Origin of the sequence: Paenibacillus sp. GM1FR, from assembly GCF_002803315.1 — a bacterium.
GTDB classification, from domain to species: Bacteria; Bacillota; Bacilli; order Paenibacillales; family Paenibacillaceae; genus Paenibacillus; species Paenibacillus amylolyticus.
Genome location: NZ_MKZL01000019.1, coordinates 1 through 57,671, shown reverse-complemented (window position 1 = coordinate 57,671; position 57,671 = coordinate 1). Strand labels below are relative to the sequence as shown.

Genomic DNA, 57,671 nt, shown 5'->3' with positions numbered 1-57,671 from the left:
AGTAGAAAAATAAAACCGGTCAGTGTTAATAGTGTTTTTCTCATAAAGTAGCTCCTTAAAATTATTGATTTAAATAATGAATTCGATCTTGTAACTTCATTGTGAAACGTTATTTTATTATCTGCAGTTCTCTCCAGTCATTCGACGTTAGATAGTTAGTGTCAACCAGGAGCTTCAGGGATATCCCGGTTAATAACTCCCGTAACGGATAATACACTCTATTCTTCCATACAATTTGCTTACTGCGATTTAGAGTAAAAGAACTCTCCTGGTAAGTCACGGTGATCTTGCCATTGCTGTTATCTATGTTACCCCCCAGCAGTTTTACAAGTTCATCTACTGGAGAATATATTGTCAGGTCCGTCGTTCGAAACGATCCTTGTCCCCCATATTGCATGTACTTGCCTTTGAATTTAACTGGTATAGGGTCATTAATAGTTAAATAATTATCCATGCCAAACGTATAGAAATAGGAATCTGCGTGTGAGTAATCAACGACATTGCCGTATCTTCGAGGTGTCATCAGATCAGAGCCTACAATTCGATACGCTCCAAAATTTAGCAAGCCAGATTGAATAATATGATCGGTGCCACCCATCCAACTCATGCCATAGTCGATTGCAGAAGATGAACCTGTCGAATTAATCGGTATTGTTTGAATTAACTTCCCATTAGAGGTATCAAATATACGGTACTCCTCTTTACCTTTGACTCTTCTACCGTTCTCTGTGTAGTTGACCCACAGCACAACATATTTCCCATGAGGGCTAAATTGAGCGATACCAAATGCATAATTTGCTCTGCTCGTATCGGACTCTAACAGAGTATGTGACTTACCATTAATAATAAGATCATGCTTGTATGACCTTTTTTTCTTCGTTTGCTTATATACAATAGAAGAACTTAATGTTCTTTTGTACACAAAGTCATCTGAGTTGTTTTTTTGATAAGATTTAAGTTTCAGTTTACTTCCATCAGGCCTGATCTCGTAGGGGTATTCACCAGGATATGTTATATAAGTATAGTTTTTTGAATCGAAATATACTCCTGCCTCGACATATAATGCGCCTACTTTAGGTGCTGGATCAAAATAATTACGATACAATACATTCGTCACAAATATATCGTTGTGCTCGGTAGGTCGTTCTTTGGCTTTATGTATAAGCTTATTGGTCGATATAGAGTACACCAGGTATTCGCGACTTCCTTTCTCTACTACATACATGTTTGCATCTGGATAAACGCCGTCTATCCTTCCATTCGCTTTATTTCGGTTAGCAATAATGGAGAATACCTTAGTGCGGCTATCATACTTCACAATTTTTTCGGTCGAACCACTCTGTAGGATTGAATAGCTTATCAATGGATTTTTTGTATTCATACCATTAATCTTTCTGAAGTTGTACTCCGAAGACTTATCTACATAATCTACCACGGTGTCTTCACTAGTAAATAAACCTGTATGATAGTCTACTGTAGTTTTCCGAATAATGGCGTCTCCTGTTCTATTACGAAAGTTCGAATCTTGCATCCATTCAAAATAGATCTTATCTCTACTATCGGTTGGAATCTCATTAGCCATAGCTAATTTTCCAGGAACAGTCCACTCTAAAACAAGTAACAACACGATTATAACCGCTATATTATGTATCTTTTTCATTAGTACTCTCCGATCCAAATCAATTTATTTTAGGTATATCATCATTACAAACTAAGGATTCATTCTCAATCTTCTCGAGTGTGATAATTGAAATAATTAATAGTTGGATGCGTTCGTCTTGGAAAGGAATATCAACGATAAACTCTCAGATTAAATAAACTAGCTAACAAGCCTTTATCAAAAGAAAGCTAAATATGAGTAAGCATATAGAGACGCCTAGACTTACATAGATTCTGTATTGGGATCAGATATGGGAACTGGATTGCTATAGTGCAAGATGGAGATCAATTATAAACTGGAGCAGAACTGGCACCTTCAAGGAAACAAATATTGTTTATCGTGAAATAGAAACGACGGCCTCCTTTTTGAGAGGTCGTCATTCAATCTAATATGAAAGAGTAAATTTACTCACATTACCTGAAGCATAATTCATGACGTAAACTATCCCATTACCTCCATAGTATAATTGTCCGGCTCCTATCTCCATGTTAAATTTGTACAATGCTTTAATTTTTAGTGATTTTCGATCCAGAATTCCAAGTTGGTTTTGATCATGAACAAGAATGGTTGTACCTTCATCCGATTCAAATAGCTCAAAAGAATTTGATGTGATTTTAGTTTTGTTTATCAATCCTTTTGAGTCAAAAGCGTAAATAGAAGTTTTGCTTTTCATTAAAAATGAGTTAGTTGAACTTTTAGTCTGTCCGATATAAGCACCAGCTGACTCTGGGAGTATTTTTGTCCAGAGTGTTTTTCCTTGTGAGTTTTTAGCAATAACTGCCGTTGTTTCTCCTTGATCAAATTTTGTGAATAGCATTGTTTTATCTTTTAAAATACCCATAAAAGACAACCCAATATTCCGGTAACTAAATGATTTATTCAAGTAATCGTCATAAAAAGAAAGCGTAGACTTGTATTCACCTGCTGAGGACCAATTAGAAAGAGTTGTAATAAAGCCATTTTGTTTGTAGTACATAAATTCGTTAATTGATTTCTTATTGAGTAGTTTACCATCGGCACTGAAACGATATGTCACATATTTGGAGGTGTTTAGTTTTAAATGAACAAGCAGTGTACCATCATTCATGATGTAAGATCCTACTTCGTCGGAGGATTTCTCTGTAAATGTATAACCCCATAGTTTTTTACCATTTGGAGAATACACACGGAGTTGGAAGAATTCTCGATTCTTTTTTTCATCCATGTAAGCAGTAATAAATGACATATTTCCATTAGAGAAAATTTCATTTTTATAACCAAATTTCGCAAAAATCACACGGGAAGATGAAATGACATCAACTGTCCCAACTTTAGCTCTGGTTTTTTCTTTATACACGGTGACCTTCCCTGACGAATCCATAAAATAAAGATAATCCTTTGTTCTTGCAAAGTGTGCCACTTTTCTTATAATGTCAGAGCTATCCTTATGTGCAATGCTCCAATCTGGCGTAGGCAGAGAATCATAGGATGTGGATGCTGCTGATATAGGATTAGCCATTAGTAAGAGCGATATAACAATAAGAAAGCATAAGTTAAGTTTTTTCATAAGGTCCCCTTAATCGATAATTTGAGAAAAAATAAATTGAATAATAAGTCTTTTGAATCACATTGGTAGATGATTCACTTCGCCATTTCTTCGCGTGTCAACGTCGTGCTCGGTTTAAACCCATTCGGATAATCTGAGGGTTTTAGGAAATCTAAAGAAACTGCATCATTTACTTCTTCCTCACTCAAGCCAGAAATGTTGCTAACTCTGCACGGGTTACCGTCCTACCTGGTTTAAAGGTGCCAACAATATATCCTTTGAAATAGCCATTCGCTACGGCTACATCGATGGCAGGCAGGTACATCTTTAAATGAGGTAACTGCAGCCTGATTTGTGTTTCCGGTGAATCAATACATCCCCAATACCAATGCACCACTTAATAAGAGTTGAGTCGGATTTTTCAATTCTTTCACGCTCCACATGTTAAAAGCAGACTATACTTCCTTGATATAAACTATGTATTCTTTAGGATTGACCTTTTTTTCAGATTGAGATTAAACAGATTTGTTAATTTGAATCTAAATGTTACGTGGGGTGTTTCTACATTGAGTTAGTTTTATTAGGGATCTGCTCTTATGTGAATGTGTTATGCTGTTCATTTACACGTCCTTCCCATAATCTTGAATGTAGTTTTCTGTTCCGTAATACCTATCAAACTTGCCAATAACAAGAATATTCTACCACTAAATGATCAAAGGATATAGGTATATTATCCCAAAAATACTTATAATCCATTTTGCTCCTGATCTTTTAGTTAAGTTGATGTTTCACAAGCTTGAAGATAATAACAAAAAGCAGCTCGCGGCTGCTTTTTGTTTACCCAGTTATTTGTTCCATTTTATTATTTGATATCTTATCGGCGAGTCTCATAAAAACATTCATGTCAACAGCGTTAATTATTTCACTTTGTAAGTTTGCATATTCACTTTTCAACTTCTCATTCTTATTATTCGCTTCTTCGAGACGTCCTGCTAATTCTAGAGTCATCTGTCTTAGCAACGAAATATGTGAATTCAGATTATCCATAATTTCATTAAAGGTAACTACAAACTCTTGGTCTAGTTGAATGGGGTCTTGAAGTGAATAAACCGTATTATGTTCTTCTCTGGGACTCAGTTCATGAGCAATCGTATTTGAATTAGTGATAGTAACAATACTTCCATCACTTTTGTTTTGATTTCGGATTTGTTTAGCTTTTCGAATAGCGTCCTCATACTTTTTACGTAAGGATCCATTCCAGCGGAAACCACACGCTGCTTTTGATCTTTTTAATTTTTCACTAGCTTCTTCAAATGCTTTTAATTGTGTACTTCCAGATTCGATATGCTGTAATACAGTCTGTGCTAAAAACAAATCTGCTTCAACGTCCCAACTGTCTTTACGCAATTCCATATTGAACACTCCCCGAGTTTAATATATTGATATCTCTATTTATATCCCAAAATATATGAACATATTCCCAAAGATCTGAATTTTATCTCTTTATATTTTTAAAAGATATCTACGAACATTAATTGATTACTCTACTCCACAGAATAAAATATTTGAATACCTATGGAGTACTAGCAACTCTGAACATAAGATTCAATGTTTTTATCATAGTAATTAGCTTAAATACTTATTCATCTGGTAAAGACAACAACTTACCTTCTGCAGCATTCAGTCACAATACAAGCGTACAAAATAGTTAGCTCAGCATCGACGAAGAGATCAATAACTGAGCTAATCAGTAAGTATGACTATTCAGTTTACAATTTCGTCGACAGAGATGATGCTCACTGTATCCCTTAGAAAAATTCCAGGGTGGAAACTCCTTAATTTTACTTTCTATTTCGATCCAGAGCTTCTGACTATCACGGAGCCGGTGAAGCTCTTCGAAGTATTCTCTTTTTTCGTAGGTTCCTCAAGAAAAACATCAAACAGCAGAGGATACCCCCTGCTGTTTGATTTCTCTAGTATGTAAAATTAAATTGAACAACTAATTCCCCTGTTGGTTTTGAGAAAACATACCAAATTTAGTGATCATATAAAATGAGTTTGAGTTAATATCTACATATTTGATTCTATGATCTCAGATAACTTTTCTAAACTAGGATTAACATATTTATCTTCCCCTACAACAAATGTTGGTACACTCGCAACGCCATTAATGGAGGTAATTTTAAAATCTTCTTTTACTTCATATAATCCCTCTAAATTATTCAAGCTCTCTTCAACCAATTTTGAATTACCGTGCGGTACATAATCATCGATTAATTTAAGTAGAAACTTTTCATTCGCCCAAACGGTTCTTTCTTCTCCTTGGTTCTTATAAATTGCATGGTGATACTCCCAAAACGCCTCTTGATTTTGTTTCCAAAGAATTTCTCCTACCATTGCTGCCTTTATGCTGTCTGGGCCTAAGAAAGGATAATTAACTATATAGAGTTGGGCTTTGCCTGTATCAATAAACTTATCTTTGAATTTATCGAAATTGTCATTATTCCAGGCCATACAATAGGGACATTTGTAATCGACAAATTCAATGACCTTAACCGGCGCTTGTGGATCACCTATATAAGCTTGTTTATCAAGTTTGTACTCTCCTGCCATGACTTCTATCTTACCGTCTACATCCTGGAAAGTGGGGAATTCCTCTTTTGAATTAAAACCTGATAAAAGAACCATAAGAAGAACTACTAGTAATCCCATTAAGGTAAATACCATTATCCCTTTCTTTAGTGAGTTCCTTTTTTTCTCAATTTTCATTTATAACACTCCCTCGTTAGTTTGTACCGAAAAAACAAAAAAAGCACCTCAATAAGACCATGTGGTCCTATTGAGGTGCTTCCTCTTCCCGGATATTCAATTACTTTAGATTATACATCAGCTTGTGCATAAAACCAAGTGAATATTGAATGGTGTCTAATCAAACTTTTAAGAATCTAAATGAACCAAGTGAGATCTTAGGGGATGCTCTCTATTAGTTTAATACCCACAATATCATTGTTTAGGTCACGTACTACAAGACTTTTATAGGTTGCCTCAAAGTTTATAAGAGCTTCTTTATCGAAAATATCACTAGTAGTTCTTTTGAAATTTGAATCCATTAGGACTTGTTTCCCTCCAAAAACGTAATTTTTTCCGTCTTTCACAACAACTATAGGTACCACCTCTGTATAACGGTCCAATACTCTATTCACTTGTTTACCTGATAATATTGTTTCATCGTAAGCTATGAAGGAATTCTCGGTTAAATTATGTAAAGTAGGTAAGACACTTGTTGACTGATTACATCCATTAATAAACATAACCATCAATAATGAAATGCTGCGGATGAATTTCCTCACGATCCATTTCACTCCTTATAAATAGAAAAAGCACCTCATGCAACAGCCTAAGCAGTTGAAGGAGGTACTTCCTCGTGTCGTTATTCAGTTAATTTTATTATATCCTTTGAGTATCTGCCGTGTAAACAAACAATAATGCTCTGGCAAGTACAAGTGGATTTAGATGTAGCACGCAGGAAGCCCATTTTGTAAATACATCAAATAAATACTCATTAACATTTAAATGGTCTTTGATCAGTGCCTGTAAGACATTCACGCACTCTGTAGTTTCTTTATTTCAATATGATCGGCTTGTAATCTTAAAAAGGAAGGGGTATCAACTTCTTCCCCCCAGTTATAATTATTTGGCAAAAAGATCTTCTCACTATGTATTTCTATATAATAATCCTCCAGTTGATGAACGTTAATACGCTCATTAAGAAGAGCAGTTGAAATCCTAACATCAATGAATCTTGCAACTTCTAACCCCAATTCCTTACATAATTTGATCCAAGATTTATTAACATGCGATTTTATTTTAGCCTCAGCCGGTTTGGAGTTTTTTTTAAATTGCTCGATCCACTCGGGCCTATACTTTTTTAGGTGTTCCCTTTCTAGTGTTAAAACTTCTACATTCATATATAGTCCAAATTCCTCCTTAACATCCCAACCTAAAAAACTACTAATTTCATCGTTATATTTAAACCACTTTTCATGATATGTAAACTGATGATGGATAACACTCCACTGTTCCGTTCCTTTGTTTACTTTAAGATAATGAGCCATTCTCTTCTCCCCCTACAAATAAATTTAATAATTTCGATAGATGCTTTACTTTGCCAACCTTAACTGTAAAGCGTTCGATATAGCTATTTTCCACTTTGTCGAACCTTGTCCCAGGTATTTAATTATGGTTTCTGCACAAGGATAACCTTGATTGTTTTGCGCGAAAGTTGTGTAATCACTTCTTGAGAGAAAACTACCATATTGTTCAGAGGCTTTCCGAACAGCCTCAATACATTTACCATGAAAATATGACTGTACTGGATTTTTAATAGGTAGTGTGACTAGATTTGAATTCGAATAAGAATGTCCAATATTACCTACAATCGATTCTGGTGGATAGGGAATTGATATTTCAATGTCTTTAACAACTAATTTAAGAATTGTATTTTTCAGATTCAGCTTTCCATCAATATAATTTGTCACAACCGTAGTACGATCATAACCAAGGAGTTCATTAATTATCTGGGCAATTTTATGTATCGCGTCCCTTTTATTCATCTTTCCGTTTGTTTGATTATCTAACAAAGATAATGATTTCCCTGTTTCAAGCAGATTGATTACTACATCCAACGTATTCATGACTAACCCCCTGTACTAATTTAAAACGCAAAAAGAGGAAGCAATCTCACACTTAGTAATGACTAAGTGCGAGGTGCTTCCTCGCTTCTCTTATTTAATTAGTTCCATTATATTCCCTGAGATACAATCTGTCTATAGAATTCCCATAAAGGCATTACCCAATCTTTTTTAAGAGGGGTCTCAGACTTTGTTTCTATGTTCCTACTAGGAGTTCAGTGATATTCTATGTAATAACTAATCATACTGCATTGTCGCTATTCAGTTTGATTGCAACCGAATACTCTCTTTGTTATAAACTCGTTTTCTGACTTTTTTTCATTTGAGAAACTCTAGATCGAGAAATGCCTAATATTTCAACAATTTGATATTGCTTAATCTCAGGATCTAGTTCAATTAACTTTTTCATTTTAATCAGATTAGAGGTTCTGCTTGTCTTATCAAGTAGTTCTTCAGTTTTCTCTAACGCTGTAGAGTTAGCTTTCACCATCTTTAGGCATTGATAACACACAATTTTTCCTTTAAAATCAATAAGCTTCGAGCCTGTGTTCTTACAACAAAGTATACAATTTGATTGAGGAATTATAAGAATCAACTTATCCACTTCTGTTTTAATGATGAGTTCACTACCGCAATAAATATGTCTCCTATCTCGAAGTTCTTTAGGGATAGATAATCTACCTTCTACTTCAATTTTTCGAACAAAACTCATCGCTCACGTCCTTTCAACCTTTCTTTAGATATTACATTATATCACAATAATTTCCTATAACAATCAAGAAACATGCACCCCATCACTACATTTTATCTCATTGATTTTGATGGGGTGCTGGATTATTCATAAATATTCTTAATTCAACATGCTTACGTCATTAGAAATTAGCATCCTAAATCATTAATGCAGTTAATATTAGACCGACTATTCATGCTAAAGTCTACGCTGCAATTGAACTCTCATACAATATTTTATTATAATGTCTCGATGTGATTCCCGTATATCTGTAAATTCTAATGCAATTTGAAGACCACTTTCAATTAAATTCTGATACACGAATCTCCCTCTAAAGGGAATTTCATGAGTGGAATCTCTTGTTTCGATAAATAATAATCCGTTGAGCCCTTCCGAATTGTATTCAAACAAATGTCCATCTTTTATAAATGAAAGCCCACCTCCACTTATATCCTTCGTGATATAACTTTTCATCGGATGATCACTTATTCCAACATCAAGTTTAAAACTCACGGTTGCAGGTACCCGAAAAAATTCTCTCTTTTGTACCGTTAATATGGAAACGTCCTCTGGAATGGAAAGCTGTAGCTCTACTGGTTCACCTCTAGATTGGGAAAGAACACAAGTCTTGAATTGAAATTTTTCTCCTGATCCTCCTGCAAAATATATGTAAACCTCCTTCTTTACGAGTTTAGGTATCGATATCCGATGTTTAACCACAATGGAGCCAATTCGAAATGTCTCTGAATCAATAGCTTTGATTTGTGCAACCAACATATTACCTTGTTTGTCTTCAAGCTCCACGTATTGATCAACAAATAACGCATCAAGAGCAATCATTATTGTTTGTCATCCCTCCTAAGTAGTTTAAAACGCAAAAAAAGCACGGCAGTCCTTTAGGACATGCGCGTGCTTCGCGTTAGATGTATTCATTTCTGATTCATTTTATCATAATCGGAAGAGACGGTAAACCTCTTAGAGAGAACAGATCTCTTTTGATTTTATAGGTATCGAAATAGTAAATGTGTTTCCATTGGCTCTTGAATCAACAGTTATGCGGCCATGATATCGTTTAATGATCCTCTGAACTATATATAAACCCAATCCAGAATGATGTCCTTTATCTTTTTTGGTACTAAATCCTTTTTCGAAGAGTTTATCAATTAAATTTTCAGGAATTGGAGGACCACTACTGAATACTTTGAATAACAATCGATCATCTTCTAAGTAACCAGTCAGCTCTACTTTTCTTTCTTGCTCAGGTAGTGCTTTTACAGTGTCAAAGGCGTTATCAATCAGGTTACTTATTATTTTTACAAGATCAGTACTCTTTAAAAACTCGAGTTGCATGCTGCTAATCTCATAACTAAATGCAATTTTATGGTTTGAAGCATATGTTAATTTAGCTTGTATCAAACCTGCTAGTGCTGGAGAATTAATATTTATGATATCATTAATAATTGTTACTTCTCCAATCATCTCATCTGTAAACTTTCTAAGTTCCTCATATTGCTCAGTAGCTATTAGTGATTGAATAGTGGACATATGATTATTAAAGTCATGTCGTTGTTCCTTAACCGTAGTGAAAAGAAGATCCATGTTACTAAAAAATGCTGCCTCTTCAGATTGTAGCCCCATAATTATGTTACTTGTGTAATTTCTCGATATAATTCCTAGTACAATCAATACGAGTAGAGTAGAAATTCCAATCAGCAACTGCATTTTAAGAAGAAATGAGACCATGTAATTATTAATTTTGCTAATGTCCGATACTATACTAATGATCACCGGATACCCAAGATGGAAATAGAAGTAAGCTTTTAGAATGGGTTTACGGTCTATTTCAGTTTCAAAGGTGAATTCTTTTTTGCCCTCATATGCCCTTCTCACGTAATCATAATCTTCTTCAATGTCATACTGGTAAGTTCCGAAAAGAATTCCTTGTTCATATTTTCCCGTATCACCAATTTTCTGATATTTGCTCTGTTGTTTAAGAAAGATGGATGGATCAAACACCGTTACCTCTTGTAATGAAGTTGACATTACATTCTGTTTAATTAAATCTTCTAATGACCTTCCCCCCTTATGTGATAATTGAATGCAGATGCTAATGTTTAATGCTTCAGCTTGCATCTTTTCAACTTGCTCGTAAATAAGCGCTTCTCGAGTAGAGTTATAGTATTTTTGATTTAAATGACCTAAAATAGTAAGTAGTAAAATAGCAATTATAAGAATGATTTTCACTTGTTTCGTTTTGAACAGAAAAGCCTTCATGTTGTTCCTCCAGCTTGATTAAGTATACTTCTCTATCCTTATCGACACTATCCTCCATTATTTATTCAAGGATACTGAATGATATGTACTAAAGTGATATTTTAAATTTAAATAACACTTCTAAAGTAGGCCTACTAGTTGCTTTCTATACTGATTAAAAAGCAACAGCGTAATCCCTATCTATCTAATACGTAAAGAGACTACCTAGACGCTTCTTAATTGACCAATTAATTTATTGCTCATCTGTTTTTCTTGTAATCGAACAATTTAATTATTACATGACTAAAACTCTCCACTATACATGTACTAGACTCCTTAGTATTTTTTATAATAGACGCTTTTCTCTCAGACCTACTATCAAAGTATCAAATTCAATTTGTATAGATTTAAAAGCAAATTCGAATAAAAAAAGCACGCACCGCCCTTAAAGGACGATGAGTGCTTCGCATTTGTACGTTTTAAATTAATTTGAAAGCAAGAAAATGTTAAATTAAGGTTTAATCAATATGTAATTCCTGATAACTAAGTTATTTTGGTTTATTCGGTCCAATTACGTATACCTTTTTGTTCTTTTGTCGACCAAAAAGTATCGCACTGTCGAGATCTTCAATAAATACGTCAATGATATTACCTTTTACCGCACTACCTGTATCCTCCGCTTTTCGATAGCCTACACCTTCAATGTACACCCACCAACCCATTGGTATTACACTTGGATCAACTGCAATTGTTCGACCTTCTTCCACTGTAGCTCCTGAAGCTGTAATACCATACTGTGGATGCCCTCGATCCTTACCAGTAGACTCAACACCTGCTGTAAATGCAGTTAATTCAACCTCTTCCAAAATAAATTTATATTCTACCGGTCTTTCCTCAATCGTGGTGATTTTTTTCTTGTTTTCTACGAGAACTATTGAACCCTCTTGTGGTTGATTGATATTATCATCTTCTGTAGCAGCTATATTTTCAATTACATCAGTATAGTTATACTCTACTTTAGGTTCAGGAACCCTTGTCCCTACAGCTATAACCTCTGGCGTGTAGGGATGGATCACTCTTCGTGAACGTTCGTGTTCTAACGATACTTGACCATTTTCTAACACTGTAGATTGACTAACTATCTCTTTCCCTGGTATCCCTTGTTGTATTACTTTTTCCTCACCAATAAACAGATCAGGATCATTATATTTTACTATTGTGTACGGGATCTCTTCTTCATATTCTTTTTCAGATTTCGCAAGCCGCGTAACTCTAATTTGTGTATTAGAGGTCAACTTTACCGTCGCAGCAGGCTCTACAATGTCTTGATTACCCAATTTAATATTTAGCTGTGTCAATACTTCTCCAACTGTTTCAGCATGCGTATCCACTGTAGTATTGTGGTTGTCAGACATTACGACGACACGATATTTGGGTAGCTGCAAGCTCCCAATATTCTGTTGCTTTTCTGTCTGGAGAATATACACCAAAGATGAGCCAGATAAGATAGGAACTGAAATTGCCAACGCTATTAGCCATTTTTTTGTTCTACGGTAATACATAAAGTCACTCCTTCAATAAAATAAAAAAAGCACCAAACCGCTTTTTAGAGCAGTCTGGTGCTTCCAGATTCAAGATATTTGATTAATCTTAGTATAAAGTACAACCATCAGTCAGACAAGCCTAAATAATCTTTGAGCATCTGAGTTTAATATGATAAAATTGAATGAAATAAATACGTTGAAATGTGGAAGCACCACTATAACCTCTAAGGTTTATAGTGGTGCTTTTTTTGTCTTTAGAAAGGGAGGATAAAACAATGGATTAATTCGGACAACGACGGTCCATCTAATTCTAAGAATTCAAAATAAGGAGTGTTGTTCATTATGGATGCCAACTGGCCAATAGCTATAATTTTATGTTTATTAATTGTATTAAGCTTGATTTCTCTGGTAATTTTAAAAAAAGTAGAACTTCGGATGTACTTTATAGACACTGCCCTTATCACAGTATGTTTGGCCTTCTGTGCCGTAGCATACTTTACAGCATTTGAAGCATTTTTTATTGGGATAATAGTCTATGTATTTAGATTGACAAATAGTGATAATATTATTAAATTTGTTTTTCTGTTTTCAGGATTAATCATTGGCTATTTTACGGGGAATGACTTTTATACAAACACTTCTATCTTGATATTAGCAATCTTTATTATCATACGCTTGGTGGAGTCTATCGTTGAAATAAGTCTCTATACTCCAAATTCTGAGCCAATTACAGAGCTAGACATGCAGTCTAAGAAGTCAGATGACTAGAAAAAAAGAATTATAGAGAGGCGTTATCATGCCTCTCACTTTGAACTCACATGAAACTATATTTCATTAATGATATTTCAACTCATATCAATTCGATTTAGATGCGTTCAGTTCATATCCTTCATTGCTGTTGAGTTGTTAATCATCTAAGGATGAGGGGTCTCTTGCAAATAAACACTTGATTGGCCGATAGAATCTAAAGGAACATTCATGGTTGCCATAGCCAGTTTCTTTTGTTCATCGTTAACGTGAGTATAAATCATTGTAGTCTCTATTGATGAATGGCCCATAAGTTCCTTTACGACTCGTATATCAATTCCATTTTTGAGAAGCATCGTAGCAAATGAGTGTCTTAGCTTGTGACAAGATAGTTTCATATCACTTACATTTGGATTACTCTTTTTGAATGCTTCAAATGTTTGATTAACTAGCTTTTGAATCTGTCTGATCGAGAGTCTTCTCCCTTTTTGAGATATAAAGAATGCATCTTCCCTAAGGCTATAAGGCGAAATCCTCTCTTTTTCAACTTCTAGTAGGTAGTCTAGTAAAACGTCTGGAACGGGTATTTCATTCCATTTTCTACCCTTACCAAACACTTCTATTACTCCTTTAGTCTTTTTCAGGTCTTTTAAATTCAACCGGTGAACTTCCCCTACCCGTAATCCACAGTAAGCCATAAGTAAGAATATAGCTATGTTTCTGTTTCGGTAACGCCCTTCGATAAATTTAAGGCTCTCTGTGAGATCCTCTTCCTCAAGATACACGGGCTTCTTATTTTTTTCCGTTTTGGACTTTTTCACTTCTGCAGCCGGATTTTTAGAAGCAAGCTCAAAATCCATTAATGCGGTATAAAATGTCCTGATAGCGGAAAGAGTTCTGTTCCGTGTTATATCGGCTGCTGCTTGTTTATCATTTAGAAACTCCATAATATGCAATTTCCCTACCTCCTGGGGCGGGGAACCGTTTAATGAGTCTAGAAAGGTCAAACACTCTCTCATATATTCTTTCTGTGTTGAGGCGGTGTATCCGGATTGCTTCAGGTATATTCGAAAAGCTCGAATCTGCTCACTATACAAATCCTCGAGCTCATAAGGTTTTCTCATTAACTTTCCCTCCTAACAATAAACTCTTAATCAAATTCAAAATACATCTATAGAAGTAAGTAAATTATAAATAATATAAAAATATCTATTTATGTTGATAACTTTCATTAATATAAAACTTATGAAGATTGAAATTCACATACAACTTCCCATTATCAGTAGTAAAATTGCCTTTAAACGTAAAGGGCGCAAAATATGGATTTGGTGCACTTTATTATAGCACGTACGGTCCTCTTGAAGATCATTTCTTTTCTCTTTTAGCTCATTTTGTGAGGTGTTCTCTAACGATATGTAGCTGTATTAAGTCAAAAGAGCTTGAAATTTGGAGGTAAAGACACCTACTTTAGAAATATACAAGTGTACTACCTTTATAAAGTTTACATAATATTTACTACGGTAAACCAATGTAGACTCTCACCTTTACATTACACTAATAATTTTGTTTAAACTGATTGTTAGCAATCCTTTATTAAATAAACTGAATACTTATATGTTAAAGTTATTTAATACTTTATGAAATATATGAGTATTCATATTACTTAATAATTTAATTAATATATTAAAACTAAATAACTTGAATACTTTTTAGTTTTTTGAGAAGATATATAATAAAAAGAGGTAGGGAATGTGAGGTATTGAGAAATCAAATAATTTATCTAAAAACTTTCACTGGAGGATATTCGTCAACATTATCATCAAGTGTGATGACCCCTTCTCTACCATTAAAAAAGCAGCCGATCAATTTAATGTCGACTGCTTTTTTTGGTTCTATTAAATTATCGTTTCGGGAAGAGTACCGAAGTTCTTCTACAACTTTGCTCTTGAATTGACGGTCAAAACTAACTTTCTTACATGACCTAAACAGACACACGAATATTTAAATCAATTCCCATTTAAGGAGCACACCTGACTAAAAAGTTCGCAATACACTATATAAATATAAGAACTAGTATCAAATCAAATTATATGTACTATGCTAGTGTTCATGCAGTCTGTACAGTGAAAGTTAGATATAGCAGAAAAGAAATTATGAGTAGCACTTATAGGAAGATTTCTATATCTGCCTCTTAACGTAGAAATAATAGCTCCACGAATAGCTAATTTACTCCAACTACTTACATCAAATGTCCCTGCACTTCCACAATGATGAGGTACCACAATCTCAAAATCAACAAGATTGTTGGGGATAATTACATCTCTAAGTATCTCAGGATAGTAATGATCTCCTGTAAGAAGTGCGGGAGCATTGGGACCATGGATTAATAATACTATTCCAGATTGATTGATTCTATAACCATCTGTAGATCGATACAATGTTAAAAACCCAACTTTAAAGAGTGGAACTAAATGAATTTTTTTAGAATTACTCTGACGTAGTGGTGGCATGACAATCCATGGTGTCACTCCATTTGACAGTAGCCGTTCGAAAATACGATCAACTGTATTTGTATTTGGAATTCTAGAAGGTGCGGTAAAAGAAACTATATTTTTTATTTCATCATCAAACATTCCAAGTATTGATTGGACATGATCAAGATCCCAATGGCTAATTACTAAATGAAAATCATTCTCCAGTTTAGCCTTTTGAACAATATTAATAATCTGAGCTCCTGTCCAAGTTAGATCACTGCCCATATCATATATAAGTCTAAAACCCGAAGGCATGTGTCTAATTTCGTTCCAATTTCCACATTCCACATCTCTTACGAGCAATTCAAGTTCGGCCATTTCCGTAGGGAATAATTCCTCCGTTAATTTGTGATTTTTAGGTGGAGTATACTGATTAAACAATAATTTTTTTAGTTCGATATTATCCGGCCCCTCCGTCCGAATGGATGAAAAGTTTACTGGTTGCACAGTTGACTTAACCTTTGCCTTTAACCTGATAGTAAGGGATTCTAGAGTAGTTGGATCTTCTGAGAATGTTAATGGAGTGAATTCAAAATCACTCCAAAATTCGTTGGAAATCATATACCATTCACCATCAATTGGTCCACTTCTTGGTGTTGTTTTCAATCCATAAACTATCAACATCGATCTTGGATCTGACTGTTCCCATATCAGATTATTTTCTTCAAATATAGTTATTAAATTTTTAGTGTATTGTACATCGAAAATAGTATAGACTCCAGGAATATGTTTTTCGCAATAAAATCTTATCTTATTCAATTACTTCAACCTCACTTATTAAACTATTTATTTTAATATTTATTACACGCTACCATCAATTTAGCCTGTGCCCTTTCGACAGCCAAAGCTGTTTGATTAAGAATATAGTCTATCTGGATTAACTCAGGCGCTTGTTTGTTAAAGTCCTTTCGTTTTTCAGTTTCATACTTCTCTTTAGAAAAGGCATCTCCCATTAAAGCTATAACATAAGTTCAGATTCAGGAAGAACGATTTTAATGATCCTTACAACAAAAAGGAAGGTCATAATGAGCTTCCTTCTTTTGAGATTTCTATTTTGGATGTTTCTAAGTTTCCATTAACCAAGGAATATCTAACGATCGCATCTCCTAAATAGTTTCCTGCAGAAATCTGAATAGGCAGCTCTGCAATAAGCTCATTATCCTTAATTCCATATCGTATTATATTTTGAACTGTCGGTTGTTTAAACCATTCGCTTGAGTCCATTTCACTAAATTCAAATGAATACTTCTGTCCATCAACCGAAATAGTGTACTGACGGACATCTTTATCAGTTTTTAGACTCACTTTAAAATTGTTTTGAATGAATTCTTTCGGATCCATAACAGGGATTTCTGTGAAGTCTGTTTTAAGGACATGCACTTCTGAATTATGTATTCCAGTCCCTGTACCTTTAGTCAGAATTATAACAATCTCATCTTCTCCATCTTCATTTAAATCAATGACACAATGTTTTTGTTAGACAGCAGAATAGTCTAATTTTCACAACAAAACCTGAAAACTAATACATTCCATACGAGATAAGAATTAATGACTATGACAACATGTTATGGTCATTTTTTTGTCTCATCAGTATATCTGGAGAATTGACATAAAGTGCCCAACAGGCTGGAGAATGACATAAAGTTGCCTACCAGTCTGGAAAATGTCGGGGGACAACTCGGATATATCTTTCAGCGGACGTGGAGGTATACGGTTTAATACGCATGGACTCAATAATTGTACATTGACACAAAGTTACCAACCACGTCATACATACATGTCGAGGGACAAAAACATGGTCCCATTGAAGTCGCTTATTTAGCGGCTTTTTTGCTTTAAGGAACTATGTTCCTTTGCCGTGTTGTCTCGCAAACCAACATATTACTTGGGTTGCCACTACTTTTAGGCAGCTAGAAAATTCTTCAAGTTGTTCAAATGGGCACTCTTTTCCCTTTGGCTTATAGTTTGTTTTAGCATGAGCTATCATATTTCGAGTATCTGAAATGGAACCAGCCAATTCATCCAAGCATTGATTTTATTTATTGTATAGAGACAAAGCAGATCCATCATCCATATAGTACATACCAATTAACCCTTCTCGATCTACGTTCTTATTTTCTTTTATCCATAACTTCACGCCATTAGAGGCACTATACTTAGCAAAGAACTGTTCAGTGTTATACACCGGTAGCGTTAAGTAACCGTATTTTTCAGGTAGTGAAGAAGGAGCAATCCTTTGACCACTCAAAGCAGTAGTTAGTCCAGTCCTGATATGATCAGAACTAAAATTTTTCGCTTTAGGGTAGACTGTAATCTCATGGAATACCGGAATGACATTAGTGTTTTCTTTGTAGAAATCTTTATTTTCTTCCGATACAAAGAACGGTGCATAAACGCTCTTTTTGTTAGTCCAATTAGTAGTATTAATATAGATGGTTCGATGTAAGGATACTTTACCCGCACCATTTGATAATGTTTTTGTTTTCCCAGAAATCACTGCATATGTTTTATCATTTGCTGTTGAAAAAGGTGTCACTTGACTCAAATTAGATTTTGTTGTCCCAACGGCCCTAATCTCATTCAGATCAGAAAATGAAGAAGCCTTTTTACCTTCCATATTTGCGATTCTCAGCAATATTACAGAAGCTTCTGCGCGAGTGGTTGTTTGGGTCACCCCGAATGAGTTATCTGGATATCCAGTCATCACTCCTGTTCCGATAACCACTGAGATGTACGGAGCTTTAGCTTCTGAAATTCCTGGAGAGAATGATTCCTTAACTGGTACAAGCGTTGTTTTAGTATCTTCCAATGCTTTTTTGAAGTCAGTGTCGGCGGCTGCTAAACCGGAACTAATCCACTTAGCCATTTCTTCGCGGGTAATAGGAGTATTTGGTTTAAAACCATTTGGATAGTCTGCAGGATTTATGAATCCCAGAGAAACTGCACGATCAACTTCCTTTTTGCTCCAATGATTGGATAAATCGTTAAATACATTGGATATATCGACGTTCGGATCTGCTTTAGACACACGTGCAAGCAACGAAGCAAATTCAGAACGTGTAACTGAAGCAGATGGTTTGAATGTCCCATTGCTATATCCTTTGAAGTATCCTTTGGATACTGCTGAATCAATGGATGTTTTAGCCCAGTGATTGCTTGGAACGTCTTTAAACGATACAGCTGCTTGTATGGACGATCCCCCCATTATTGTTGTTACAGCGGTAAGTCCAGCAATAAGAGTAACTAAGATTTTTTTCATGAATTTTGTTCTCCCCTCATCTTCCCCTTTTTTTTTACGAATCTTGCTAACCGAGTTGTCAGTATCGAGCTGATTGTCTTTTTCATTCAATCTTTGTCCCTTACTTGAAGGGATTAACGATCGCTACGGCATAATTGTCGAGATCGCCATCTCTAAGAAGAATATAATCAGCTTGAGTAATTTTAAAATTCATCCAGTCTGTGTAGTTTTGAATGTAGTTTCCATTCTGAAATTTATCTGACTGACTCAAAACTGGATAGTAATTCAGCCCTGTTTTGTCACCATTGTTAATAAAAGCTACGTCGATGACTCCACGCGATTTTGCATGATTATTTTTGATCAAAAAGGCAATAGGGTTTCCTCTATGATTACTACGAATCTGAACTTCATCATCTCCCGTAATTGCACTTTTGATGACATCCATACTATATACCACCTGGCTATTTCCTAATTGGATAGGAAGGTCACTTTCTTTGATGATCTTTATGCCTGAATACTTCTCATCATTAATGTTCTTGAACATAACATCACTTTTTGTATACGCCTTGAAATCGCTCAGTTTCGTCATCTTAAACTGCTTATCATCCGTACTCCGGAAGTCTTTATTCCCGATCCAGACCCAACGGCCAATTTTGTCCCACTCTACCTTTTAGCCAAGTCCTTCACTGACTAGACGCAGCGGAACGAATGTCCGGTTCTGCTTCAGAATAATCTGCGTACCGTAGTCCTTTTTCTGACCATTCACCAATGCAGTCGTCTGCCCAATTGTCATGTCCACTGTATGGTCTTTGCTGAAGATCCCAACCTTGGATACTTTGCCAACCTTCGAGTATGTAACCTTTGCACCCAGCGCTGCAGATACAAAGCGGATCGGAACCATGACACTACTTTGGCCATCCTGGAATGGCTTCGCATCTGGAAACTTCATTTTTACGGTATTCAGCAATACCTCTACTTGCTTCGGAGTGCTTGCAGCTGCAACTGCTTCGTTTCCCGAACCTATCATGCTTACAGTCAATATACTTGCTAATACTGTTAATAAAAGTTTCTTCATGATCTAAACCCCTCTGCTTTCCATATGTACTTCTTCTCACTAACACTTCCCAGTATCTTTTTTTATAGGTCTAACAAATCCTAAATATCAAACAAACTTGGCAATAGTAAGAATATTTTACCATGTACTATAGATTATAAATAGGTATTTTATCCCATTGTTATATTATTATAAAACCTGACTTTCTATATGAACTAATTAAATGTATATCTAATTGAAGCACAAGATTCATCCGTATCCCAAGTAACTCTTCGCAACGTAAATGATTGCTAGCTGCCTTTTTCTAAGACTCCAACATCATTAGCAAAAAGGTGTAGAGTGGTTTTTTCCAATCCAACCCCTTTTTTGAAGAGACTAATCACTGAGTTCCTACATTTTTTAGAGAATCATGGTAGTTCTTATCTAGCCCCAGCTCAAAATCAGCTGGCGGGCTGAAAACTTTAGCAAGCTTTTCGGCAAAATATAAAACGGTTCTTTGGTGATATTTTCGATATCATTTATTAAACTATCCTGCCCGATAGTGGAATAGCGGCTGATCCTAAACGAGATCTACCGCTAACAAAGCTAAAAAAATCGCCGATATAGTTCTCTCCGTCGTTCACCGCGTAGTTGAGCATAGATTTGTGTAGTTGATGCTTTTTCATGGCCTAACATGTCATGAATAAATTCTAATGGTGCTCCATTGTCGAGCAACTGACAGGCATAGGTATGACGAAAACGATGAGGATACACGTTTGCGGCAACCGCCCCACGAGATGCTAAGCGCTTTAATGCCCATCTAAGTGTTGGTATAGCCATTCGTTTCACTGGACTGTTATCTGTTACAAACAGGGCTTTACACGAGTCCTCGCGACTGTCTAAATATTATTTCAACCATACTTTACACTCCGTGGTGAAGTAAACTTCTCTTTGCTTTGCCCCTTTTCCGTTTACTATGGCAGAGCAGTTTTCCCAGTTCAAGTCCTCAATGTTTAACTTCTCCACCTCACCTATACGACAACCTGTACAATACAAAAATTCAAGAAGAGCTGGTCTGACAAGAGATCTTTAAATGTATCACTTCTTCTTCCATCAAAAACTTAGGTACCCGCTTCTCCATTTTTGGCTCACGCAGTTTAATGGAAGGATTGCTAGATAGGTAGGTTTCTTCATATGCAAACTTAAATAAGGAACGTACAAAGCGAATACGGTGCCCAAGGCTGCTTGGCTTTAAACGATCTGATTGCTTTACTAAGTATTCCTTCAGGAGATTTAGAGTTACCCCCGAAATATCTACATCCCCCAGATCCGAAACCAGCATCTTTAGTTGCGAAGCATAAGCACGCAATGTATTTGGGCTAAATCCTTGAATTCGTTTATCCGCCTCATAATGATTCCAAAGTTCACTTAAGATCACAATAAAACCTCCTAATAAGAGCAATTAATTTTAGTTTGCTTCAAATAAGAGGTTTTAGACTGGTGCTATTTAACTAAAGTTTCCCGTTAGTTCAAACCTAGTTTTCTCATTGATTTAAACTAACTCTGTATATTGCTCCAGCTATTAACATGACATTTTTTAAGCCCAGAAGTTCTTCCCTTTTCCATTGTTCATAATAATATTTTAATATGGTACTTTTGACTGTGTAAGAAGAACTTGTCCTTTGGGTAGTCCTGATCCACCATAAATAGTTACTGAATAAGCGCCCGAAGGAACAAGCGGCATAAGATCATTATTTACGAATTCCACTATTTCATCTGCTGCAATGTCTTCATTAAAAATAACTGTATTCTTACTGTTGTGCTTTATTTCAACTCTAAAAGAGTGTCCTCCTGTATTTTTTACATTAAGTTTGATGTGTGAATATCCAATTGTCACAGAATAATCTTTTACAGGGTCCACCTTGTCGCCCTTCAAATCCCAAGTTAGTGTTTGTGGTTCTTTAGATGTTTTAGGACTGTTTTCTATAATTTTATTTCCTTCGATAGAAACTCCAAAAATAAGTGAGATAGACAATGCAATAGTACCAATAATCACTAGAACTTTGTTTTTCAATTATTAACATTCCTTTCAATAGACATGCTCAAAGAAACATATCCCACACAATAATATATTGTAGTCCAAAACTTTTTGTAGATCATCTCCATCAGAATAAACGCAAGTAAGTAAGATCTATCATACACCTCTATGCTTATGGATGTTCTATCACTTAATAAACAAACTAATTAGCAAGTTTAGTTAAGCTAACCTGCCTGTTAGTTGAACAAAAGCAGCCAATCACGATGGTTTTTTATTGAACTATCTTTTCTCGTTAGCATGATGAGTAGTTCACTTTTTTAATTGAGTCATCTTTTTAAGGAGTACTGCGGTGCAGACAGATATAACACTGGCTAAATATAAAAGAGCATACGCTATGGCAGCATAATATGTAAGTTCAGCTTCAATATCTGAGCTTGTAAGAAGCAGCATAATGGAAAAGCCAACGACAAAAACTACAGTACCTAACAGAACATTTTTAATTACTTCTTTCACATACTCACCTCCCAGGGGCCCGACCTCTATTTTAGCGGTTATAATTTTTCCTCCCATAGCTTATTCTCAATTGTGATCTAGCCCTTACTCAAAACATATCTTTTGAGGTAACTCCATATTGTTGTATGATTCGAGTAGTTCAGAACGAATATCCAGTGTTTTAATAGTGAGTATATATCCTTTTATCGTGTTAGCAATCATTTCAATTTCAGATAAATTGTATGAAGTTATATCCATTTTCGAAATGATCACTTGCTTACCAAGCACTTTTGATAAAGAAGAGGTAATTTGTTTCTTTACATCGTCATTTAAACTTTCAAACTGGAGTACCAGGTTTTCAAGGTCATCCTTACTACCTTTCATCAAACTGTGGGATTGCATAGCACTATGCTTTGGAGATGAAGACTTGATAGCATAAATCTCAATGATTTCATCCATTTTAAATTTAAAGTGTATACCTTCTTCTGTTTCAACAAATAGGTAGCCCTCATTTAGTTCTCTAGAAACACCACGGAAAAATTCTTCTTGATTATTAACCTTCAATACTATAGAATGTTGTTCTTTAACTGTCATCTCAATAAATTGTCTCTTATTCATCATATCATGCAATGTGTTCCCCTCCCTTTTAGAGATAAAGTATCCTATATGAGGTGTGTTATTCCCTTTTCATTAAACTAACCTGCCTGATAGCTGAATGAGAAGAAGCAGTTGCCGCGACGGCAAACTGCTCTTATTTAGTCTTACTCACCTACCATACCGTCCATATCAGCATCGTGCATATATGGATATAACCAATGATCACTCGTTATTGGCATACTATAACCTGCTGCTTTAGCTTCTTTAATCGTCACCTGTCCATTACCGTTTGTATCAACACTAGAAATGTCAGCGTTTTTATTTGAACTAGTTGAGTCAGAAGGCTCACTGCCTGTTAATCCGAGTGATGCATTTACATCATCAGGGTTCACATTGTCAAATGTATCAACGATCTTGTTACCCTTTAACGTATACGTGTACTGGTAACTTGAAGGGATTTGGGTTTCTGTATTCGGATATGTGACAATCGCTTCAAAATTAGTGGCTCCACCTGCTTTGCGTATCGCATCTTCCATATAAGCCTGATCACCATGTCGGTTGAGTGTGCTATCTTGTGGGGTAATATTATATGCATTCGATACCCCTCCGAGAGAATCAGCAATGATATGTCCTTCATCTAAAACGTCACTTTCAACACCCGGAACCTTTGCCTCATCAGGGTAGTATCTGCCAGACGATAGTACAGGTTCGTTACGGTCGTCTTGTAGAATAATTTTATCAGCAATGACACGCACTAATTGCCCATATTCATTAGTAAATGCCCAATATTCACGGTCTCCGTATCCAATGTCAACAACAACGTTAGGTTCACGATGCCCAGACAAATCACCACCATCGACTTCGATAAGCTTGTATCTTAAAGACAATTCGTTATTTGGTTGTGTTGATGTTTCCTCTCCTACTGGTTCATCAACAACCGCTTTGACAGCTGCTTTTTTTTCACTATTCTTAGTTGTTGTATCAGTGGTTATTTCTTGTGAATCTGTTTCTGCATCTGTATTGGATGTATCTTCTACGTTGGTACAACCAACCATAAAGATGATCGTTATAATTAAGATTAAATAGTTCATTTTCTTTTTCATTTTAGGACTCTCCTATAATTTCATACTGTTCATTCTAAAAACGACGACTTTAACTATCTTTTCTTGTTCTATAATCTTACCATAAAAGACTAATATCCTATTGAATTACCCTGCCCCCGTTAGCGCAGCGAAGGAAGCCGATCTTAGTCGTCGGCTTCCTTCGGGGCATCATTAAGCTATAGTTTCCCGTTAGTTGAACGTGAATTTAGTTATAGTTCATCAGTAATCAGTCTTAAATCCATTTATAAAGGGTCCGTTGCCCATAGGATTCCAATATGTATATTGTCCATTGCAACTATTCCCGTATCAAACGTATGCCATTGTGAGTTATTTATCGTTGTCCAAGAGTAGAGCTTAAAGTAACCAGATTTCGAATCAAACTTTGCGTTTGTATAGAATGAGGCTTCTTTCTGAAATTGATCTAAAAAATATTCACTTAATTCATTTGCCATCGGTTTTGTCTTCAAATCAATATCATGGGTCATGTTTTTCGAAAGAACATAAATTATAATTTTTTTAGCATAATCTTTATCAACCATTCTCCAGTTACCCTCTATTTCATCTGCATTATGGCCCATTCGCTTCAAAAATGCCTCCAATATACATCCTTTCTCGATAGCACTCTTTAATTCTAAACCGTATGTAACTTCACCTGAATTCCTCTTTGATAATAAACTATTGAACTCATCTTCATTTTTTATCATATATCCGACACCTCCTTCTTTGGAACCTCTAGTAAAAAACTTCTATGAGAAGTTAAAACTCCTCCTTCAACTATCCTCGTTAGCTTAACGAAAAAAGGAGCAGCTACCAACTGGCAGATTGCCTTACGCTGTTTTCCACTAACAGTTACCGTTTGATGAATGAGAACCTACTTTAAATCAATAAAATAATCTACGTAATATCCTTCAGAATCCCAGTAATCTTCGTATTCTTTATAAATATCAATAATTTTGTCTTTAGGTCTTCCGCAACGTTCAAGAAGCCAATTCCTTATATAATGGATATCTTTATTTTCATCCTCCCAAATAAAATCTAGAACCCCTGACTCTCTTGAACCACTGTCCGGTACATAAACTGCATATTCTGATGAAAAATAACGGGCTAAATCGAAAGTAACTTTCTTTAAATAAAGTTGAAACTCCTCCTCTAGGAGAAAGCTTCTCCATCTTATATAATGATGAAAATAACAGACCTTTTCCGAGAATGTAAAATCCATTCCGCAAGGTCCACTGATTTCCAAAGTGCCACCAATTCCTTCATGAACCGTAAAAGGCTTATCCTCATCCTTAGGGTTATGAGGGAGCAGGAAATTAATGAATTCATCAACGTGCTTTAATGATCTAGAATTTAGTGCATGACATAATATTTCAATTTTATCTCTATTCAACTTATGGCTTAAGAAAGCTGTGAAATCTGCCCCCATTTTCTTCCGCTCCCTTAAATCAATTTCAAAAACCTCTTGAATAAGAAGGTCGTAAAGCAGGTACTGCTCCTAACAAACTCATTTTAACACATACTGGAACTAACCTGCCCGTTAGCCTAACGAAAAGAAAGTCAACTGATTAGTTGTGTGCATACTTGAATTATCATAACCGTTCTAATGGGCCTAACGGAAATTTTATACTTCTAATTGTGTTCCAAAAGCATAAAACAACGGAAAAGTATGAAATCCCCGGCACACTTATCGGTAAAGTCACAATCGTCATCGGCCAACTTTCTCCCCCAAGGGGCATTGTAAATCAGTGATTCACAGCAAATAGGATGTGATGTTGCCATCGTCCGGTCCTTCCTTCTAATTTTTGATCCCTAGGAACAGGATCGCGTTCACGTCAGGGTTCCACGTGGTTTTGCCTGCGATAGTAAGACGGGTGTACGTGCAAGCCCCATCGCTTTCGAATGTATAGTTCCGGGCGACAGCAGCGAGGTATTCTTCACTATCTTGTAGAGCTAACTCTTTGTCCTATATATAAGGCTCGTGGAACGAACAAATGGAACAATTTTATATTCAGTAATATATTAAGTAATATCTTACTGAATATAATTAACAGTTAAGTAAACAAAGAAACTTAGATAGTAGTTAGGATAATATGAATTGAATTTATTAGAAGTTAAAAGCGTAAACAAGGGCACTTCCTTTTCATGAAGCCTCCTTGTTTTTTTGTGTGGGGAGAGTATTGTATCACAAATACAAATTTAATAATTTTTGCTTTTTGCTTTTTCAGCTTTTTTTCTGTATATACCACATTCTCCTTCAATATCCGCTTTCGAATTAATTTCTAGTTAGAACAGAATGTTATTAAAAATTAGCCCTATGTTCTTGTCTATCCCACCACTGGTTATGACAAGTCATTAGGCATGTTCAACTTTTAATTTTGTTCTAAATTGGATATGGAGTATATAGGTTTGCGTACTCCTCTTAGAAAAAATTGAAAATATTGCAACTTTTGTTATGTATCTATCGTCTGTACTTATATTAATAAGGAGGTGAAATTATGCGCTGGGCACCTATTGTACTAATCATTTCTTTTTTATTAGCTGGTTCCTGTAATAATGTCGAATCTCTAAGTAAGAATAACGTAAAGCAACCTACAGATTCTACACTTACAATGGAAGCCATAGTATTAGGTAATGCTGTCACACAATTATTAATCACTGAAGATTTAGATAATCCTGAAATAGCGTCTAATTTAAACAAGATGGCTGAGCAAACTTCTCAAGACATTATTAGATCGCAAAAATATGACTTATTTTGGCTAGACCTAAAAAATGTCAGTGATACCGATATTAATATCCAAGATTTAAAAGTAGGCTCCAAAATTCGCTTCAAGGTCCAAAATGAACAATTGGATACTGTACCTCCTACAATTACTGCACAAGAAATTCAAATAATTGATTCAAAATAATACAGATATCATAACTCTGTTTAGATTTCACATGAATATTTCAAAAAAAGTCGTCAGCTCTTCTGTAGCAAGAGAGCACTGACGACTTTTTTCATTCCTAAAATCAGTTATAATCACTTCACCGTATTAGATGTGTACGGCGTCCATACCCCTCCATAAGCAATTGCGTTTGCGATATGTGTAAACCTTGTAAATGGAGTCCCGCTTATCTCTCCTCCTGAATGGATACCCATCAAAACACCGTTATACCAATAAGGTGCACCACTGTCTCCACCTGCTGAGTCTATGTCAGTTTGAATGTACCCCATTCCTCCATTCATAGATGTATTTAGACTAGTAACCTCTCCACACAAGAAACCTGATCTTGCCCCAGACAAACAAATGTTATCACCAACATCAAGCGAGCTTGGACTAGATTGATACGAAGTAATTCTGCTATCTGTCCACGAATACTTGTATACATAGTTTGAAATCTTTTTTCCTGCGTCCACTTTGATAACTCCGATGTCTGCTTTATCTCCTACATACTGATAATGCTTTGTACCTATTAGCTCACCGCCTTGATAGACGTTTGATCCCCAAGAGTTGAAACAATGACCAGCTGTAATAATAAAGCGATCATTTCCTTTTGTAGCTAAGGTACCTAACGTACAAAAAGGGCCTGTTCCTGCTTTGGAGTCAGCACTATTATTGACAATCAGCAAGCCTCCTGCCATAGTATCCAATTTAGAAGTCCGAGCTTCTAGTTTGTCATTGGCTTGTCCAACAACTACTCTGAAAATACTGGGTTTATACGCTTTCAAGGAATTAATAGAAGTTTGTTTTTCTAAAAGATTTTCTTCTATTAGATCAACTTTTTTCTGATCTGCTACCTTAACTATGACAGAGTTCTCTTTTACGGCAACAGTTACTTCTTCTAACGCGATACCTGCTTCCCTGCTTTCCTTGATAAGTCCTTCATATGCGCTCACCAATTCAGCTTCCGAAAAGTTCGTTTCCCGAAATTCTAAATATTCAGCTGGAACTAAGTCTTCAATAGCTTTTTTAATTCTGTTGGTCTCTTCGTTTATTACGGAGAAGCTTATGACAAACTTCAAACCGTTGGACTTTTCTTGATAAAAAGTTCCAATGTCACTATAAGATTCAGTAATTTCATTGTTGGGTCCGCTGGTTGTGGTAACCCCATTCTCCTTCATCATTTTTGAAATTTCATCACCATATTTGACCATCAATTCATCTCTTTCCTGAATATAAGCCTCCTCTTCTTCAGTAAGAGCTATACTATATTTAGGGATTGTATTCGTTGCATTAGGGGAATTAAGAGCTGCCCGGATAGTTTCCTCAGAGTAGTCAAGATTATTAGATTGCCGGTATCGCTTATGTTTATTCACAATTGCATCACTATACTCCAATTGTTCCAAAAACTCTGGATCCATGGTTTCCAAGGCACCATTACTTAAAAAATGATTCTCCTCGAATTCAGTATTTTCTGCCGCTGCTGCTCCAGAAAGTAATGAAAATGATAAGATGATGGCACTTGAAATGGTGAGTATTTTCCGTCGTTTTATGATCACCTGTTAGTTCCTCCTCTAATTATGGGTTTATAAGTAAAATTGATATAAAATCGTTATAAGAAATAACGACCGACAATATTCACCTCCAGAATAATGAATTTATTGATAAAATAATACAAATATATTATAAAGCAAGAAATTAATTTGGGCAAATTATCCAAAATAGAGAATTGGATATCATGATACTTTGGAATTGTATTAAGTAGTTTTCTAGAACCTAAAAAACTGTATCTCCTTAAATGAAAGTAAATCGTCTAGCTAATTTAGAGAAGTACTACAGGAAGTTATGTGTTTTCGTGTTATGCATCTGGATAACACTCGAGCAGAGGTAAATAGAACTTCAAAGATTGATCCTTGAAGTTCTCAAAATTTAAAATCTTGCACAATTGACATACAAAATCACTTTCAAAAGCTGTTTGGAAAAATATAGAATTAGTGAGCTCAGAACATGTAATAAAGACGCTAAAAGGAGGCACCTATAAAAGTACCTCCTGGTTTAGCAATTAGAAACCAATTGATTCATTTAAAACTTTATACACGATCACAGCTGCTTGTGCGCGTGTTGCTAGATCATTGCTCGCAAGCTTGTTATTTCCAATACCATCAATAATTTTTTGATCAATAGCAGTGGCAAGATCAACTTTAGCCCAAGAACTAACCACTTTAGAGTCATTATATTTTCCTAAAATACTGTTTGCCTGTGTGCTTGTCATGTCAGGTAGTATTTTCAATTGATTAAGTGCACGTACCGCTATGGCTGCCATCTGTTCACGAGTTATATTTTGGTTAGGTCCGAAGGAGTCAGAGGTAATACCCGTGATTAGAGCTGCATTCCATCCCTCATCCACTACAGCATAATACCAGTCATTAGTATTTACATCAGAAAAGGGCTCCTCTCCCACATTAACTGTATCCAAGTGTTCAGAAATGGCTTTAATAAGCATTGAAGTAAATTCAGCACGTGTTACATAGCGATCAGGTCTAAATGAATCATCGGGGTAACCAGAGATAACTTGCTTTTTTGACATAAAATCAAGGAGCTTAAAAGACCAATGATTCTTTATATCTGTAAAGCTTTTTTTGAAGTTCATGACAATAAAGTCGCCATCACTTACTCCTTTAGATCTTTTCACTTTTTCCTCTGTTGTACTAGGGATTAACGTAAATCCTGAATTCTCATCGAAACGATAAACGTTGGCTAGTTTAACATCAGCGTCACTGTAGATTGGAATTTCTATGTCCAGAGGATTGTATACACCTAAAGGACCACCGGTATATTCAAAACGGATAAAACCACTAGCAGGTATATATTCATCCTCATAGCTCACTCCAATATTGGCACGTGAGATGGTAATACTACCTCCGTTATTCCAATCTCTCAAAAGAGTTAAATCCACTGTAGCATAACCATTTATAGACATGAGCTTGACCTTTACTTTTCGATCTTGAAGCAGTTTAGTTAAAGTACTATCAATATTCAAATTTAATGAATCATTCAAACCTGTTTTTTTAGAATAGTCTACTACGATCTCCGAAACTTTAGAATTTGAACGGAGTATCTTCTGGATAGCTTGAGTATCCAAGTTGACCGAGTGTAAACGACCCGACCCTTGTCTGGAGAGCGTTGTGGTTGCACCAGCACCATCGGTAACAACAACATCTCCCTTGCTATCTACCGCAAGACTAGTGTTCCCTGCATATGAGGTACCAGAAGCAGCATTATTATTGACATCACCCGTAGTAGAATTCGATGTGCCTAGGCGGATAATATGAAGATTATAAGTTTTAGTAGTTATGCCGTTAGCAGCAGTAATGACAATGGGGAATACACTAGTACTTTCTTGTCTTAGGTTTAAGTTTGTTGAGGATCCAGCCGTAACGTATTTACCATCCAGATTGATCGAGCTAAAGTTATCAGATGGGTTGATGACGACATTTAAATTAGTAGCATTGGAGCTCACATAATCTACAAAAACTGAACCGTTCTCTGCAAAATCCTTACCGTTAATGAGTATACTTCTGATATTAGCGTTGTTATTGGCTTCAGGCTTGGTTAAAACGAATGTATAGGATTTAGATGCACCATTTAAGGAAGTCATTTCTACAAAGATTGTATTGATTCCCGTTTTCATCTCTACAACCAGACTTCCTGAAGAGCTAACTAAGTTACCATTAATCTTAGTTATAGCACTATTGAATGCTGTTGTTTTTACACTCACATACGATTGATTAGCCTGTACACGTCCAGTATAGTAGGACTTTTCTGTACTAAATGGATGATCAAGTGTTGCCCCCTCAACCACAATCGATTTCAAGCCGGCATCGTCCAGATTTATCGTTTTTTTAACAGAAAACACATAGGTTTTAACGTTGCTCGGCACATCAATGGATTGCACCTCAATAGTAATTAGAGTTATTTCTTGATCAAGGGTAATCGGTAATGAAGGTGTACCATTGGTAACTACAGTTCCATTAACACGAATTGTAGTATTTGAGTCCATGGCATAAGGTGTAACCGCGATACTTTTTTCCGAAGTATTGACGGATGTCGTATATGTATAGACATCAGGATTAAATTCTCTATTCATATCTACCCTTGGTGAAAAATCAACACTAAAAAGCCGACTTTCACCTATTTCTTCAGCAAATACCTGCATAGGTAAACAGAACACTAACATTGCCAGCACCATAAAAAATGAGATTACTTTCTTTCCTTTTTTCAAACTAATCCACCCTTCCTCTTAATGTATCATTGAATGAAACAAACGAACGCAAAAAGGAGCCATTGGATTGTTATCCAATGACCCCGGGTTCTTCCACGTAGGTGTCCATATTATTCAATTAAGCTAATTATATAGAATAAATGGAACTAATTCAATGATTTTTATTGTAGTATCCTTTACATAATCAGCAGGTGGTTATTTATCCATCTTCTGAACTTCTCACATGTGTTCAGTTCAACAAATGTTGCTCACTCAAATGAAGAGCAGCAATAATATCTAAAGGTTTTTCAATATCTCCGATTTTAAATCTAGTATCTCCACTTGGTAGTATCCTCTCTTGCATTGATTTAAAGGATAATCCAACGACCATAAATTCTCCTGGGTACATACCGATAAAACGACTTGGAATACGTGTTTCCATTAACATAAATTACTCCTCCATTAATCATTTTGAAAAAAAAGAAGCACCTACAAATTAGGATAATCCTAATCAGCGGTGCTTCCGGCTGTCGTATCTATTCATTTAATAAAAATTATTATAACAGAAAACACTAAAATATAGAACATATTACTAAGAACGTGACTGTTTTACTTGAGTGCTTTGAATCTATCACTGATATTAACCATCTAAAAAGTTAGGATCGTTTTTTTTCTTTTGATGAACTGGAACATGTTCCTTACAGACTGTATTGTTCCAGCGCACGATCTTTAGATAGTCTAAATCATCTTGTGAGAGCACAACGCCACATTTAAGGCAGTATTTCACTTCAATATTGCCCGTGTCTGATAGACTATGTCCTTCAGATTGATCTTCCAAGCTTCTAAGTCCGACTCCTGGATTTTCCGCCCATTTACGATAGGGTGCTAAATCTTGATGTCCTACTGCAAAATAATCTGCAGCATCTCGAAAAGCGTCACTTACCGCTGAACGAATAGATTCCCTATAGAATTGAATTTTTTTATTACTTTTATCCCGTTCTAGAACTGCAAATCCTTGTCCTTCAGAACTTGAATTCAGAATGTTCAAGACACCGCGCATTTCAATTTCATCCGTATCCTCATGGTAGATGGGTTTATCAGTAGTAATTCTCCAAGACCAATATGGTCCAGCAGCTGACCTTACCTTATATTGGATGGGATGTACAGGAATATACGCGCTGCGTGGATTTGCATTCTTGAATTCGACCGTTTTAGGAGGAAATGGTGCAGCTAATTTAAACATAATTTCAGCGTGAATTTTCTCTATTTCTTCTCTAGATAAGTTATTCAACATTGATATCAATCCCAATATAAAGATAGTAGAATCATTTATCCAAATCATATCATAATTGATGCATCAAAAAAATCATCACTATCCTTACGGGATTGGTTCTAATCACGTATGTCTACTAATTAGTAAGCAAAAAACGAGGAAATACCCTCTTTCTTTGAACAATACGTATGAAAAGTATGGATTCTACATTAATCGGTATCATGAACTCAAAAGTTTCAGCGAGAGTTTCACTAGGATTAAGATTTAACTATCACTCTGAGAAGCTGGGCATAGTTAGAGATTCATAAATCTTCTTGAGATATCCCACCAGGTACAATTTTTTAGATTAATTTCATCTATAAGCTTGGAAGTAATTTAGGAATAAGTAATACTACTCCCAATGTGAGTGGCGAAAACATTACGAGTCCAACACCCATTCTCTTTCTTCCTGGATTTTTCGCAGCCATCAAACGAACAAAAATACCGATATAAAACATCGTTCCCGTTACAGGAATGGCAATCCATTTAAGCCCATTGAAAATGATCGAGCCGAATGGCATGGTTGAATCGACAAGTTGCTTTACTGATTGTCCAGTAGAGGTTTGGTTGGGTGCGTCCCCTACGAATGTATGAACAATCGCCGGTACGTATGCAATGAGGAAAGTTCCGAAACCAAACGCAATCACAAAAAGCAGGCCTCTTCGTTTTCGAATTGGGTTTTTCCCGGCAGTCAGTAAAAGTATAAATCCAAGTCCAAATAAACAAGCAAAAACAGGAATCCCTACAATCTGAGCTAGTCGAATAACTTGGAAGACAGATTGCATTATATTCTCATGCATAATGAAATTCTCCACCTTTCAAAGGCTGTTATTCATGGGTGTTTTGAATAATCATCTCAATATCATCTACTTTCCAGCCATCTCCACGTCCTTCATCCACAAGAACTGTCCTCATGACAATTGTTTGCACACTTCCTATCTCATTGAATTCTGTAGTAAGTGAAAACTTATTTAAGACTTCAGTATGATTTTTATCAGAAGAAGGATCATGTTGTAAATAAGCTTTCATGTCACTTACCGTTGAATGAACTTCACTATCAGGAGGCAGTTCTATTCCTGAAGGAAATGTAGATCTATATCCCTTCTCAGTTGTATAAGGTCTTATAGCTTTATAACGTTGATTTGTCGTTTCAAAGTTAAAGAATCCTTCGACAAATAGCCTATTCTGTTGCATGATTGTCTGTTCTTTCATTTTTTCTTGGTTGAGACTACTGGTGTAAGCCAACGAGCCAATACCTACTCCGCCTAATAGGACAATTGCTAACCATACTGCATAAAAACTTCTTTTTGTCATGGTTTTTAAATTACTCCTTTCGGTAGTATTATTTTTCAACAAGACGACGATATCCGAAGAAAGGTATCTTTCTCCAACGGTGCATAGTATCAATACTTACGCCATACGTACTTCCTGAATTGATAAACTTGCCATCTCCAAGATACATGCCTATGTGTGAAGGACCCGCCTTATAGGTAGACCAAAACACAAAATCCCCTGGTCTGGCGTCTTCGGCTCTTATTTCAACTGTTTTATCATATTGATTTCTTGTAGAGCCCGACAAATCGACTCCGATTTGCCTAAAAGCAAATTCTATAAGACCTGAACAATCAATACCTTTTCCGAATGGATCTCTTCCACCATATAAGTATGGATGCCCGAGATATTTAGTCATAACGTCTAGTACCTCTTGTACATCAAATATCTGGCCATCATTCGGAACTTTTATGACCGTACTTGTTGCATTATAGTATCTCATCACGTTATCTACATAATTGGGATCACCATATCCCTTTGAGCCACTTATCTCTCGCATCATTAAACTGAACCCTAATGCATTTTCCTTAGAATATCCACCAGCGTTTAGTGCATATTTAACGTAACCTAAACCATAGTTATACGCTTGGAGTGCTATTTCCACATCTCCCCCAGCAGCTTTATATACTGTTGAGAAGTGATCTACCCCTACTTTGATTGATAATTCAGGATCGGTAATATAATTACGCGGTTTCCCAATTGATTCGGAAGATTGCATAACATCTAGCAATTTGCCTCCAGACTCCTGCATGATCATGGCTAGCAGCAACTGAGTATGTTCCTCTAACCCTACCATTGCTAGATACTTCCTTACTATAGGTTCATATCTCAAGACCACAGCAGGAACTGAAGCTGTGCCTGGCAACCAATTACCACTATAGTTCGCTGATGCCTTACCTCCATATAAAGCAGGATTCCAATCAGGATCAGCAACGGATATAAACTCATAGAATAATTTCATATCATCTTTATCTACCCCGAGGTTAATTAGTATTTGCTGGAACTTTTCACCATCAACCACAAAGTCCGGGACATAGCGATCATCGACAGTAGTATGATCATATTGCTGATAGGTGGTCGTAGTACAATCACCACTAGTACTTGTACCCACAAGATCCCATTGATCTGTTATTGTCGTTGTACCCCCAGGATAGTACAACTTCAGGGGCTTAATATTCATATGGCCGTAATCCAATGTAATATCTGATAGCACATCATGTGCTTTTCTGGTGCTTTCTGATCGAGTCTCTTCAGTTGTCGTATGTGTAGATGAGTTACCTTCTCCATCTGTAGTTGTAACCGTACACGCTACAATAGATTTTGTTCTTTCCTTATCATCGGAGACTGTAGTATAAGAAAATGAGGGTTGAAAGCTCTTAATCAATTCTTCGGGTTTATAATCAGATAGTTCAACTTTCTTTTCATTTACCATGATTTCATAGCGAACAAGAGATGCAGGTATGCCCCAACTCGGTTTTACAGTCTTCACAACTTGATTAAGCCAGTTTTTATCTGCTTCAATCCCCCAAAGTTCAGCAACTGTTTTATCAGCTGCAGATTTGAACTCTTTTTCATATTTTACATCCGCCGCATGTTGCTCTTCACTACGAGCATTCCCACCTAAAAACCAGTCCGCAAATGGAATGGCAGAGAGGGCAGCTAAAGTAAGAAGAATAGCTAAGATTATTACCAATCCCCAAGGGCCTATCAATGAGACAATAAGCTTCCCAATCGATAATACAAGCTGTTTCAAGAATTTCATGAGTAGTTTTTTTAGGTACTTCCCCGCTTTTCCTACCGCTTTAGAGGCTACTTTTGTACCGCCTTTTTTTAATGCTCCCCCTGCTTGTCCAGCAGCTTGACCGCCTATCTCATTCGCACTCAATTTCTCACCCCACAATCGCAAGAGGATATCTCCTACGAGACATCCTCAATACCCACCAAATTTGATTAAGATATATCACTTGTTCTATTTCCCTTGTTATATGCACCTGATTGAGCCCATGCAACTCGACTAGCACCTTGCATTAGATTCCTACCGGTTGCTCGCGTAGCTTGCGGTACCTTTCCAACCATATCAGCCACTTTGTCATCTCCACCTGCTTTGCCTGGTTGTTTATGATTGAAGTAATCTTCAGGATTAAGTCTTCGCATGTCAAACGTGTTGTCGGAGTATAGCTTTTGGCCACCACTGTCAGCAATATAAGCCTCACTGCTTCTTCCAAGATCCGCTGTTGATCCACTCATCCCAACTAATGCTCTCTCAGTTCGTGGCCTCACATTGACCGGACTAACAGTACTCGGGTGTTCAATAGATCGCATATATGAACCGTTCTCTTGACGATTCCATTGGCCGTCTTGTTTCGGATTACGCATCTGATAATCTACCATTCGTTGTTGACCCGTTTTGAGAGAAGCATCACCTGCACCATAGCCCCCAATTTTCTCCCATTTTCCAGTTGACTGGTCCTTGGCTTCATACCAGGAGCGGTCATTCGTTTGGTTCCATCGAGCTTGACTCCCACTGAAACGTGGATCTTCAGAGAGACTATTTAATGTCATCCCACGTGGACTCATCGTTCCATCAGCTCGCATTCCACTTCCAGAATCAAATGCTCTTTGACGGCTTACACCTGACAACATTTGTCCCATAGATTTACCAGCTGTTCCAAACTTATTGCCAAGCGTACCACCGATTGCTCCTCCGAGTGGGCCGGCTACCGACATTCCAATCGCAGCACCTACACCACCTGCAAGCATCCCAGTAGACTCGCCAAGATTACCCATCAACTGACGTCGCTCTGCGAGATCATTCCATTTCTCTTTCACATTTGACATTTTCCATCCAGAAGAAGTTCCGTCTGGATTTTGTCCTTGACCCGCGTTCCGAATTGTACTGTATGCGCCATGTAAACCTTTAGCTGAATTTCGAGTACCTTGCAAAACACCGGTTGCTAGCTTAGATCCCACTGCAGCACCAGCTGCCACACCAGCGCCCCCAAATGGCAAACCTACAGTACCCCCTAAAATCCCGCCAGTTATTGAGCCAGCCTTTTTGATTTTGTTAAACGCCGATCCACCCGCTGCAGCCTTACTTAAAGTAGATGCACCGACATCGTTCCCCATAGATACTTCAGATCCGCCTGGCGATTCCGTTCCCCCACCTGTTGAACCTGTGGTGTTTGTGGTACGCCCTTTTCCGGACATATTCATGACACCTTTAGATAACATCATGGCTCCGCCGATAGCCCCCAAGCCCATAGCATTCGCAGCTCGACCTACAGAAGAACTCGAGTCTCCGAGGTTAAGCCACTTACTTACCATGCCGGTTATAGGAACAAACATAATGATCATGCCAAGTTTAAATATCATTGGGCCCATCCCAGAACCTAAATTACCTGCCATTTGGACGAAAACGAATAGAATAATCGCATGAATAGCCGGTAGAAAGATATTTCCACACAATTCTTTAATATAGGTACCAAAAAATGAACGCGTTTTTGCAAATAACAAACTGTAGGCTGCAAAAGGCGACATCACACAAAGGAGAACAATGATTATTTTTCGTGCAATGTAAATAAAGTTAAGATATGCTGAAAGGCCCCACTCTGCTAAGAATACAAAGAGATCTCCCATCTTAAATGAGTATGCACCATCATTTGTAGCGGTTGCGATAATAGAAACTCCATCTAGAGGTTTTCCTAGCCCTTTAAGCGTAGAACCCACGCCTTGTACAATTCCCCAATTCAGTGCCATCAACGTATGGAATAACATCCAGAAAAGACCCATAAAAAACGCGGATGCTACATACATGTGGATATCTTTCCAGAAATCTTCTTTCGACTGAGGACTGTGTGCTTTCATTCCAAACTTTAAACTGGACATCATGATCGCTAGCATCAAAATGGTTGCATAGACTCCTGAAAACGTAGCAATTAGTGGATTGATGACATGATCCATTTCAGATTGATAAAAGATGCCATCAACAAGCTCGTCTTTTTCATTTTCACCGAATCCCCATGTCTTGTAGGGATTACCAAACACCAAGTTTTGGATGCTATTAATACCAGGTATCTTAAATAGATTGTTGGCTTGTCCGATAATAAAACCGTTCATTAGGTTCGCATCATCTTCTGCTTTGTCTAACATTTCTTGCGTTTTCTCTCCGACCAGAGCTCCACTGTTATCTCCGCCACTACCGAGTTCTTCAGGACTGAAAGAAACATCTGAACTTGTCCCATCGGTTGTACTTAAAGGTGTTGCTCCACTACTTTTGCTTGTCGATGCAGCCACGGTTTCTGACGTAGTATTCGTTGATCCGCAACCCGCAAGCAACATTACTAAACACAATAATGCCAGTAGCAGATTCGAACGGTTCATCACGCCACACCACCTGCCGGTATATGAGTTTTATCTTCAAGCCAACCTATCATGTCTTCACGAGTTGTCTTTTTCTTCATCGGAACTTCGACGTTTTGGTTCGTATTCAGGTATACCCATTCTTCAGGAGTCGGTTCAGATTGGAATGAAACGATCTGTTTACCGGCTTTCATGAGCACTTGACCAGTTGAAGATGTCCTGATGAGATTACCAACATCTTCTGAAAGCCTGAAAGTATTGAGTATCGGGGAAATATCTTGATCACTTTGTCTCAAGAAGCAAACCGTATCAAACTGAGCCACGACATCTCTGGCTGCTTCTGTTCGCTCAAACATTTCATATCGTTGAGACACTAAAGTAAGAGATACATTCCATTTCCGTCCTCTAGCAGAAAGGATTTTAAGCCATTCCATCATGGATGCATACTTGATCATCATCCATGCTTCGTCACAAATAACCCGCTTTTTCACTTTCGGATTAGAAACGATGAATCTACTCCACACCCAAGTCATAAGAACGTGTTGAGCTAAAGGTCTTTCTATACCATTACTTGAAAGTTTACTAATATCAAAAGTAACCACAGGTGCGTCATCCAGAGAGACATTATTTTCGGATATAATTCTGGTTTGGCCATCGAACATACCAAATGCTTTGTTTCTCGTGAATAGTTTTACTACGTTACACAGTTCACGGAGCTCCTCACCATAATCATTCTTAGCCTCATGTAGAAGTGCATCATACACATTAGTGATCGTCGGCATTTCAATTAACTTTTTGCGGTACGTAATAGAGCCAAAGTCATCAATATGTTCAATTTGTTCGTAAATAGAGTCTGGATCCTCCGTTATCCCTCGAGAGAGATATAATTCTTCCAAAATATCATTCAAGACCCCGATTTCGACAGCGGTTAGTCCCCTATTATCTGGCGTCAATGATTCTTTCATGACTTTGAAGAATTCAAGAGCTTCTTTGACCTTCTCATTCAAGTTAATTTTCTCATCAATAAACTCATCTTCTGTGCCTTTGTTCTTGATCTCTTTTTCAGGGAAAATATCGAGTGGATTAATTCGACTAACATCATCTTCTTTGGATGGATAGATCGGAACGACCACTCCACCAAGAGCATACGTTAATTCACGATACTCCGGCTCCACATCGATGATCACGTTTTTCATAATACCGTCCATGTAGCCCCGTGCAATAATCTGCTTTACCAACACGGATTTACCTGACCCGGACACTCCAAAAATGCCAAGGGAATAGTTATTTAATGATGCATCAAAGTTGTTATAGTAAACATAATCACGACCATAGCGACCAATAGGGAATCCACCTTGATGATTCAATTTAGATGATGCGTGAGGAAAAATGGCCGTTAGCGCAAGCTGATCCAAATTGCGATCAGATTTAGAAAGATAGTTTCTTCCCAGTGGCATACATGAAAGAAAAGCCTCTTTCTGTCGATCAAAAGCACTTATGATTTCAATAGATTCACCGGATACAGCATTGTCCACTTCCACACACTTCGCGTTAAGCTCATCCAAAGAATTTGCGTAGACACTTGCTTGAATGGATACATAATAAAGCCCATTTTGATTGCTCTTTATCTGACGTTGAAGGAATTTTGTATCATCGCGCTTCTGAACGGAATCATCAATTTTGGCTTGATCATTTCGATTTGCAGCAGAATAAATAACTGTATCTAGTTCGTCAATTTTATCTTGAAGCTTCTTGATCGCAACGTTGCGATCAATTGGTTCGATATGTACGGAACAATCCAAATCGTCCCCACTAAAGAGTGCTTCGAGCCACCCTATTCGAACCGTACGTGGGTAACCACTCGGTTTAACAAAAAAGGACCTTCCATATTTCAGATTCCCAAGTCCCGTTTTCAAAGTGAAATAATCACTCTCAAAATGAGCTCCATCATTCAACATATTGTCAACGATAGAGGGGAATGAAAGTGGTATATCATCTTTACTGCCTTTGCGCACATCATCAATTTGCAACTTCGATGAGTCCTCTTGCTTCTTTTTCAGACGCTTGAACATAGTCTCGCACTTCCTCCACTTCATATACTAGATCTTCAAATCCAGGCATGGTAGTAACGTCGACAGTAATATACGAAGATAGCTTTTCTCTTCCATGTGTAACCAAATCATCGATCGGATTCAATACCATTCGATCCCGGTTTAGTGCTCTTTTCATTACTTCCATAGCAGAGAGGGAATCTAACAATTCCGCGTGTATTTCGCATTGTCTTAACATTCCTACTACGGTTGCCGCACGTTGATATAATTCATTTCGAATCATTTCTTCGCGTTGTTCGGGTTTGAGCGCTCCCATCTTACTAGGCAATGGGACGTAGGTGATCACATAATACACTTTTCGAGATATTCGAAATTCTTTTTCGGATTTGTTCTTGATATGATTAATTACTTTTGTGTTGTAATCCATAGTTTGTGCATTACATTTTTCTAAGTTAGATTTCCAACGGTTCTCTTCTTTCCGTAGATCCTGCCTAACGGCTTGCCCTAAAATCTGAATTGGGAATCGAACAACTCTGAATAAACTGCTGTATCCCAGAATTGTGGATTGGCGAGCTTGAGCACTCAAAAGATCATAATTGACAGAATCTGTAGAGACGATCAGGCAATATTCGTTATTTCGCTTAACAAAGATGCCTTGTTTAATATCCTCAATCCCGATCAGATCCTTCATGTCCTGCCGATCTTTTTTGAGTTGCTTCTCCTCGTGTTTATTGAGGTTCTTTTTTTGATGCTCTACGGATCCAGCACTCACTTCCTCAAGATGCTGTTTTCTTTGCCATCCAATAATAGGTTCATTCTTGTCCATCCTCTTTTTTGCAATCATTAGGAATACCAGCATTAGTGCCAGGAATCCCATCATGCAAAAAATAAAAATCTGCATTTAAGGTCCTTCTTTCGTTTAGTTATGTGTGAACGTTTTTTGAGAGCGTAGAAACTTAATCCTAGAAACGACAAACTCACTCGCATATTGCTCATGTTTATCGAACTTAAAAAATGCAAAGAAAGCTGCAATGGCACCTAGGATAACAAATAAAATCAACTTTCCTATCCACTCTGCACCGCCATCCAAAAAGGGAAGCCCCCCGAAGATGAAAAAGACTCCGCAAAAAACGAGTGTAGGAAATATAATTAAAAATTGTCGAATCGACAAGACAGCCAAAATTGATTTTTCCTCTTGAGTGATATCAATCGGTACGACTATTTCATTGTTCATAATCAACCCCCTAGTGAATGAGAAACGGTCACCGTTACCTATATGATTTCAGACATATAGCGTCCTCATATCCGGTATTGTGACCATTGCTCAGTGCTTAACTTCTACTTCGCTGAATTTGATAAGCCCGCAATAACATCCGCGAAGGTTGCGGCACCGAAGAAGACAAATGCCCCCGCAGCACAGCCCAACAAAGCTTTCCAATAAGTTGCTGCCTTTTGAGGATTAAGCGAACCAAAGATAATCATTACTGCGTAGTACATGACAGCCAGTACAAAACATGTGCCCCCTACGCCTCCAAAAATTTGTACAATCAACTTGAGAGGTTTATTAACCTTATCGACATTAGCTTTTTTAGCTACGTCTCCATTGGGATCATACATTTTTCCGTCCTTTAACTCCGAGTCTATTACAGTGCCATTGGCACTCGCGCTATTATGAACTACAAGACCGAATACTGGAAATAGAGCGAACACAAGTGCTAAGGTTAATACAATTTTTTTTAACAAGATAATTCTCCTTTCGCTTATAAGCGGTGTTAACATATTTGTTTTAAAACATGTGTTACTGAGTTAAACTCAATTTGTAATCACAATCTAACGTACATTCCCCCTTTTTTGGGAACAAAAAAAAGCACCGCCAAACCTTTGGAATTTATCCAAGGTAGGCGGTGCTTCCGCTTGTCAGTATTAAGTTAGTTAAAGAATAATCTACTATGATTATCCTTACTAAGAGCTTTAATGTCAAGAGATGTTTTAATATCTAGCATGGTGTATCCCTCGTTCTACAATAAGTTCACCATCAGCATACTCCCCATTCTCCTCAACCGAATAATTAACTAGAATAGTCGCATGATCAATCGGTTCATTTTCTTTCAGTACAGAATCGAGAATCATCACCAATGTCTTAAGACCTTTTCGGCTCATTCCAATAGGAGTAGAACTTTCCGCTTTCCCCGTACACACATCCATAGTCTTAGGACTTAGGACCTTCTTCTCTAAAACATGATTAATGGCTAGGCGTCCGCTACGTACGGAGAACTTCAAAGAACCTTCTTTCTTTTTTGACATCACTAATGGGTAACACTCCACTAATATAGCAGCCTTGATCTCTTCTACTAGTATACTATTGTCAAGTGGCTTATTCATTACCTCGCTAATACCACCGGTTCTTGCAAATTGTTTTGACATCTTCAACGCCTCCACTAAATGTATATGTTATAGGTCAAAAGATTTAAAATATAAAAAAATAGTGCAAATATGAATCTATTGTAAAAATTATGTATGTAAATATTTCGATTTCACTTTTTCATATGGGTAAATATGTGAAACTTCATATGAATGAAATCATTTTACACTTCTGTTAGAAGATTGTCGATATGAATTTGCGAAATATTAGGAATTTTGACTTATAACAGTGTGTATCTCCGCTTTCTCAAACAACCAATAGTCATATGTACCTATCGGATATATGAGAAAGCGGAGAGCGTCTAAACTCCCACTGTTATTAGTCTTTTGTGAGCATTCGTTTCCAGATCAATAAATTTGTTTGCACAAAACAAGTTCGATTTAACAAATGAGCCTTCTACAAGGTAAGCACCCTCCATTTCAGGCATTCCCTGAATCTGGATTTGTTGTTCTGCATATTGTAGTATTGTGACGCCGTTTATTTGGAATAATCTCCCCATCATTACATCATAGTTCCCAGTTGCACCTAATGCAGGGGTCGTCGTAATCTTATCTACGAGCTTCGATTCATATTTACCTCTCAAAGCCCAATATTCACGCAGTCCAATAGGATAATTTGAGCGATTTGCAACCGATTCTGTATTAACAGACTCAGTACTTAACTGTTCATTTCTAGTATTAATAGAAAGAACTTTCTCTCTGTACTCCTTAGAAGTATACGTTAATTCCTCACTGATACCACTACATGATGTAGATTCGCCTTCCCGCTTTAAATCACTTTTCTCATCAATTGCTTTAAACAGTTCATCTAAAGAGTTGTTGAGAGCTTCAGGTAGCTCTGACACTTGAAAGACTTTAGTTTTCAATCAAATGATTCCCCTCATATTTTGATTAGGTTTTGTAATATATAGCATAAAAAAACACCTATAGTGGGTTATCCGAAGAATTAACTCCACCAAAGGTGTTTTGAAATAAGGAAAATAAATAATAAAAACCCTAAAAGTACATAGAAGTATCCAAAATGATACTCAAGCACCTAAAGAGTGTATTTAGACATAAATATTCCAATAAATAATTCAAATTAGAATGACCTGTTTGCCTCATGGCTCAGGTAATAGAATAATTAAACAATTGATATAGTTCTATAATACCAAATATAATTCGACTCGACAACACCATAAACAAAAGAATAGAAAAAAACAGAGCGGGTGATCCCCAGTTTCTGAACAAATGAAAATCTACTGACCCAAGAGTTTAAGCCAGAAAAGCTTAATTTGAAGTGAATGACGATTGCTACGCACTACCATATCTAGTGAGCGATTCTTGTATCATTCAAGTCGTATTTAACAACCAGATTGCAGCCTACTACTTCTGAGAATGAAACGAAAATGAGGCCTATACATCGTAGACTTTGCTAAAAGTGTATACCAAGCAAATAGACATGACTATTGGTCGTTCCCAGCGTCCAGAAATTCTAGTACGCACGATATACGTCGGGATAATTGCCTGGACCACACATCTATAGAAAGCTTCATCTCGTATCTCAAAACGGAAGGAATCTCCACATCTGCAACCGGAGATGACCGACGTGCAAATTAAATAAACTGACGCCGGTTGTGCACCGACGCCAGTCTGGTATTTTTATAATTGTCCTCCATATGGAGTATTTTCCATGTCATACCGTGGCCCTTACTAACACATATATTAATCCTAATCCTAATAATTCAGTCATCTCTAGCATTCGCTGTTGTGGGATTGGTATAGGACACTAGAGTTCAATAAGGATTGAATTTTCTTTCCCTATTTCCGTTTCTGTTCCAGTATCCGGTAATCCGAACATCTCATGATCAGCAAACTTTTCAGAAATAGGTTTTTTTGCTACAAAAGAGGTAAACTTTGTTCCTGGAGCTTTAGCAGCATAAGCCTCTGCCTTCCCTTGGAAGGTCATGATAATCTTCTTCACTTGACTCAAATCCACGCCCTCATTAAGTACAAGACCGCCTCGGTCCTCGCCAGGTACCTCTATCGACCATACTGACAATAAACCTGGCATAATTCTGCTAGTCCCGTCACCCACAGCACCACCAGACTCATTCCGAATGAGTTCCTTAGGTTCTATATCACCTGTTGCACCTCGATCCGGAGTTACTTCATATTCAAAGAATCCATGGCTCTTGTTGTGTACAAAGTCAAAACGTTGACCATACGAATCTAGAAATGTTGAATGACCTGAGTGAGTATATTCAATGTGAATGCTTCCTGCGGCATTCCGTGCACCAGGTATCTGAATGTGGCAGTCACTAACCATCATGTGAGCTTTACCTGCAATTCTCTCCCGAATGAGTTGGTTATCCAGTGTCAAGGGGAAGAATGCCGTTCCATGTGCTCGCAGCGTTTCAAATTGCTCTGGGAAAGATGCTTCGTTAAAGATAACCGTTACGTTTTTGAATGGTTGCACCGGATTTTCTGAAGCATTTAGTGCGTTTGTCAACTTAACGGTTATATCGGCATGAATACGACTAAGCTCGGCAACGTGGCTATCTTGAACAAACGGGAACAGCTCTTGGCTCAGGACCATATAGCGATATGCTTGGTATTCTTGATACAGGAAATCTGTTAATGCCAGCTTTAAGCCGTTGTACAGGTCGAAAATATACGTATGGAACAGTGGCAAGCCCGCATCCACGTCATCTCCCATTACCTGCTTGATTCGGTCTTGATCTGCACGTCGTTGTGCCATTTCAGCAAATAGTTTTGCTTCCTCCAGGTGTTTAGCTGTCACTGCTTGTTTTTTGCGCTGGTATTCTTCAACGACGTTGAGATATTGATTAAAGGCCTTACGATATTCTTCCACTTTATCTTCCGGCATCTGATCATAAACCGGTTTTAACATCTCTTCGAATTTCTCACGTGACATGGCAAGCATGGATGAAGAATATCCAAAGGAATCACGTGCTTCTTGCATTTGCCCCATCAGATTGTAAATCTCTATTCCATCCTTTATAATTGCTAACCCCGAAGAAGCAGCGGTAGTCACATTTTTAATGGATTTAGAAAGTTCCTCTTCTTTTTTCTTTTTTTCTTTTTCTACCGTTTTGGCGTTTTTGAACGTATCGTCTATCACAATGGTCTTTCCTGTATCCCAGTAGTTGCTCATTGCTGATGCTATGGCACCGCCTGTTTTGAGCGCCGTTAGGGCAGGGGTTACATTGGTAACCAGCGCTACGCCATTCACTATCAAATCAAATGTAGCCTTCAGGGTGGACAAAGCAAGTTTCTTCCGTAGCGCTTCTACAAATTCTTCAGCCACTTTCTGGAGCGACTTCTCTTTTGAAAGTATATCTTCATATAACTTGTCTGCTTCTATTTCCAAGCGTGCCCGCTCTTTAATTGAATCTTGCCTTTGACCCTCTATATCATTAATTCGATTTACTGCAACGGAAATGGCATCGGTTAATACTTTTAAGCGCCCTCTTTGATCGTTCTCAGCCAAGATGTAATCACGATATAACGTTTCAGCTTGTTGAGCTGCGTTTATCAGATTGACACCCAAGTCTTGATATTTATTTAGAGGCATCAGAGGCACCCAGTTCCATGGATGGCTAAAATAGTCTAGACCCTGTCCCAACTGTGTAATAAGGATCATCGCTTTATTTCGTAGTGCTAGCCACTGAATGGAAGCGTCCAGCATATCGCTTTGGAATTCGGAATAGGTACTTTGAGCTCGTACCTCATTAAACCAGGACTCATTCGGTATTGTCTGTTGCAGCCAGTTTAGTAAATCGGCAGCCTCTTCGAGTTTCTCCTCACTCCCAGACAGATAAGCCAATCCAGCCTTATGTAAGGTTAATGTTTGACGTTCAAGTGAGGCACTTAAGCCAGTTTCTAAATCTACAGGAGATAGCCTCTTATATATTTCCGTATCGGCGATTTTCGCTCCATAAAATTGACTATATCCAATCTGTGCAATAATGGATTGAGCAGGTTTACCATCAATTGCATGTTCTGCGCTGATCCCTACTGTGCCATTTACGCCGTCCTTTCCATTAGCGGATCTCTTCGTACTGCTGCGCTTTGTAACGCTTGATTTCTTCCCTACCGAGACTGTCTCCAGTTGAAGGCCACCTATGCCTCCCGGACATCCAGCTCCTGCTTTTCCGGGCAAGGTTGGCGCTCCAGCGATACCCACTTTCGTTTCCATCGTTACTCTCTGCTCTTCGCTTGAAACCACATATCCAATAAAAATATGTCCAGCGTCTCCACCATTCCCGGACCTTCCTGCGTTACCACCGTCTCCTCCATTACCTCCATCGCCACCCGATGTGGAATGATCATTAAACCAGAATATATGGGTCTCGCCATCTCTTCCATCATCTCCTGGCCGGCCATCCATCCCGTCTCCTCCGTCTTGCCCGCGACCTCCATTACTGCCATTTGCTGAGAGATTCAATTCTCCTTTTAGATTGAAGCGCTCTGCTGTCAGTACAAGATGCCCGCCGGCCATCCCATTGGCTCCACTGGAACCGTCATGACCCTTTCCGCCATCGTCTCCACTTTTGATCGCTTTAATGCCGGAATCGGCCTTTGGTTCTTGTACGAAGTCCTGATCCGGAGGAACGGGTAATCCAGACGTACTAATAGATATGTTTCCATGGGAAGAAATAACTCTCGCATTTATTATTAGATTACGCCCAGGCAAACGTATCGATCCATCCAGATGGACGGTATCTGCCTGAACCCAGTAGTGAGCTGTAGCATCCGAAAAGTAATCTTGCTTTAAGATTAAATCGGAAGCTGTTAGATAAATAAAATCTTCTTTTTTTCCCCGCTGAACATTGGAACACAATGACTGAGTTTTGACTTCTGCAACTCCCATTTCTGGTTCCTCCTCTTAGGTCTTGATAATTATTAATTCATCTTTATGTAATCCAAAAGTTCTATTTAATAACTTCTGAAAAGTGATAATTATCACTTTATACCTAATTATAAGTTAATTTTATCCATAAATATATATTTTTTTTTGATGATTTTCGACTTTTATTTTCATAATATGCTTTTTATATAATGTTGTTTTCTTACATCACTGAATGGTTTAATCATGACTTATTCCTTAACATGTATTATGCATATCTCTTTAATAGTTATGGTGCGATGATCACTTTACACAGCATGTTGAAATTAAAACAACACAACTACATGAAAAATTTATGTACAACGTTATTATCTCACTGCCAATTAAATGTCCATGTTGTCTTTATCTTTTTTCTATCCCACAATAAAGAGCCGTCCACAAGTAGTTAGTTCAATGTCGAAATAGAAAGAATATATTGCTGAAATAAACCTCCTCCAAAAAATAAAAAACCACGTCTTGTTGAAGTGACCCCGTAAAGTTAGACAGATTATCTCTTTAAGCAACTTGTTGGGCATGAATCCGGTACCGGACTCATGCCTTTTAGTTTTGCCTTAATGCGTTTGTTGTTGTAATAATCGATGTATTTGGATAGTTCTTGTTTAAAATATGAGATATTTTCAAATTGCTTTAAATACAAAAACTCGGATTTCATGATGCCAAAGAAGTTCTCCATAACGGCGTTATCGTAGCAGTTCCCTTTACGGGACATACTTTGCGTGATGCCACGTTTTTCAAGGGCATGACGATATGGTCTCATCTGGTAGTGCCAGCCTTGATCCGAATGAATAAGGAGTTTTCTTCTTTTGTTAAACTGCAAAATGCTTGATCTAACATCGTGGAAACAAGCGAGTAGACCGGTCTTGAACCAATCGTATATGTAATAATTTCTCCGTTATACAGATCAAGTATGGGAGATAAATATAGTTTTTCTCCGATGTCAAAGCTTTCCGTATTTCCACTTGCACGGTTCAAGACACGACTCAAATTCACACACATATATGCTATTGAGAATTCCATGACATGAATGATTCCATCGAAGCGATGGATGCCGATGTTATTTCGATCGAGACGTCCCGCAGTCACGGTGAACTCATTCACAGCTTTGAGTTGAACACGTATAAACTGGGCATTGGACTTGGCGTATATGATATCCATAGCCCACGTGTTCCAAGTGTGGATGAAATGACAAGCATGATCGAACGTGCCTTGCGTGTATTGGATCCTAAACTGTTCTGGATTAATCCGGATTGCGGTCTCAAAACTCGTGGACTCGAAGAAACCATTGCTTCCTTGCGCAACATGGTTGATGCAACCAAGATTCCCCGTGAGAAGCATGTTGCAGCAACGGTTTAAGTTGAATAGATAAAGAATTCAAGAATTCGTTTATAAAAGGCGGACATTCCTATGTTATGGAATGTCCGCCTTTTAAATGAACCAATAAAAACTGAAACTGCCTTTTTGCTCATTTTTGCATATCCGTTCCTTTGAACGAGATCATCGACAATGAATCCATCCAATCCTCGCTCAACCGCAAGTTCAACCGCTCTCAGTTCACACCAATGGCGAGCTCGATGAGCCGGTCAAGAATATTGGCATAAGTCATGCCGCTAGCTTGGAGCATGTTAGGATAGCGGGAATTCGATGTGAAACCAGGTATCGTGTTGACTTCATTGAACACAATTCTTCCGTCAGTGTCCAGGAACATATCTACTCGCGCAAACCCTCTGCATCCAAGCGTTTTATAAATAGTCAGAGCGCTCTCTTTAACCTTCATTGCAGTATCCTCATCAATACGGGCTGGCAAGTGAATCTTCGAACTCAACAAGGAGTACTTTTCCGAATAATCAAAAAATTGTCCCTGCAATTCAATTTCATCAATAACGCCGATTATGGGATCAGAATTGCCCAATACAGCACACCCCACTTCAAAACCGTTGATATTTTGCTCAATGACAACTTTACTATCGTGTAAGAAGGCTTGTTCAGTCCCAGTAATCAATTCCTGCCTATTGTTCACCTTCGATATCCCTAAAGATGATCCTGATCTAGCCGGCTTAACAAAGAGAGGGTAACCCAGTGCTTCTGCTGCTGATAACACTTTTTCCATCCGTTCAATTCGATGTATTGTAAGGGAACGCGGTATATCAATCCCTGCTGCCTGCACCAGTTTATGAGCCAGTTCCTTGTCTATACATAACGCAGAGGATAACATGCCACATCCAACAAACGGTATACCCGACAGTTCCAATAATCCTTGCAAGGTTCCATCCTCACCGTATTTGCCGTGAAGCACTGGAAACACAACATCAATCGGTGTTACATGATATTCCGTATGCACTAGCTCAATGAGTCCTCTGACTTCTCTGCTCGGTGAGAAAAAGGATGGGATACAACTCGGATGCAAATGCCATCGATCATTGCGAATATCCTCAACCGTTCCACTATATCTGAGCCAAGAACCTTGCTGCGTAATTCCAATTAACACAAGATTGTATTTTTCGGTATCCAAATTTTCAATCACTGAAGCAGCCGAACTCAAAGATACGTTATACTCACCTGAACATCCGCCAAACAATACCGCAATCGACTTCTTCTGCATCTTAAAATCCTCCTAAAATGTAATATAATCTATATAATTCCTATTGTTATAACTTAATTGTTGGAGAAAGTCGTAACAATGAATCCTTCACGATTCGTTCCTGATATCCGATAAGAATCACATTTCAAGATCGGGATATGACTAGACGCCTCTTTATCCGCTGGAACATAATATATCTGGATTGTCATGTCCTTTGCTTTAACTGTGAGCTGCTCTCCAGAGTACCGATATTGCTGTACAAAATCGATGTACTCCTCTAAACATAGATTGTTTTCTTCCATGATTTTGGAATGGGGGTATCCTACATATCTAAAATGCCATGGCTCATACGCAATACGAGTGATTGATTCTTTTTCTTGCTTATATCGAAGAATAAAACCGAATTGTATGGCATGTTGTCTGAAGGACCTGTATATGCCCGTGTCAGGAAAGGAAGGTGCAATAAAATCGATATTCGATTTCAATTTACCGACATCGATAGCCAACCCTGTTTGGTGCTCACTCTGGTCAGGCAAGGCTACGTATTTGGAAGTATATTCTGGTCCCTGTTCTATCAAACAATCCTGATAGATTTGGGATTGTTCTTCTTTGGTTCGATATGCACTGACAGCGACAATTTCATCCATCCCCCCACAAGCCTTAAGTAGAGCATGAAATTGTTTGAAGCACTGCTTCTCCAGAAGCATCTCCTTATTTAACTTCTTTATTGAAAGTAAGGAATCCAAGGACTCTAGTTGATTAGCTTGTACTTGCCTTCTGATTGGGTTTTGAAAATTTATTAACACTAAGTGCCCGTGACATAGTTCTTCGTTACTTACGCTGATTTCAATATGTTGTTGTACGACTTCCCGTGATTTCACGTTGAATTTCCCCGCCTTCTTTATAGATTCGCAATACTCTGTCCGTGATGGAACTCGTTATTTCTTGAGATACACCACCGATATGATTGGCCAGTTCCTGAACCGTAATTTTCTGTTCACCTGAATAACCAATGAAGGTCACTTTGGATCCTTCCGGAAAATACTTGGGAAGCTTAATCATCAATTGATCCATGGAGATTTTTCCTATAATTTCTGCTTGATGCCCCTCCACCAACACCTTCGTATTTTGCATTCTCTGCGACCATCCATCTGCATAACCGATAGGCACTGTTCCGATCCATTGATCGGAGTCTGTTTGATAAGCATTGTTGTAACCCACATATTCGCCCTTTTTTAATCTTTTCGTTTGCAATAATCTACTGTGCATACTGAATGCAGGCTTTACCTGGATGTTCGATACTAGTTTTTCCGGATAAAAACCATAAATTGCAGCTCCTATTCGAGCCATATCCATACACAATTCCGGAAATCGAAGTGCTGCCACACTTCCCGCACAGTGATAATGATTGACTGGAATCTGGGATATACTGCTCCATTCTTTCATTTCCAGGAAGCGTTGAATCTGAAGCTGCAGATAGCTGTTGTCTGTCTCACCCGCTGTCGCGAAATGAGTATAGAACCCGTCTACTATTACATCTGGAGCCCGGAGCCATGGAACCATTTCAAGCCATTCTTCTTCCGTACGTATACCGATTCGCCCAAGTCCAGTATCCATTTTCACATGCACAGATAGCTTATGCCGGGTATGAACAGGTTTGTATTTTCTCATCTGCTGAAACCATGAAGCTTGTGTAACGGTAATCATCAAATCATGTTCCAGAGCCAGAGGTACAAGTTCGGGACGTATCGGAGTCAAAATAAGAATCGGTTGTGCTAAGCCGGCATTTCTTAAGCGGATGGCTTCTTCAATGAAGGCACACGCTAAATAATCCGCGCCTGCCTCTACTGCTTCTTTGGCCGTCTCAATATCTCCATGGCCATATGCATTTGCTTTAACAACTGCCATTAATTTGGCCGAACGGGGTAGAAATTTGCGGATCTGTATGACATTCTCGCGAATTTTCGTTAAATCTATTTCAGCCCATGTATCTCGGTACATTCGAATAATCCCCTCAACCGAATAGATGGTATGTTTTTACTTACTATTTTTAGTAGATCCGCATATGCACTTTTCATAGTTTGGCCTCCTAAAGGTGTGAATGTGGTGCGTTGAATTGATTTAAGTGTATATTAAGGCCACTTCAGCTCCTATCGATCAAACTTACACAAAACTGACAACGATGTAAGATTACAGATTTGCACTTCTCCACATCTCATAGTTACAACAAAAAAAACCTGCACTAGGGCAGGTTTCTTTCATTATTGTAGATTTTCATTGCTCATCCAGCTATCAACATACAGTGGTTCACTGTAGTCCTCCCGGACCGTAAATTGTTTCAAATGTTTCTCTGCATCTGCACGATTCTCGAAGCCTCCCATAACGACGGTGAATTTTCCATTTTGACGATTTGCGGAATTTCTCAACGGAGACGATCTATTGCATCATCTTGAAACAACCAAAAATCGATCCCAAAGGTACCAAAAGCAAGAGGCATCTATAAGCAAATTATTATGACCAAATCCAGAATGGATGAGACAGATCCCCATTATCTCCACTTTATAAATGAAGGACAGGTGCTCGTACATTGGAACGGGGAAAAATCTTTCTGTTCCATTTCATAAGCGTACTATGTGGAGAAGCGTAACTTCTCTGAAGATATAATGAAATAAATCCCAATACTCGACCTTGAGCGCAGATCTGGGAACCACCAGGTGCGATGATGGCGCGCCTGAAGGGACTCTGTCCTATCAATGGGAAGTCGTCAGCGCTCTGGAAGGCGGCTGACTATACCTCCACCGGAGAAGTGACGCTGATCGTTCGAAATAGCACCGTTCCTTTTGAAAGTGTAGGAGCAAGTATCACCAAAATGAATCCTCTTGAAAATTTATATCAACCTCCCTTAACTTGATTGTTTGATAAAATTGTAACGAGATTAATTTTATTTTTGAAGTCCTCCGAGCCATTTAACTCCACTATTAATCTCTCTAAAAAACGGATGACATCGTCTAGTGATAGTGAACTAGATTCAATTCTACGTAAAAACATTATTGTAAGCTCTCTCACTTCTTTTAAGGCAATATCATTTCTGTTTTTTGATGCATATTTACTTAGATAATATAAATCAATGTTCACCTTAGTAATCTTTATGAAGGGAGTGTTACTGTTTGCAGCTCTTAAATCTCTCATCAAATTTAAAGCTGCACCTAATGAAACATAAATCTCTGTGAGTTTTTTTAATCTTTTCTTCTCCCATTTCTCCCTGTATATTTGGCCTACAGTGTCAAAGATAATGAAAGTCAAAAATGCTTCTTTGATTTTAGGTAAAAACTCTATGTACATGTTGTATTGATTTATTGTGTATTCCTGTCCAATCATCATACTCGCCCAACGCATAGGGTTATAGAAAATATTTGAAAAGATTCCTGACGTAAAACCATCCAGATTTGAATATACATACAATATTCCTGCTAACCAATATAACTCTAATCTAAAGCGGAACAGGATGTATACAATGATAAATATTATTACTGCTGAAAAGTACAAACTACCATTTAAAATTTCATTGCTTAAATTAGAGATCGACTTCATATATGTAATTAATTCTTCAAGAGTTAAGTTATTATCGACCAAGTAATCCATATACGCCTTATTTTCTTTAAGCTGTGAGAGAAATGAACTCTCCTCTGTTAAAAGCTCATGAAACATTGCTTGGGTGTTATCTGGTAGATCTTTTTCCATAACAATAAAAGTTTTTGTAATGGTATTCCCTATTTTTGTTTTAGCATCAATTTCAGGTGAGAAAAAGACGTCCTCACTATACTTGCTCTCAGTAGCATATCTATAATATGCACCCGGATCGACTATGTTAGTTATTCCGAAAAGTAACATGGATATAACTAAAAACAATGGAAAGTACAATAAAAACATACCTAATATAATTACAGTCTTTTTTAAATACGCATTCCCCAAACGTGACTTATTCATTGAATCCCCTCTCTTTAACTAATCAAAATACAGATCGTATTTGCTCATTGGAATCTTAATAAGCAAAAGATCAGACCCTCTTGGTCTGATCCTTCGCTTTCATGCTTCTATTGAATCAAATTCGACTTCTTAAGTAATTTTTGAAGTAACGTAGCCACTTCAGCACGTGTGATTTGGCCCTTCGGTTGAATCGTAGTCGTTGTTCTACCATTCATAATACCCGTTGCTAAACCAGCTGCTATATGACCTCTGGCATAGCTTGAAATCGATGAATCGTCTTTATATTGTCCGATCAACGTGTTTACTTGATCAGGCAATAAATCCGGATTGATACCTGTGATCTTCATCGCTTTCGCAATAATTGTCATAGCTTGTTCACGAGTGATGGTATCCATAGGAGCAAATTCAGCATCATTATAACCCTCAATTAATTGATATTCGTGAGCTGTATAGATATAATCAGCAAACCAATCGGACTTATTTACATCGATAAATGAAGTTTCGCCAGTTAACGGTACTATACCCAGCCCTCTTACAACCATAGCAGAGAACTCTGCACGTGTAATGCTCCTATTCGGTTCGAAAATATCCTCCCTAACTCCCGTAACAATCATTCGTGATCCCATGTCATTGATTGCGTCTTTTGCCCAATGGTTCGTCACATCAGTAAATTCGACTGGGTGCCAAACCAGAGTGTACAAGCTATTGGACAAGCTATTAATCACTGCGTGGTAGCGATTATCTTTCTTCTCGACATAAGTTGGTACATGATGAGTGGAACCATCCGACCCTACAACAATTCCTGTCGTAATCTGATTTGGATCGACGGTCTCCGGAAGTGGAATATACCGTTCAACGTACGTATTGAAGCGATTTATTTCCTTTCTTGAACCATTAAATTCAGCCATTAACGTAAAATGGACAGGATCCACTAAAAGTAAAGCACCTTTTGAAATTGCCGAGTCCTTAGCAATGCTTGATTCCGAAGGAAGAGCTTTTGAGATTGTTAACTCAATCGTCATGTCTGATAGTGTATCATCCGCACCAAGTTGACCCACTACCGTCTCAATTGAGATTTGGCTCGCAGGTAGTCTATACGTGGCAAGCGGGGTGACCAGTTCTAAGACGGCAGATTGCTCTATCATCTTTTTAACAACATCCCCTGTTAATATTCCCACAATGGAATCCGATGACTCATTCACAGGAATAGTCACTACAGCATTCTGACCTTCTTTCGCCAACCATTCTAGAAGTTTGCTAGGATCCGGCGTAAGAGTTGTTATGGTTCTATTATCAACGATTTTTGTATCCAACCTGCCGATCTTCTCTGACTTACCGTTTATTACAACAGGGACACCACTTGGCTCTAGCTGAGGTGGGTTTGTTGATGGTGTTCCGCCACCTTGTGAGCCTCCTCCACTGCCGCTATTGCCTGAATTTCCACCGCCACCTGAACTATTGGAAGAATTGACAGTAAGTACAAGGTTAGTTGTTGCTATTTCCCCGTCTCCATAAACAGCTGTAATCACAGAAGTATAGGTTCCGGCTGGTAAGCCTACTACCGGTCTAACGCTCCACGTGTCGATACTTTCACCCGCAGCTACATTATTGCCACTTCCTTCAACCACAAATGTATTGGGTTCACTGGAAGTCAGACTACGAATGGTGGTATCAGCCGCCCCGGCATTCGTGATGATTAATTTCTTTGCAGAAGGTTGTTCATAACCAACCGTTACAGGTGAAAATAATGGAGCCACAATACTTAAAAAAGGTATCGTCTCTGAGATATCTTCGAACTCTGCGCTAATGGTAACATTCCCGCTTGGCATGATGAAAGTTTCACCCACGATCGGATAACCCACAGAATTAAAGATATACTTCAGCGATCCTATTTTTACTCTCTTCCCGAAATCCGGTAGAATGTTCAAGCTAATTAAGTTACCGGCTGGGGAGATCGTAGGGGCAACACTAATTGTGCCGCCTACCAAATTGTTTATCGTCACAGTGAATTGTTCGATTTCAGTAACTACGTTTATTGTAGCGTTGCCCGATTTACTGCCGTTGGCCGTTGATATCGCGGTAATCGTATATGGACCAGGTGTGGTGTTTGGAGCGACACTTACCAATCCATTTTCATCCACTGTGACATTTCCGCTCGTATCACTGCTGCTCCATGTAACGGTTTGGGCTGCTCCCCCACTTACATTCACAGTAGCTGTCAGCTGCTGTGTGTCACCTTGCAGCACACTTGAATAGGTAGGACTCACTGTTACACTGTTGACTTCTGGTGCAGAAATCACTGTAATCGTTGCACTACCTGTCTTGGTGCTATCAAAAGAAGAAGTTGCTGTAATTGTATACGGACCAGGTGGGGTATTTGCTGCCACACTTACCAATCCATTCGCATCTACCGTGACATTGCCATTCGTGTCACTACTGCTCCACGTAACAGTTTGGGTCGCTCCACCGCTGACATTCACAGTGGCCGTTAGTTGCTCTGTATCTCCTTGCACCACATTAGGGTTAGACGGACTGACCGTCACACTGTTTATTGCCGGTGCCGAGGTAACTGTGATCGTTGCACTACCTGATTTAGTACCGTCAAACGTTGACGTTGCTGTAACTGTATAAGGACCAGGTGGGGTATTTGCTGCTACACTCACCAGTCCGTTCACATCTACCGTAACATTGCCGTTCGTGTCACTACTGGTCCACGTAACGGTTTGAGCCGCTCCACCTCTTACATCCACAGTGGCGGTCAGTTGCTCTGTATCACCTTGCACCACATTAGGGCTAGACGGACTGACCATCACGCTGTTTACTGCTGGTGCTGAAGTTACCGTGATCGTTGCACTACCTGATTTAGTACCGTCAAACGTTGACGTTGCTGTAATTGTATAAGGACCAGGTGGGGTATTTGCTGCTACACTCACCAGTCCGTTCGCATTTACCGTAACATTGCTGTTCAAATCACTACTGGCCCACGTAACGGTTTGAGCCGCTCCACCGCTTACATCCACAGTGGCGGTTAATTGTTCTGTATCTCCTTGCACCACACTAGGGTTAGACGGACTGACCGTCACACTGTTTACTGCCGGTGCCGAGGTAACCGTGATCGTTGCATTACCTGATTTAGTACCGTCAAACGTTGACGTTGCTGTAATTGTATAAGGACCAGGTGGGGTATTTGCTGCTACACTCACCAGTCCGTTCGCATCTACCGTAACATTGCCGTTCGTGTCACTACTGCTCCACGTAACAGTTTGCGCCGCTCCACCGCTGACGTTCACAGTGGCCGTTAGTTGCTCTGTATCTCCTTGCACCACATTAGAGCTAGTCGGACTGACCATCA

50 protein-coding genes and 3 pseudogenes (1 of these 53 running past the window's edge) are annotated in these 57,671 nt (G+C 37.9%); 3 read left to right on the top strand and 50 right to left on the bottom strand.

Annotated elements, in window-relative coordinates; translation table 11 throughout:
• From PAEAM_RS14960 to PAEAM_RS14900, 14 genes are all read right to left on the bottom strand, one after another.
• Positions 1–44: the 5' portion of a hypothetical protein gene (locus tag PAEAM_RS14960; RefSeq protein ID WP_100528109.1), read on the bottom strand. It extends 1,093 nt beyond the left edge of the window; 44 of the gene's 1,137 nt are visible here — the first part of the coding sequence; the start codon lies at positions 42–44; its stop codon lies beyond the left edge, outside the window.
• Between the two features lie 65 nt (positions 45–109).
• Positions 110–1,660: a hypothetical protein gene (locus PAEAM_RS14955; RefSeq protein ID WP_100528108.1), complete on the bottom strand. Its 1,551-nt coding sequence runs from the start codon at positions 1,658–1,660 to the stop codon at positions 110–112.
• A gap of 385 nt (positions 1,661–2,045) precedes the next feature.
• Complete coding sequence (locus tag PAEAM_RS14950; RefSeq protein ID WP_100528107.1) at positions 2,046–3,206, bottom strand: hypothetical protein; 1,161 nt, start codon at positions 3,204–3,206, stop codon at positions 2,046–2,048.
• 74 nt (positions 3,207–3,280) lie between these two features.
• Positions 3,281–3,394: an S-layer homology domain-containing protein gene (locus tag PAEAM_RS32325; RefSeq protein WP_243391375.1), complete on the bottom strand. Its 114-nt coding sequence runs from the start codon at positions 3,392–3,394 to the stop codon at positions 3,281–3,283.
• Positions 3,391–3,582: an S-layer homology domain-containing protein gene (locus tag PAEAM_RS32320; RefSeq protein ID WP_243391374.1), complete on the bottom strand. Its 192-nt coding sequence runs from the start codon at positions 3,580–3,582 to the stop codon at positions 3,391–3,393. Before PAEAM_RS32320 ends, PAEAM_RS32325 begins: the two co-directional genes overlap by 4 nt.
• Positions 3,583–4,022: 440 nt before the next feature.
• On the bottom strand, positions 4,023–4,598 hold the full coding sequence (locus PAEAM_RS14940; RefSeq protein WP_100528106.1) for a hypothetical protein: 576 nt from the start codon (positions 4,596–4,598) through the stop codon (positions 4,023–4,025).
• Positions 4,599–5,255: 657 nt separating this feature from the next.
• Positions 5,256–5,954, bottom strand: a complete 699-nt coding sequence (locus PAEAM_RS14935; protein WP_100528105.1) for a DsbA family protein — start codon at positions 5,952–5,954, stop codon at positions 5,256–5,258.
• A gap of 197 nt (positions 5,955–6,151) precedes the next feature.
• A complete protein-coding gene (locus PAEAM_RS14930; RefSeq protein WP_100528104.1) occupies positions 6,152–6,535 on the bottom strand; it encodes a hypothetical protein in 384 nt (127 codons plus the stop codon).
• Between the two features lie 252 nt (positions 6,536–6,787).
• On the bottom strand, positions 6,788–7,300 hold the full coding sequence (locus tag PAEAM_RS14925; protein ID WP_100528103.1) for a hypothetical protein: 513 nt from the start codon (positions 7,298–7,300) through the stop codon (positions 6,788–6,790).
• Positions 7,301–7,345: 45 nt separating this feature from the next.
• Entirely contained in the window at positions 7,346–7,879 is a 534-nt protein-coding gene (locus tag PAEAM_RS14920) for a hypothetical protein (protein ID WP_100528102.1), read from the bottom strand.
• A 289-nt stretch (positions 7,880–8,168) separates the two neighbouring features.
• Positions 8,169–8,588 (bottom strand): AbrB/MazE/SpoVT family DNA-binding domain-containing protein, encoded by a 420-nt coding sequence (locus PAEAM_RS14915; RefSeq protein WP_100528101.1) that lies wholly within the window; start codon positions 8,586–8,588, stop codon positions 8,169–8,171.
• 216 nt (positions 8,589–8,804) lie between these two features.
• Positions 8,805–9,446: a flagellar brake protein gene (locus tag PAEAM_RS14910; RefSeq protein ID WP_091037139.1), complete on the bottom strand. Its 642-nt coding sequence runs from the start codon at positions 9,444–9,446 to the stop codon at positions 8,805–8,807.
• Between the two features lie 135 nt (positions 9,447–9,581).
• Positions 9,582–10,880, bottom strand: a complete 1,299-nt coding sequence (locus PAEAM_RS14905; protein ID WP_100528100.1) for a sensor histidine kinase — start codon at positions 10,878–10,880, stop codon at positions 9,582–9,584.
• Between the two features lie 527 nt (positions 10,881–11,407).
• Positions 11,408–12,421: a 3D domain-containing protein gene (locus PAEAM_RS14900; RefSeq protein ID WP_100528099.1), complete on the bottom strand. Its 1,014-nt coding sequence runs from the start codon at positions 12,419–12,421 to the stop codon at positions 11,408–11,410.
• A 324-nt stretch (positions 12,422–12,745) separates the two neighbouring features.
• Here PAEAM_RS14900 and PAEAM_RS14895 point away from each other — a divergent pair, with 324 nt between their 5' ends.
• Positions 12,746–13,171, top strand: a complete 426-nt coding sequence (locus tag PAEAM_RS14895; RefSeq protein WP_100528098.1) for a hypothetical protein — start codon at positions 12,746–12,748, stop codon at positions 13,169–13,171.
• A 146-nt stretch (positions 13,172–13,317) separates the two neighbouring features.
• Here the strand turns inward: PAEAM_RS14895 and PAEAM_RS14890 are convergent, their stop codons facing one another.
• From PAEAM_RS14890 to PAEAM_RS14835, 14 genes and pseudogenes are all read right to left on the bottom strand, one after another.
• A complete protein-coding gene (locus tag PAEAM_RS14890) occupies positions 13,318–14,274 on the bottom strand; it encodes a tyrosine-type recombinase/integrase (RefSeq protein WP_100528097.1) in 957 nt (318 codons plus the stop codon).
• A gap of 957 nt (positions 14,275–15,231) precedes the next feature.
• On the bottom strand, positions 15,232–16,443 hold the full coding sequence (locus tag PAEAM_RS14885) for a ComEC/Rec2 family competence protein (RefSeq protein ID WP_100528096.1): 1,212 nt from the start codon (positions 16,441–16,443) through the stop codon (positions 15,232–15,234).
• Positions 16,444–16,704: 261 nt separating this feature from the next.
• Positions 16,705–17,025, bottom strand: coding sequence for a hypothetical protein (locus tag PAEAM_RS14880; RefSeq protein WP_133120448.1), 321 nt, complete (start codon positions 17,023–17,025; stop codon positions 16,705–16,707).
• Positions 17,026–17,719: 694 nt separating this feature from the next.
• Entirely contained in the window at positions 17,720–19,033 is a 1,314-nt protein-coding gene (locus PAEAM_RS14875; RefSeq protein WP_100528094.1) for an S-layer homology domain-containing protein, read from the bottom strand.
• Between the two features lie 10 nt (positions 19,034–19,043).
• Positions 19,044–19,511 (bottom strand): hypothetical protein, encoded by a 468-nt coding sequence (locus PAEAM_RS32315; RefSeq protein ID WP_243391373.1) that lies wholly within the window; start codon positions 19,509–19,511, stop codon positions 19,044–19,046.
• Between the two features lie 81 nt (positions 19,512–19,592).
• The gene (locus PAEAM_RS32310) at positions 19,593–19,997 is read right to left on the bottom strand and encodes a stalk domain-containing protein (RefSeq protein WP_243391372.1); all 405 of its coding nucleotides are present in this window, start codon (positions 19,995–19,997) and stop codon (positions 19,593–19,595) included.
• A 564-nt stretch (positions 19,998–20,561) separates the two neighbouring features.
• A pseudogene (locus PAEAM_RS32625) lies at positions 20,562–20,981 on the bottom strand (tyrosine-type recombinase/integrase).
• Between the two features lie 34 nt (positions 20,982–21,015).
• Complete coding sequence (locus PAEAM_RS32620) at positions 21,016–21,393, bottom strand: tyrosine-type recombinase/integrase (RefSeq protein WP_340938351.1); 378 nt, start codon at positions 21,391–21,393, stop codon at positions 21,016–21,018.
• 204 nt (positions 21,394–21,597) lie between these two features.
• A complete protein-coding gene (locus tag PAEAM_RS14860; protein ID WP_100528093.1) occupies positions 21,598–22,029 on the bottom strand; it encodes a hypothetical protein in 432 nt (143 codons plus the stop codon).
• 273 nt (positions 22,030–22,302) lie between these two features.
• Positions 22,303–22,506, bottom strand: a complete 204-nt coding sequence (locus PAEAM_RS14855) for a hypothetical protein (RefSeq protein WP_133120447.1) — start codon at positions 22,504–22,506, stop codon at positions 22,303–22,305.
• 84 nt (positions 22,507–22,590) lie between these two features.
• On the bottom strand, positions 22,591–23,115 hold the full coding sequence (locus PAEAM_RS14850) for a hypothetical protein (protein WP_100528091.1): 525 nt from the start codon (positions 23,113–23,115) through the stop codon (positions 22,591–22,593).
• Between the two features lie 131 nt (positions 23,116–23,246).
• Positions 23,247–24,185, bottom strand: coding sequence for a DNA/RNA non-specific endonuclease (locus PAEAM_RS14845; protein WP_100528090.1), 939 nt, complete (start codon positions 24,183–24,185; stop codon positions 23,247–23,249).
• 242 nt (positions 24,186–24,427) lie between these two features.
• Positions 24,428–24,889, bottom strand: coding sequence for a hypothetical protein (locus PAEAM_RS14840; protein WP_100528089.1), 462 nt, complete (start codon positions 24,887–24,889; stop codon positions 24,428–24,430).
• Positions 24,890–25,056: 167 nt separating this feature from the next.
• Complete coding sequence (locus PAEAM_RS14835) at positions 25,057–25,611, bottom strand: hypothetical protein (protein WP_100528088.1); 555 nt, start codon at positions 25,609–25,611, stop codon at positions 25,057–25,059.
• A 1,069-nt stretch (positions 25,612–26,680) separates the two neighbouring features.
• On the opposite strand from PAEAM_RS14835, the gene PAEAM_RS14830 reads away from it, so the two are divergent.
• On the top strand, positions 26,681–27,091 hold the full coding sequence (locus tag PAEAM_RS14830) for a hypothetical protein (protein ID WP_100528087.1): 411 nt from the start codon (positions 26,681–26,683) through the stop codon (positions 27,089–27,091).
• A gap of 113 nt (positions 27,092–27,204) precedes the next feature.
• On the opposite strand, the gene PAEAM_RS14825 is transcribed toward PAEAM_RS14830, so the two are convergent.
• From PAEAM_RS14825 to PAEAM_RS14750, 16 genes and pseudogenes are all read right to left on the bottom strand, one after another.
• Complete coding sequence (locus tag PAEAM_RS14825; RefSeq protein ID WP_100528086.1) at positions 27,205–28,665, bottom strand: S1 family peptidase; 1,461 nt, start codon at positions 28,663–28,665, stop codon at positions 27,205–27,207.
• A 503-nt stretch (positions 28,666–29,168) separates the two neighbouring features.
• Positions 29,169–31,388, bottom strand: a complete 2,220-nt coding sequence (locus tag PAEAM_RS14820) for an S-layer homology domain-containing protein (RefSeq protein WP_100528085.1) — start codon at positions 31,386–31,388, stop codon at positions 29,169–29,171.
• Between the two features lie 229 nt (positions 31,389–31,617).
• Entirely contained in the window at positions 31,618–31,815 is a 198-nt protein-coding gene (locus PAEAM_RS14815; RefSeq protein WP_091037065.1) for a hypothetical protein, read from the bottom strand.
• A gap of 192 nt (positions 31,816–32,007) precedes the next feature.
• Entirely contained in the window at positions 32,008–32,661 is a 654-nt protein-coding gene (locus PAEAM_RS14810) for a hypothetical protein (protein WP_100528084.1), read from the bottom strand.
• 335 nt (positions 32,662–32,996) lie between these two features.
• Positions 32,997–33,479 carry a hypothetical protein gene (locus tag PAEAM_RS14805; RefSeq protein ID WP_091037060.1) on the bottom strand — a complete coding sequence of 161 codons (483 nt, stop codon included), beginning with the start codon at positions 33,477–33,479 and terminating at the stop codon, positions 32,997–32,999.
• 28 nt (positions 33,480–33,507) lie between these two features.
• The gene (locus PAEAM_RS14800) at positions 33,508–33,993 is read right to left on the bottom strand and encodes a hypothetical protein (RefSeq protein WP_100528083.1); all 486 of its coding nucleotides are present in this window, start codon (positions 33,991–33,993) and stop codon (positions 33,508–33,510) included.
• A gap of 28 nt (positions 33,994–34,021) precedes the next feature.
• Positions 34,022–35,911, bottom strand: coding sequence for a bifunctional lytic transglycosylase/C40 family peptidase (locus PAEAM_RS14795; protein ID WP_243391371.1), 1,890 nt, complete (start codon positions 35,909–35,911; stop codon positions 34,022–34,024).
• 50 nt (positions 35,912–35,961) lie between these two features.
• Positions 35,962–38,391: a hypothetical protein gene (locus tag PAEAM_RS14790; RefSeq protein WP_100528082.1), complete on the bottom strand. Its 2,430-nt coding sequence runs from the start codon at positions 38,389–38,391 to the stop codon at positions 35,962–35,964.
• Positions 38,391–40,442, bottom strand: coding sequence for a VirB4 family type IV secretion system protein (locus PAEAM_RS14785; protein WP_223200057.1), 2,052 nt, complete (start codon positions 40,440–40,442; stop codon positions 38,391–38,393). Before PAEAM_RS14785 ends, PAEAM_RS14790 begins: the two co-directional genes overlap by 1 nt.
• Positions 40,390–41,322, bottom strand: coding sequence for a hypothetical protein (locus tag PAEAM_RS14780; protein WP_091037047.1), 933 nt, complete (start codon positions 41,320–41,322; stop codon positions 40,390–40,392). The genes PAEAM_RS14785 and PAEAM_RS14780 overlap by 53 nt, the downstream gene beginning before the upstream one ends.
• An 18-nt stretch (positions 41,323–41,340) precedes the next feature.
• A complete protein-coding gene (locus tag PAEAM_RS14775; RefSeq protein ID WP_091037044.1) occupies positions 41,341–41,655 on the bottom strand; it encodes a PrgI family mobile element protein in 315 nt (104 codons plus the stop codon).
• 104 nt (positions 41,656–41,759) lie between these two features.
• Positions 41,760–42,164, bottom strand: coding sequence for a TrbC/VirB2 family protein (locus tag PAEAM_RS14770; RefSeq protein ID WP_223200059.1), 405 nt, complete (start codon positions 42,162–42,164; stop codon positions 41,760–41,762).
• 246 nt (positions 42,165–42,410) lie between these two features.
• Entirely contained in the window at positions 42,411–42,845 is a 435-nt protein-coding gene (locus PAEAM_RS14765; protein WP_100528080.1) for a hypothetical protein, read from the bottom strand.
• Positions 42,846–43,144: 299 nt separating this feature from the next.
• Positions 43,145–43,708, bottom strand: a complete 564-nt coding sequence (locus PAEAM_RS14760; protein WP_100528079.1) for a hypothetical protein — start codon at positions 43,706–43,708, stop codon at positions 43,145–43,147.
• A 902-nt stretch (positions 43,709–44,610) separates the two neighbouring features.
• Positions 44,611–47,718 (bottom strand): hypothetical protein, encoded by a 3,108-nt coding sequence (locus PAEAM_RS14755; RefSeq protein WP_100528078.1) that lies wholly within the window; start codon positions 47,716–47,718, stop codon positions 44,611–44,613.
• A gap of 523 nt (positions 47,719–48,241) precedes the next feature.
• Positions 48,242–48,705, bottom strand: a pseudogene (locus tag PAEAM_RS14750) (IS3 family transposase); the annotation flags it as partial.
• On the opposite strand from PAEAM_RS14750, the pseudogene PAEAM_RS14745 reads away from it, so the two are divergent.
• Positions 48,691–49,107: pseudogene (locus tag PAEAM_RS14745) on the top strand (5-methyltetrahydropteroyltriglutamate--homocysteine S-methyltransferase); the annotation flags it as partial. The pseudogenes PAEAM_RS14750 and PAEAM_RS14745 sit on opposite strands and share 15 nt — an antisense overlap.
• A gap of 193 nt (positions 49,108–49,300) precedes the next feature.
• Here PAEAM_RS14745 and vanG read toward each other — a convergent pair.
• The 6 genes from vanG to PAEAM_RS14720 all read right to left on the bottom strand — a co-directional run.
• Positions 49,301–50,353: a D-alanine--D-serine ligase VanG gene (gene vanG / locus PAEAM_RS14740; RefSeq protein WP_100528077.1), complete on the bottom strand. Its 1,053-nt coding sequence runs from the start codon at positions 50,351–50,353 to the stop codon at positions 49,301–49,303.
• 53 nt (positions 50,354–50,406) lie between these two features.
• Positions 50,407–51,039, bottom strand: coding sequence for a D-alanyl-D-alanine carboxypeptidase family protein (locus PAEAM_RS14735; RefSeq protein WP_279303091.1), 633 nt, complete (start codon positions 51,037–51,039; stop codon positions 50,407–50,409).
• A gap of 139 nt (positions 51,040–51,178) precedes the next feature.
• Positions 51,179–52,333, bottom strand: a complete 1,155-nt coding sequence (alr, locus tag PAEAM_RS14730; RefSeq protein ID WP_100528075.1) for an alanine racemase — start codon at positions 52,331–52,333, stop codon at positions 51,179–51,181.
• Positions 52,334–52,593: 260 nt separating this feature from the next.
• Positions 52,594–52,758: a hypothetical protein gene (locus tag PAEAM_RS31815; RefSeq protein ID WP_165789932.1), complete on the bottom strand. Its 165-nt coding sequence runs from the start codon at positions 52,756–52,758 to the stop codon at positions 52,594–52,596.
• 466 nt (positions 52,759–53,224) lie between these two features.
• On the bottom strand, positions 53,225–54,319 hold the full coding sequence (locus PAEAM_RS14725) for a hypothetical protein (RefSeq protein WP_100528074.1): 1,095 nt from the start codon (positions 54,317–54,319) through the stop codon (positions 53,225–53,227).
• 107 nt (positions 54,320–54,426) lie between these two features.
• The coding region (locus PAEAM_RS14720) for an Ig-like domain-containing protein (protein ID WP_100528073.1) at positions 54,427–57,671 on the bottom strand (3,245 nt) is incomplete at its 5' end.

Bases quoted from the DNA above. Each gene is read 5' to 3' on its own strand.
- PAEAM_RS14955 (WP_100528108.1), bottom strand. From the start codon at position 1,660: ATGAAAAAGATACATAATATAGCGGTTATAATCGTGTTGTTACTTGTT.
- PAEAM_RS14950 (WP_100528107.1), bottom strand. From the start codon at position 3,206: ATGAAAAAACTTAACTTATGCTTTCTTATTGTTATATCGCTCTTACTA.
- PAEAM_RS14940 (WP_100528106.1), bottom strand. From the start codon at position 4,598: ATGGAATTGCGTAAAGACAGTTGGGACGTTGAAGCAGATTTGTTTTTA.
- PAEAM_RS14935 (WP_100528105.1), bottom strand. From the start codon at position 5,954: ATGAAAATTGAGAAAAAAAGGAACTCACTAAAGAAAGGGATAATGGTA.
- PAEAM_RS14925 (WP_100528103.1), bottom strand. From the start codon at position 7,300: ATGGCTCATTATCTTAAAGTAAACAAAGGAACGGAACAGTGGAGTGTT.
- PAEAM_RS14920 (WP_100528102.1), bottom strand. From the start codon at position 7,879: ATGAATACGTTGGATGTAGTAATCAATCTGCTTGAAACAGGGAAATCA.
- PAEAM_RS14915 (WP_100528101.1), bottom strand. From the start codon at position 8,588: ATGAGTTTTGTTCGAAAAATTGAAGTAGAAGGTAGATTATCTATCCCT.
- PAEAM_RS14910 (WP_091037139.1), bottom strand. From the start codon at position 9,446: ATGATTGCTCTTGATGCGTTATTTGTTGATCAATACGTGGAGCTTGAA.
- PAEAM_RS14905 (WP_100528100.1), bottom strand. From the start codon at position 10,880: ATGAAGGCTTTTCTGTTCAAAACGAAACAAGTGAAAATCATTCTTATA.
- PAEAM_RS14900 (WP_100528099.1), bottom strand. From the start codon at position 12,421: ATGTATTACCGTAGAACAAAAAAATGGCTAATAGCGTTGGCAATTTCA.
- PAEAM_RS14895 (WP_100528098.1), top strand. From the start codon at position 12,746: ATGGATGCCAACTGGCCAATAGCTATAATTTTATGTTTATTAATTGTA.
- PAEAM_RS14890 (WP_100528097.1), bottom strand. From the start codon at position 14,274: ATGAGAAAACCTTATGAGCTCGAGGATTTGTATAGTGAGCAGATTCGA.
- PAEAM_RS14880 (WP_133120448.1), bottom strand. From the start codon at position 17,025: ATGGATCCGAAAGAATTCATTCAAAACAATTTTAAAGTGAGTCTAAAA.
- PAEAM_RS32315 (WP_243391373.1), bottom strand. From the start codon at position 19,511: ATGACGAAACTGAGCGATTTCAAGGCGTATACAAAAAGTGATGTTATG.
- PAEAM_RS32310 (WP_243391372.1), bottom strand. From the start codon at position 19,997: ATGAAGAAACTTTTATTAACAGTATTAGCAAGTATATTGACTGTAAGC.
- PAEAM_RS14845 (WP_100528090.1), bottom strand. From the start codon at position 24,185: ATGAAAAAGAAAATGAACTATTTAATCTTAATTATAACGATCATCTTT.
- PAEAM_RS14840 (WP_100528089.1), bottom strand. From the start codon at position 24,889: ATGATAAAAAATGAAGATGAGTTCAATAGTTTATTATCAAAGAGGAAT.
- PAEAM_RS14835 (WP_100528088.1), bottom strand. From the start codon at position 25,611: ATGGGGGCAGATTTCACAGCTTTCTTAAGCCATAAGTTGAATAGAGAT.
- PAEAM_RS14830 (WP_100528087.1), top strand. From the start codon at position 26,681: ATGCGCTGGGCACCTATTGTACTAATCATTTCTTTTTTATTAGCTGGT.
- PAEAM_RS14815 (WP_091037065.1), bottom strand. From the start codon at position 31,815: ATGTTAATGGAAACACGTATTCCAAGTCGTTTTATCGGTATGTACCCA.
- PAEAM_RS14810 (WP_100528084.1), bottom strand. From the start codon at position 32,661: ATGTTGAATAACTTATCTAGAGAAGAAATAGAGAAAATTCACGCTGAA.
- PAEAM_RS14805 (WP_091037060.1), bottom strand. From the start codon at position 33,479: ATGCATGAGAATATAATGCAATCTGTCTTCCAAGTTATTCGACTAGCT.
- PAEAM_RS14800 (WP_100528083.1), bottom strand. From the start codon at position 33,993: ATGACAAAAAGAAGTTTTTATGCAGTATGGTTAGCAATTGTCCTATTA.
- PAEAM_RS14790 (WP_100528082.1), bottom strand. From the start codon at position 38,391: ATGAACCGTTCGAATCTGCTACTGGCATTATTGTGTTTAGTAATGTTG.
- PAEAM_RS14785 (WP_223200057.1), bottom strand. From the start codon at position 40,442: ATGTTCAAGCGTCTGAAAAAGAAGCAAGAGGACTCATCGAAGTTGCAA.
- PAEAM_RS14780 (WP_091037047.1), bottom strand. From the start codon at position 41,322: ATGCAGATTTTTATTTTTTGCATGATGGGATTCCTGGCACTAATGCTG.
- PAEAM_RS14775 (WP_091037044.1), bottom strand. From the start codon at position 41,655: ATGAACAATGAAATAGTCGTACCGATTGATATCACTCAAGAGGAAAAA.
- PAEAM_RS14765 (WP_100528080.1), bottom strand. From the start codon at position 42,845: ATGTCAAAACAATTTGCAAGAACCGGTGGTATTAGCGAGGTAATGAAT.
- PAEAM_RS14755 (WP_100528078.1), bottom strand. From the start codon at position 47,718: ATGGGAGTTGCAGAAGTCAAAACTCAGTCATTGTGTTCCAATGTTCAG.
- vanG (WP_100528077.1), bottom strand. From the start codon at position 50,353: ATGCAGAAGAAGTCGATTGCGGTATTGTTTGGCGGATGTTCAGGTGAG.
- PAEAM_RS14735 (WP_279303091.1), bottom strand. From the start codon at position 51,039: ATGCTTCTGGAGAAGCAGTGCTTCAAACAATTTCATGCTCTACTTAAG.
- alr (WP_100528075.1), bottom strand. From the start codon at position 52,333: ATGTACCGAGATACATGGGCTGAAATAGATTTAACGAAAATTCGCGAG.
- PAEAM_RS14725 (WP_100528074.1), bottom strand. From the start codon at position 54,319: ATGAATAAGTCACGTTTGGGGAATGCGTATTTAAAAAAGACTGTAATT.